A 56,603-nucleotide genomic window follows, 5' to 3' on the forward strand; every position below is an offset into this window, starting at 1 on the left:
CCCAGGCCGATTTCACGGCGCTTCCCCCCGACCGTCACCCGGAGCACCCACGAGCGCGCGCCACTTTCCGTGACCTGCAGATGCAGCCCCGCGACCTTACCGACCGCGTGCATGCCCGGTGACGTCAAGCGCGAAACGGCCAGCGCACCTAGTTCCTTAGCAACTTTCGGCATCTTCTACCCGCCAACGTACCCGCCAAAAATATCAAGATTTCATGGTACTTGGCTAGACGACGCTAGACAACCAATTTTTCTAATGCCCCTATCCGTAAGGGGTTTCGTTTATCTTCGGTTGTCTTCGTTAAGACTTACATGGCGGACACCGCCTCCGCCATACATGTCTGCAGGATGAGGCCCTCGGGAAAGCGGTTCGTCAGTTCCCGCGCTTGATCCCCTACCAAACGCGCGCACTGTCACGGTGTGCGCGTTTTGTTTTTTGGCGTGTGCCAGCCGTGTACGGCTTCGAGCATCCCGTTCGCACGGGAAAAATATCACGCGGCTCAGGTGGCTCAGGCAGCGAGTCGTTGCGAAACCGGCTTATTGGCTTGCAGGGGTTTGACGCCGTTGAATGCAAAAACCGGTTCCGCGTCACGAGGATCGGTTGTCAGCGCAACAGCAAAATCCAGACGATCGCTGTCGGCCTTGCTGTCGGCCTTGCTGTCGCCCTTCAGGTGGCCCAGATGGCCAGGCATCGCCTCTCCGACCGGCTTTGCATCGACCGCCTGCGCAATCTGCGCCAGCAAGTCCGCAATCAGCGTTTGCCGCCTGCGAAACGCTGAACGCCGGTTCGACGGAACCTCGCTGACGTCGCGGTGATGCAGGCTAAGCGGCAACACATACCGCCCAGCGGTTTCAACACCGCCGATCTCCTCCCAAAAGCCGTCATAATCCGCGCGCACCTGCACTTGCGTTCCGGCGGAAACGTGCGTCTTCTTCGTCACCCCGCTCAGCACGTCGACCTTTGCCATCCTCGACAGCAAACAGACGGCCTCCACCACCGCAGCCTTCGGCCGCAATCCGTGGCATGCGCGCGTCGCCTCGCGCACCCGCTCTCTGTCCGTCCCCGCCGGCCCCTGCAGGCCGCCGATCAGCGCCCCGCGTTTCCCCGATCCGGCATGCCACTCGAAACTGATCGTCGCCCACGCAAGATCGACGTGCTCGACCATGTCGCGCCAGGCGACGGTAAGCAACCCCTCGCGCCAGCAGCGTACCGGCTCGCTCACCACGATGGCATATCGGCCACTCGATGCCAAAGTCACGTGATCCGACTTCAGATAAAGACTGCGCACCCGATCGTCGCCGAAGAGTTCCCGCACGACGCGGAAATGTCCGCACAGTAGTTCGGCACGTGCGCGGGCAGGCATATCCGCCTGGATGAAGCGGCGAAAGGGACGTTCAAGGTAGCGCCGGTTACGCACGGCAATATCGGCGAGCAGCGCGTTGGTCGCCACGGCACGCAGCCAGATGCGGGCCGCAAATGGATTGAGCAGTGCGTACATCAGTACGCGAATCTTCCGAAACACGGCACCGGCGCTTCGCCCAGGGATAGCTCTCGCCAGCAAGTGGTAAATCACGGAAATCGACATCATCAACCGCCATCCGCTTTCATTTTCATACGTAGCCTAAACACGGAGGCAGCCGGCTGCAGACGTGACCGCATTGCGAATTGCAACTGCAGTGCACCTGAATGACGATTCGGGCACGGGCTGATCGATTTTGCTGCGCACATCTATCGCAGTTCTTATCGACACTTGCAGTCCCGATCACCAATGTTCGACGAGCCATCTCACGCACGGAATGCGACGGCCCGATCCTTCGGACAGCCAAGGCGAACACGCGTACGAAGATTCGCATTGGCCCCGGGAAATTACGGAGCAAGTCGTAATTTTACGAAATATTACCGGATCACCCGTCGGACGCCTAGCCAGCTCTCGTCGCCAGCGCCCGTGAAAGACTGCGTTATTTTGTCGCACCCGGAACAGTTATGCTGGGCGTGGAAATCGCTAGCGCTACGCGCCGTTTTCCCGGTCATATCGACCGCATCGTTTGCACTGAGGGCGCTCGCACCCACGACGCCAGTGTCTTTGCGTCCCGTCCCCGTGAAATGCCCCACGGCCGAATCACGCTCCCCCCGCCAAGGGCGAAACGCATGAAGCAGGCGAGAACGGCACCATTGACCCGATCGGAATCATAGGTATTAACCCTGACAACACGGTAAAATCCGGGCTCTTCCCGGGAATTGCCGTCATGCCATACCGCTATCAACGTCTTGAAAGATTCGCGTTTTCGCTCGTGGTCCTGTCTGCCGTCATGTGCAGTGGCTTCATCGCCTGGGAAAGCTCGCCCGATTTCCGCGAGAACGTTCAACAAGGCAAGGAACTGGTCCTGAAGAGCGGCCAGTATTCGTACGCTTGCGGGACCGTCACGACCGATCCGTGCGGGCAATTCCCCCTGCTCTAAACCAGTCCGTTTCCTCGCTTCATCCGACGCCGGGCGCTCACCGCACGGCGCGGGACACTGCGGATTGCATCCTGCAGCGTATCGACTAAGCTCGAATCTGGTCTCGCCTCCGAGCTTGCGCGCCATGCTCATCAGCGTCTGCCCGACCCGCCGCTTCGCCAGTTCGTCTGCCCTTGTGCTGCGGCGCACGGGGCTCGCATTGCTGCTGCTGATCGCCAGCGCCTGCACCATCACGCCGCCGCCGAGGCCGCTCCTCGCCATTCCGCCCGCGGCCCTCAACAGCTACACGCTCGACCAATATCGCGCAGCGGTCGCGCACCGCATCGTCGAACGCAATCCTTCCTATATCCTCGCCGGCACGCCGCAGGCAATGCTGCGCTCGCTCGTCGTCGTTTCGTTCGTGGTCGACCGCGATGGCCAGGTCGTGAAGTCGTCGGTGTACCGCACCAATGGCGACGACGATGCCGAAGCCACCGCGCTCTCGACGCTGCACCGCGCGACGCCGCTGCCTCCGCCGCCTGCGCGTCTGCTCAACTCGCTCGGCCAGCTCGAAATGTTCGAGGACTGGCTCTTCAACGACGACGGCAAATTCCAGTTGCGCACGCTAGCGTCGCCGCAAGCACAGAATTTCAACTGAGCCGCGCCGGATCGCCTCGCACCCGCCGCGCTCCGGTTTTTGCATTCGTGGCGCGGCCGATCGGCTCTTTCCTGTTCGGCCACTTCGGCGACCGCATCGGCCGCAAATCGACCCTCGTCGCATCCCTGCTCGTGATGGGCCTCTCGACGACGGCGATCGGCTTTGTGCCCGGTTACGACGTGATCGGCAGCCTCGCACCGGTCCTGCTGTGCATCCTGCGTTTCGGTCAGGGCATTGGCCTTGGCGGCGAATGGGGCGGCGCGGCGCTGCTCGCGACCGAATACGCGCCGCCAGGCAAGCGCGGCTGGTTCGGCATGTTTCCGCAGTTCAGGCCGTCGGTGGGCTTTCTCGCCTCGAACGGCCTCTTCTTCGGCCTCGCCTCGACGCTTTCCGATCAGCAGTTCCTGCGACTGGGGCTGGCGCGTGCCGTTCGTCATCTCGGCGGTGCTGCTTCACGATGGCGCCGCTGCTCGGCAGCGGCGTGCTGCCGCTCGTACTGCTGTTCCTCGTGATCCAGTTGTTCCTGATGGGCGCCGCCTTCGCCCCGATGGGCGCGCTGCTGCCCGAACTCTTCCCGACCAGCGTGCGCTACACGGGCGCGGGCGTCGCGTACAACCTGGGCGGCATTCTCGGCGCGTCCGTAGCGCCGTATATCGCGCAGGTGCTCGCCGCGCGCGGCGGGCTGTCGTAGGTTGGCGCCTACGTTTCGATTGCGGCCGCCGTGAGCCTGTTCGGCGTCCTGAGCATGCACGAAACGCGTCACAACACATTGATGTAACGCACCGCGCCTCAATCAAGGCAAAAGCGGAGCCGCTTCTCGCGGACTCCGCTTCTTTTGGCCGCTTGGTGCGTGCGCGGCGCCTGACTATACTCGGAACAACCGGTCAGAAATTCCGGTTAGCCAACCCCGCTCTTGCCGCGCCGGGAGCCGACGATGAACCTTTATCTGAGCAACGCCGACGTCGTCCTGATCATCGCGCTCGCACTGGGCTTTTCGCTTGTGCTGGCGGCGCGCTGGCGAACCGCGAGCTGGCGCGCCGTCGTGATCGAGGCGGTCGCAGCCAATATTGCGGCCATCGCGGCTGTCGTCGCGATGGAAATGTTGCTCGCCTGACCCGCATCGCGGTTGCAGCATTCGCGCCGCCCTTATCCTCCCGAACGGTTATCAGTAGTAGCCGCGATGGTAGCCGCCACCGTAGTAGCCGCCTGCCGGCACCACGATGCACCCGCCGAGCGCCACTGCGAGCAGTGCGCCTGCAATGATGGTTAGCGTCAATCGTTTCACGTCATTCTCCCGTCGAGTCGATGTTGGTTGTCCGGCCGCTCGGTGATCGGCCTTTAGACGGTTCTGATTGAACACGACGGCGCCTTCGCGAGGCGTTGCAATTTGTAAGTGGCCGTTCGAGGCGTGTTACAGCCGAGGCGGCGCAGCGCGCCACCGGGCCGCACGCGCAAGATTCGCCAATCTGCGGCGACACATTTAACAAACCGGTAAACGGAAGTTTGAGCGCGGCACGGCATCGCGTCTGAGCAATGCCCCGGGACGGCCGGGCAATCGTGCGGCTGGGTGAGCGGGTGCGTATTCAGGTGCGCATTCAGGCAGCCGGAGCGAACGCATCGCCTGCCGTCGTGTTGCCACGCGGCGGATAGACCTGATCGACGGCGTCGAGCGCGACCTTGACGGGCGGAACGTGGAGACCGTCTCCAACCGAAATCGAACGCCCCGGCGCACGCACGCCCGTGTGTTCCGCCGACGTCGTGACGAAGATCATGACAGTCGGCCGGCTGAACGCGTGGCTGAGGTGGACGAAGCCGGTATCGGTGCCGACGACGAGCGCCGCGTCCTCGATACGCTGCGCGACCTGTCTCACGGTGAGTTGCGGCAGCACCACGGCGCCCGGCACGAGCGCTGCAATTTCGACGGCCGTCGCGCGCTCGACCTCCGAGCCCCACGGCAATTCGATACGCAGGCCGCGCGCCTGCAAGGCGAGGCACAGTTCGCCCCAATGCGCGACCGGCCACTTCTTCTCATCCTTCGACGTCGCGTGAAAGATGATTGCAGTCGGGCTTTCCGGCGCGGGCAGCGCGTCGCCCAGGCGCGGCACGCGCATGTTGAACTCGGGCGGCGTGTCGACCGTATAGCCGAGCGCCTCGCCTGCGCTCACGCGCATGCCGGTCCACGCATCGCACGCCGGGCGCGGCCCGAAACGGCCGTTGTACGCAAATGCCGCTCCACGCTCGCCGAGGTCCTTCGCGAGATAGCCGAAGCACCGCTTCGAACGTGCGAGCCACGCGATGATCGCGCTCTTGTACACGCCGTGGATATCGATGATGACGTCGTAGCGCTCGGCGCGCAGCTCGACAATCGAAGCCAGAATCGCCTTGAAGTCGCTCCAGCGGCGCGTCTTCTTGAAGCGGCGCAGCGGCGCGTACAACACGCGATCGACCCCGGCGTTCCAGCGCACGATATCGACGAACGACTCGTCCGCGGGCCAGTCGACTTTCACGCCGGGAAAAGCACGGCGAATGTCGGCGACGACAGGCAGTGCCTCCACGATGTCGCCCATCGAGGTCACCTTAACAACCAGAATTCGTTTCATTGTCCCGCCGACCCACCATACGTCCAATTTTTTGAGATTCTAACGGATTCGACGACTGCAACAGGCATAGGTCAACAAAGCTGCGAAATGTATCGGCCCCCTCTTTTCAGGATGTAGACCGGTCCGCGCACGAGCGCTGTCGCGCCGTCGTCTGCCTGAAAGGTGGACGAAGGCGGCACATCGCTATAATTCGCGCTTTGCGCCACAGGCATAGTCATGCAGTTGATCCGCCCTGACCTCTCCTCCACCGCCATGCGGCGCGCCCGCCGCCTGTGGCGACAGTACGGAGTGCTGTGGCTCGGCGCCGTCGCCGTGGGTCTCGTCGCCGTGTTCTACGCGCGGCTGATCGACTGGGGCTACGACGCGTTTTTGCACATGGAGCGCGGGCACGCGTGGCTGCCGCTCATCGTCACGCCGGCCGTGGCGGCCCTCTCGGTCTGGCTCACGCGCACGTTCTTTCGCGGCGCCGAAGGCAGCGGCATTCCGCAGGTCATCGCCGCGCTGCACGCAAAGCGCGGCGAAACCGGCGCGCGCCTGCTCACGCTGCGCATTCTCGCGGGCAAGATCGGCATTTCGTTTCTCGGCATACTCGGCGGCTTCACCATCGGCCGCGAAGGCCCGACCGTGCAGATCGGCGCCGCGCTCATGTTCAACATGCGGCGGCTCTATCCGCGCTCGAACCGGCTCATCGAACACAAGCTCATCCTCGCCGGCGCGGCCGCTGGGCTGTCCGCCGCGTTCAATACGCCGCTCGCGGGCATCGTGTTCGCCATCGAGGAACTCACGCGCAGCTTCGAAGCCCGCGCAAGCGGCGTCGTCATCACGACGATCATCATCGCGGGCGCCATCGCGCTCGGCCTGAACGGCAACTACACGTACTTCGGCACGATCCAGATCGGCGCGCACTTTCCCGACCTGCTCGCGCTCGCCGTGGTACTGACCGCCGTCGTGACGGGCGTTGCGGGCGGCGTGTTCAGCTGGCTGCTGCTCAATACCGCACGCTGGATTCCGGCACCGCTGCGCAAGCTGCACGGCGAGCAGCCGATCGTGTTCGCGGCGCTCTGCGGGCTCGCGATTGCCGTGATCGGCATCGCCTCGGGCGGCACGACATTCGGCAGCGGCTACGCCGAAGCGCGCGGGCTCCTCGACGGGCGCGAGCAGCTTTCGACGGCCTACCCGTTCCTGAAGATGGCCGCGATGGTGGGTTCTTACCTGCCGGGCATTCCGGGCGGCATTTTCGCGCCATCGCTGTCGATCGGCGCGGGCTTCGGCAACCTGCTGCACACGGTATTCGGGAGCTTGCAGCTCCCGATGCTGATCGCGCTCGCGATGGTGGGCTATCTTGCGGCCGTCACGCAGTCGCCGATCACGTCGTTCGTGATCGTGATGGAGATGATCGACGGCCATGCGCTCGTGATCTCGCTGATGGCGACCGCGCTGATCGCGAGCCGGGTTGCGCGTATCTTCGCGCCGCCGCTCTACGAGACGCTATCGCTGCGCTATCTGACGCTGCCGCATCCTGCGCCCGAAGCGAAATCGCAGGCGGAACCGGCAAGCGCGAGCGCGGAGATACCCGATATGCCGGAACCGCTCCAGCGCAACGAACCCGACCCCGCAGAGGCGAACGAAACGCCTCAACGCTGATAGCGGAAAACGCAACTGAAGACGCGCGTGCAAAAACCGCTTGCACGCGCAAGGGAACGGTTACGGCAGCACGACTGCCGTGAACCGCGGAGAAGGGCAAACAAACGACAACGTCTGCGCCGCGCACGGCGCGAAGGCCGGGCGCGGCGTCATCAGGCTTGCGGAATCTCGATCTTGACCTCGAGCACCTCGAGGTCGTCCTGACGTTCGAGACTGACGCGAATATCTTCGTCCGAGATCTTCACGTACTTCGAAATCACCGCGACCAGTTCGCGCTGCAGCGCCGGCAGATAATCGGCCGGCGGATGGCCGCCTGCCCGCTCGTGCGCAATGATGAGCTGCAGGCGTTCCTTCGCTACCGAGGCGGACTTTCTCTTCTCGCCGAGAAAAAACGAAAGAAACGACATGAGTTGCGCCTCCTTTACTTGTTGCCGAAGAGGCGCTGAAAGAGGCCCGGCTTCTGGTAGTCGGTGAAACGAAGCGACTTGTCTTCGCCGAGAAAGCGCGAGACGACGTCCTTATACGACTCGGCGACATCGGTGCCGTCCAGGTGAACGGCCGGCAAACCCTGATTCGACGCATGCAGCACGGCTTCCGATTCCGGAATCACGCCGATCAGTTCGATGCGCAGAATCTCCTGAATATCGCCGAGCGAGAGCATTTCGCCTTCGCTCACGCGCTTCGGGTTGTAGCGCGTAATCAGCAGATGCTCCTTGATGGGATCGTGGCCCTCGATCGCGCGCTTCGTCTTCGACGAAAGCATGCCGAGAATACGGTCCGAATCGCGCACCGACGACACTTCCGGGTTCGTCACGATGAGCGCCTCATCGGCGAAGTGCATGGCGAGCAGCGCGCCCGATTCGATGCCCGCGGGCGAATCGCAAATGATGTACTGGAAGTCCATCGCGATGAGATCTTTGATGACCTTCTCGACGCCTTCCTTCGTGAGCGCATCCTTGTCGCGCGTCTGCGAGGCCGGCAGGATGAAGAGGTTCTCGCACTTCTTGTCCTTGATGAGCGCCTGGTTCAGGTTCGCTTCACCCTGGATCACGTTGATGAGGTCGTACACGACGCGGCGCTCGCAACCCATGATGAGGTCGAGATTGCGCAGGCCAACGTCAAAGTCGATGACTGCGGTCTTGTGGCCGCGCAACGCGAGGCCCGATGCGAAACTCGCGCTCGTGGTCGTCTTGCCCACGCCACCTTTGCCCGAAGTCACCACAATGATTTTTGCCATTCCCTTACCTTGCGTTCGTCAATTTCTTCAGTTTTGCCCCATCGCGTACCGCGCGCCGCTACTGCGTGCTGCATGAAGCGCGCGAGGCAGCGCCTCAGGTGAGCCTCAACGGTTCGATCAACAGCTTTTCCTGGTCCAGCCGGATCTGCACAGGCTTGCCAGCCACGTCGGCGCTCAGCGGCACTTCGGTGGTGCGGTAAATGCCCGCAATGGAAATCAGCTCCGCTTCGAGACACGTGCAGAAAATGCGCGCATCGTGATTGCCGTGCACGCCCGCGAGCGCGCGGCCGCGCAGCGGCGCATAAATGTGAATGTTGCCTTCGGCGATCACTTCCGCGCCGTTCGACACGAGGCCGAGCACGACAACGTCGCCCTTCGCGTAGATGCGCTGCCCCGAGCGCAGCGGCCGGTCGATCACGAGTGTCGGTTCGGCGCGCGTAACCGGTTGCGCGGTTTCGACAGCCGCCATTGCGGCGTCGGCAGCGGCTTCGCTCTCGACGCCGGCGCGCCCGGATTGCGCACCGGCAGCAGACACGTCTTGCGCCTCGGAGGTCGTTGCTGCCGCAACGGCAGGCGCTTCCTCCGCCGCGGGCTTCGCATTCGAGCCGCGACGGTCGCGCGCTTCGAGCAACGGCAGCCCGGCGTGTGCGGCCCAGCCATGCTGCGCAGGCTGCGCCACGACGCCGACCGGGCGCATGCTCACGCTTTCGAGCAGGCGCGCAATGTCGCCGAGCGCGACCGCCTCGCCGTCGCCGAGCCGCCGCACGTCAATGGCGACGGTATCGTTTGCGAAAAATTCGGGCGTGGCCTCGAAGCGCCGTGTGAGTTCGGCGCGCATGGCATCCACTTCGGTTGTCTTGACCACGAACAGAAGCGTATCGACTGAGCCGCTCTTCAGTTCGAAATAGGGCGATTTCCTGGGCGACATGGCGTTCGACGAAAAATTTTGCGTATTTTACAGGCGTCGACGCGCGCGGCCACCATTTTTAGCGGCCCAATCGCCCGGCGACAAAACGAATGCAACGCGCCGCGCACGCGATGCGCGCGCCGGACGCGCACCCGCCCTGCACGGCACGCAAATTGCCTGCGAGGCTGCCTGCAGGATTGCCCGAGATTGAATCGAATGGGGAACGATGAAGCGACGACGCGTTGCGGAACTTGATGCGCGATCAATTCGACGACGCGCTGCGCACGCTGCTTGCAACCTCGCGCACGAGCAGCATTTCCCACTGCTCAGGCGAGTGCTTGCTGCGCACGTGATCGCCGGTCGCGACGAAACCGAGGCGCTCGTAAAAGCGCATGGCCGTGGTGTTGTTGTCGGTGATCCACGCGAAGACCTGTGTCGCGCCTTCGGCGATGAGCCAGTCGATCGCGGCGTTCAGGAGCAATTCGCCGCCGCGCAGATGCCGGACGGCGGGCGCGACCCACAGCGCCGAAACGACCGCGCGGCGTGTCGGCTCGGTCTCGAAGGTCGCGCCGATGAGCCCGGCCGGATGGCCTTCGGTGTAGAGAATGAATGACGTGCAGGCGTGCGAGTCCGCGTAGCGGGCCGCAGCGGCGTCGAAAACGGCTGCATCGGTCAGGAGCGCGTCCTCAAGCGTTGCATCGCCGAACGCGTACGGCGCATCGCGCAATGACGCAGTTCGAAGCTCGCGCAACACGGCACCTTGATCGGCAGCGATGCGGCGAACGGTCAGTGACGGACTCATGCAGTCGTAAACCCCTATAAAGCATTAACGCGTAGCTTTAACCGAACGCGTCCGAGAGTCAAATTCTTCTTTCACAAAAATGACCGATCGTCGCGCACATGGCACTTTACGGTCGGTCTTGCGACGCTTATGGCGCTCACGGCGCCTCGCTCACGGCGCCTCGCTCATGGCGCCTCGTAATCGCCGGTGCCATCGGGCCACGGGGTCAACAGCTCGTAACCGTCGTCCGTGACGGCCACCATGTGCTCCCACTGCGCCGAAAGCGAGCGGTCCTTCGTCACCACGGTCCAGCCGTCGCGCAGGACGGCGGTGCCGGCGCGGCCCGCATTGACCATCGGCTCGATCGTGAAGACCATGCCCGGCTTCAGACGCAGGCCCTGCCCCGGCTGGCCGTAGTGCAGCACCTGCGGCTCTTCGTGGTAGACCTTGCCGATGCCGTGGCCGCAATATTCGCGCACGATCGAAAAGCCATCGGCCTGCGCGCGCCGCTGGATGGCATGCCCGATGTCGCCGAGCGTCGCACCCGGCTTCACCTGGTGAATACCGGCGAGCATCGCCTCGTACGTGGTATCGACGAGTTGACGGCCGACCGTGCTCGGCGTTCCGACAGTGTACATGCGGCTGGTATCGCCGAAATAGCCGTCCTTGATGATGGCGACGTCGATATTGATGATGTCGCCGTCCTTGAGGATCTCATTGCGGTTCGGGATGCCATGGCACACGACCTGGTTGACCGACGAGCAGATCGTCTTCGGAAACCCGAGGTAGCCGACGTTCGCCGGCACGGACTTTAGCGTATTGACGATGAAATCGTTGCAGATCGCGTCGAGCTCGTCGGTGGAGACGCCGGGCCTCACGTGTTCGCCAATCATGGCGAGCACCTCGGCGGCAAGGCGGCCAGCAATGCGCAAACGCTCGATGTCGGCGGCGGACTTGTAGGTTATAGCCATCTGTGGACCGAAATGGGCGCGGCGGCGCCAGCGGCACCCCACGCAAAATTCAAAGGAGCGATTGTACCGGGCGCGCATCCGCCATCGTAGGCAGGCGAGAATCATGCCCAATTCGGGCGCGATTCGGGCGCGATTCGTGCGATATCCGGTCGTCCATCGTCCAGAGCCAGCCTGCGTATCTTACAACGTCGGTAAAACGCCTGGCCATGCGCCGCTTCACGGCATCGCGGTTTCTGGCCACTGACCTGCAACAAGATGCTCTACATCAGATTTGCACGCGGTGCGTCGGCATTGCCGCCGCTTCGGTATAGGTAAAGCGGCTCCAATAGGGGTTTGGCGGCTTCGTTCAGATCTTCCAGATGTGCAATCTGCCGTGCGTGCGATTTGCCATGCCGACATCGGTGGAACACCGAATTAGCGAATTTTACTCAAAGCACACGCTCTACTTGCATCTACATTACCCAAACGCGATACGCGTCAGGAAACACCTCTGCTCTCACGTGATAAATCATTGCTTTTTAAGCGATAATTCAACAAACGCTTTCATTACGTGCGCAAGAAATAGCTGTTTACTATCAACCTGGACACGTCATCATTTGTTCATTAATGAAATCAAAATGAATGACCGATAGCCATATCGGGGATTGTTTCCGTTGGAATTCCCGGGGCTGCAATTTTTGCGGGTTCAGAAACGCCAGGCATGAAAATTCTTCTGCACAAAGCGATTGTGCGGCGGCTGGCAAGATCTGGGCAAATCAGTACAGATTTTATCGGTCCAGCGCGGTTTTGCACTGCTAGCCAGAAAATATGGCAACAGACACTTTTCTTGATGGCGGGTATTTTGGCGGGGAGAAAAGACAAAACCCCGCGAAATCTGGATTTCGCGGGGTTTTGCAAGATATTCTGGCGGAGAGGGTGGGATTCGAACCCACGGTACGCTTAAACGTACGCCTGATTTCGAGTCAGGTACAATCGACCACTCTGCCACCTCTCCGGGGTACTGCCGGGTACTGCTTTACAACTAAATACTGCCTCGCCAAGCCCGGTCGTTGACTGGCGAAGCGAAGATTATAGAACACCCTGCAGCGTTTTCCAAGTCCCCTTTCGAAAAATCCGGAGAACCGGAAAACGCGATCTCGCCTCGATCCCGATCAGGCGCCCACTTCAAGGCGCGCCACACCGCCCATGTAAGGCCGCAGCACTTCGGGCACCGTCACCGAACCATCCGCTTCCTGATAGTTTTCGAGCACCGCGACAAGCGTGCGGCCGACCGCGAGACCCGAGCCGTTCAACGTATGCACGTGTTCCGGCTTGCCCTGCGCGTTGCGGTAGCGCGCCTGCATGCGGCGCGCCTGGAATGCTTCGGTGTTCGAGCAGCTCGAAATCTCGCGGTACGTGTTCTGCGCGGGCAGCCACACTTCGAGGTCGTACGTCTTCGCCGCCGAAAAGCCCATGTCGCCCGTGCACAGCGTGATCACGCGATAAGGCAGGCCGAGCTTCTGCAAAATGGTTTCCGCGTGAACCACCATCTGCTCGAGCGCGTCATAAGACGTTTCGGGCGCAACGATCTGCACCATTTCGACCTTGTCGAACTGGTGCTGGCGAATCATGCCGCGCGTGTCGCGGCCATACGAGCCCGCTTCCGAGCGGAAGCACGGCGAATGTGCGGTCAGCTTGATCGGCAGCGCGCTGCCCTCGACGATGCTCTCGCGCACCGTGTTCGTCAGCGAGATTTCCGACGTCGAAATCAGGTACTGCGTAACCGTGTTCTCGCCGCCGCCCTTCTCCACGCGGAACATGTCGTCGGCGAACTTGGGCAGTTGGCCCGTGCCGTACAGGATCTCCGGGTTGACGATGTACGGCGTGTACGTCTCCGAATAGCCGTGCTGCTGCGTGTGCGTGTCGAGCATGAACTGCGCGAGCGCACGGTGAAGGCGCGCGATCTGGCCGCGCAGCATCGTGAAGCGCGCACCCGAGAGCTTCGCGCCCGTTTCGAAATCGAGCCCGAGCGGCGCGCCGATATCGACGTGATCCTTTACCTCGAAATCGAACGCGCGCGGCGCGCCCCAGCGGCGCACTTCGACGTTGTCTTTTTCGTCCTTGCCCGCCGGAACGCTCTCGTGCGGCAGGTTCGGCACGCCGAGCAGCAGATCCGAGAGGCGCGCCTGAATTTCGTCGAGCTTGGCCGCCGACGCCTTCATCTCGTCGCCGATACCGCCGACTTCAGCCATGACCGCCGATGTGTCCTCGCCACGGCCTTTCATCGCGCCGATCTGCTTCGACAGGCTGTTGCGGCGCGCCTGCAGTTCTTCAGTGCGGGTCTGGATGGCGCGGCGTTCCGCTTCGAGCGCCGAAAAGGCCGCGGCGTCGAGGGTGTAGCCGCGGTCGGCGAGGCGCTTCGCGACGCCGTCGAGGTCTTTGCGCAGCAGCTGGATGTCGAGCATGAGATTGTGAGACGCAGTTTCGTTGTGTGAAGGGGCGATTTTAGCGCACCGGCGCGCCGAGTCCGTGGGCAATACCGTCGCTGGCCGTGCGGCAAGCCCCGGCCAGGCCGAACCCAGGCCGGAATTCAGCCCTTGCGCTTCTTCTCGCGAATTTCGTCGTGATTCTCGTCGCGAATTTCGTCACGATGATCCTCGCGCCATTGCGCATCGAGTTCGGCCAGCCGCCCGAGCTTCTCGCCGATCTTGCCTTCGAGCCCGCGCGGCGTCGGCCGGTACCAGTGCGGTTCGCGCATGCCGTCGGGCAGATAGGTTTCGCCCGCGGCGTAGGCATCGGGTTCGTCGTGCGCGTAGCGGTACTCGTGGCCGTAGCCGAGTTCCTTCATCAGCTTCGTCGGCGCGTTGCGCAGGTGGATCGGCACCGCACGCGACTGGTCCTGGCCGACGAAGCGCCGCGCCTCGTTGTACGCCATGTAGCCCGCGTTCGACTTCGGCGCGACAGCCAGATAGATCACGGCCTGCGCGAGCGCCAGTTCGCCTTCGGGCGAGCCGAGCCGCTCGTAGGTTTCGGCGGCGTCGAGCGTGATGCGCGCCGCGCGCGGGTCGGCAAGCCCGATGTCCTCCCACGCCATGCGCACGATGCGCCGCGCCAGATAGCGCGGATCGGCGCCGCCGTCGAGCATGCGGCAGAACCAGTACAGCGCGCCGTCCGGGTTGCTGCCGCGCACCGACTTGTGCAGCGCGCTGATCTGGTCGTAGAACGCGTCGCCGCCCTTGTCGAAACGGCGCAGGTTTTCGGCGAGTGCGCTGCCCAGCAGCGCCTCGTCGATTGCGGTCGATTTTTGCCGGGAGGCCGCGCGCGCGACGATCTCGAGATTGTTCAACAGCTTGCGGCCGTCGCCGTCTGCGGAGCCGATCAGCGCCTTTTTCGCCTCGTCGGTGAAGGTCAGGCCGCCCAGTTCCTCGCTCGCGCGCCCGAGCAGTTCGCCCTGCTCGTCCTCGTCGAGGCTCTTCAGCACATAAACCGCCGCGCGAGACAGCAGCGCGCTGTTCACCTCGAACGACGGATTCTCCGTCGTCGCGCCGACGAACACGAACAGCCCCGATTCGACGTGCGGCAGGAAAGCGTCCTGCTGGCTCTTGTTGAAGCGGTGGACTTCGTCGACGAACACGAGCGTCTGCCGGCCGTGTGCGCGATGCACCTGTGCGGTCTCGACGGCCTCGCGAATGTCCTTCACGCCCGAAAGCACTGCCGAAAGCGCAATGAATTCGGCGTGGAACGCATCGGCCATGAGGCGCGCGAGCGTCGTCTTGCCGACGCCCGGCGGCCCCCAGAGGATCATCGAATGGGCTTCGCCCGACTCGAATGCGACGCGCAGCGGCTTGTTCGGGCCCAGCAGATGCTTCTGGCCGATGACTTCGTCGATGGAGCGCGGTCGCAGCCGCTCGGCGAGCGGTACGTTGGCACGGGTTTCTTCAAACATGACGTTTTCGGGATAATGTCGGCTTTCGGGCGCACCGCCGACAGTCGGGCACCAGCGCGCGAGGCGTGCCCGAGCGCGGCGGACCGGACAGTCGCGCCGGACGCAATCGAGCATTATGACAGCGCGAGCGGGCGGGCGAGCTTCCCGGGCTCACGAGTCACACCGCGCATGCGTGGTCACCCCCGGTCAGCCCGGTCGGCCTGCAATCCGCGGCCGATCCGGCCCCGGACGAACCGATAACGACAGACGACACCAGAGGACCGTTCTCCCGATGAACCAGCCGATGAACCACGATTCGCCCGCCGGCGACTCCGGCTCCACCTACGCGCCGCTCGTGCCCGTGCCGGACGCGCGCCGCCAGTTCCGCACCGCCGACGCCTTCGCGCTGTGGTTCTCGCTTGGCATCGGCCTGCTCGTCGCGCAGGCCGGCGCGCTGCTCGTGCCGGGCCTCTCGCTGCCGGCCGCGCTCAGCGCAATCGGCATCGGCAGCGTGATCGGCGTGGTGCTGCTCGCGCTCGCGGGCGTGATCGGCACGGATACGGGCCTCGCGGCGATGTCGTCGCTGCGCCCGACGCTCGGTGTGCGCGGCGCGTCGGTTCCGGCCATCATCAACATGGTGCAACTGGTCGGCTGGGGCGCATTCGAGATCATCGTGATGCGCGATTCCGCCGATGCGCTCGCGAAGCAAGCCTTCGGCTTCTCGACGCCGATCGTCTGGACGCTGGTCTTCGGCCTGCTCGCGACGCTGCTCGCCGTGAGCGGCCCGCTCTCCTTCGTGCGGCGCTTCCTGCGGACGTGGGGCATCTGGCTGCTGCTCGCGGGCGCCGCGTGGCTCACGTGGAACCTGCTCGCGCGCCATGACCTCGGCGCGCTGATGCGCCGCCCCGGCACCGGCGAGATGCCGTTCGGCAGCGCCATCGACCTCGTGGTCGCGATGCCGCTCTCGTGGCTGCCGCTCATCGCCGATTACACGCGCTTTGGCCGCCGCCCGGGCGAAACGTTTCGCGGCACGCTGTTCGGCTACGGCATTGCGAACATGTGGTTCTACGCGCTCGGCGCCATCTATGGCCTCGCGGCGGGCGGCGGCGACGCGCTGCTCACCTCGGCGCTCGCGCAGGCGGGCGGCGGCTTCGCGCTCCTGCTCGTGCTGATCGACGAGATCGACAATGCCTTCGCCGACATCCACTCGGCTGCCGTCTCGACCGGCACGTTCTGGACGCGCGCGAGCGTACCGTGGCTCTCGGCGGCGTTCGGCGCGCTGTGCACGCTGATCGGCATCGTCATGCCGATGGCGCGTTACGAGAATTTCCTGCTGTTCATCGGTTCGGTGTTCGCGCCGCTTTTCGGCGTCGTGCTCGCCGATCACTTCATCGTGCGCCGCCGCCGCATCGACGCAGAGGCAATCGCCGATCCGGGCGGCGTCTACGGCTATTCGGGCGGCTGGCACGTCGGCGCTTTCGCCGCGTGGGCCATCGGCTTCGGCGCCTATCAGGCGCTCAATCAGTGGCTGCCGAATCTCGGCGCTACGCTGCCTTCGCTCGTGATCGGCGCGCTCTGCTATCTCGTGCTCGCAGGACGCCGCCGCGCCGCTTACGCATAAGCGCACGGCCCGCGCACGCGCCTGTCACATGCGCCGTGGCTCGCGGCCATGTCGTGTGCGGGAGGAAAGCGCCGCTGCGCCCTTCCCGTCCACGAAAAGCCGACGAAATACCCAAGAAAAACGCCACGCTGCGAGCAGATCGCAACGTGGCGTTTTTCATCATGGGCGCGGTTCGAACGCTTTGCGCTTCGATCCCGCGCTTCTACCCCGCGCTTCTATCCCGCTTAAGAACCGCACTGCCCGCAGCAGCCTTGCTGCGCGTCCTCCTGCGTGGGCAACAGCTCGGCGGCTTCCGTGCGAATGCCGAGCCGCGCGAGCAGCTTGCGGTCCGCTTCGGCCTGGGGATTGCTGGTCGTGAGCAGATGATCGCCGTAGAAAATCGAATTCGCGCCCGCCATGAAGCACAGCGCCTGCAGCGCATCGTCCATCTGCTCGCGTCCCGCCGAGAGGCGCACCATCGCCTTCGGCATCGTGATGCGCGCAACCGCAATCGTGCGCACGAATTCGAACGGATCAAGCGCGTCGACGCCTTCGAGCGGCGTGCCGTGCACCTGCACGAGATTGTTGATCGGCACCGAATCCGGATACGGCTCCAGGTTCGCCAGCTGAGCGATCAGGCCCGCACGCTCGCGGCGCGACTCGCCCATGCCGACAATACCGCCGCAGCACACGTTGATGCCCGCATCGCGCACGCGCTCCAGCGTGTCGAGGCGATCCTGGTACGTGCGCGTCGAGATGATCTGCCCGTAGAACTCCGGCGACGTGTCGAGGTTGTGGTTGTAGTAGTCGAGGCCCGCATCGGCGAGTTCGTGCGCCTGCTGCGTGTCGAGCATGCCTAGCGTCATGCAGGTTTCGAGCCCCATCTCCTTCACGCCGCGAATCATGGCCTTGATCGGCTCAAGATGGCGCTCCTTCGGATTGCGCCACGCCGCGCCCATGCAAAAGCGCGTCGCGCCATTGGCCTTCGCCGCGCTGGCCGCCTTCAGCACCGCTTCGACTTCCATCAGCTTGCTGGCGTCGACGCCCGTGTCGTGATGCGACGACTGCGGGCAGTATGCGCAGTCCTCTTCGCAGCCGCCGGTCTTGATCGACAGCAGCGTCGAAAGCTGCATGGCGTTTGCGTCGAAATGCTCGCGATGCACCTGTTGTGCGCGAAACATCAGGTCGTTGAACGGCAGGTCGTAGAGCGCGACGATGTCGGCCACGCGCCAGCGCGTGGCGCCCGGCTGAACCGGCTCGGTGTCCGCGGCGTTCGCGAGGAGGGTTTGAGTCATGATGTCGTGGGTCCTTCGTGACAGTGTTTGAGCAGGATGCGTGAGCGCATCGATGTCGAGACAGGTAGCTGCAGCGTCGGCGCTCGCGCCGCTCAGATGCGGCACGACGCCAAGCAGGGGCGCGCCGAATTGCGCGGCGAGGCGCTCGCGTAGCGCGGCGATGTTTTCTTCGGGGAATGTCATGGCCGGATCGATCCGGTTCGCGACCCAGCCCGCGATGGTCAGGCCGCGCGCGGCAATCGCCTCGGCCGTGAGCAGCGCGTGGCTGATGCAGCCAAGCCGCATCCCCACGACGAGCACCACGGGCAGGCCGAGCGCGACGGCGAGATCGGCCGTGTCGCGCGTCGCGTCGAGCGGCACGCAAAAGCCGCCCACGCCTTCCACCACGACCACATCCGCGCGCTCGCGCACCTGCCGGTAGCACGCCACGATGCGGTCGAGGTCGAGCGTCACGCCTTCGAGCGCGGCGGCGATATGCGGCGCGGCAGCCTCCTTCAGCAGAAACGGCGTGCGCAGTTCGGGCGGCAGCAGCACGTTCGCGGCGGCGTCGAGCTGATCGGCGTCGTCGTTGTGCCACACGCCGTCGCGCTCGAACGCGCCCGCCGCCACGGGCTTCATGCCCGCAGCGCGCAGACCCGCGCGCGCGAAGCCGCGCAACAATGCGGCGCTCACGAAGGTCTTGCCGATTTCCGTATCGGTGCCCGCCACGAAAAACGACATCACCGCACTCATTGCGCGCGCTCCTGCGCTTCGCGGCTCGCGCGTTGCAGCGACGCGTGCAGACGTTCGATGTCGGCTTCGGAGTGCGCGGCCGAGAGCGAAATGCGCAGCCGCGACGTGCCCGCCGGCACGGTCGGCGGACGGATCGCGGGCACCCAGAGGCCGTCGCGTTCGAGTGCGGCCTGAAGCGCGAGCGTCGCGTCGTTGGCGCCGATCACGAGGGGCTGCACGGCCGTCTGCGAATCGACCGGCGTCCAGCATGTTTCCTTGAGGATGGCGCGCGTGCGCTCGATCAGCTTGCGCAGATGCGCGCGCCGCGCATCGCCCTCGTCGCTGGCGATGACGCGCAGGCTCGCCGACACCGCATGCGCCACGGACGGCGCCGAGGCCGTCGTGAAGATATACGGGCGCGCACGCTGCACGAGCCATTCGCAGACCGTCGCATGCGCCGCGACGAATGCGCCGGCCACGCCCGCGGCCTTGCCGAGCGTGCCGACCATCACGAGATTGGGCGAGCGCAACCCAGCCTCGGCGACTGCGCCGCGCCCTTGCGGGCCGAGCACGCCGAAGCCGTGCGCATCGTCGACGATGAGCCACGCCTCGTGCCGCTCGGCGAGTTCGACGAGGCGCGCGAGCGGCGCGATGTCGCCGTCCATGCTGAACACGGTGTCGCTGACGATCACTTTCGGGCCGTCGCCGGACGCTTCGAGCAGGGCGCTCAGCGCATCGACATCGGCGTGCGGATAGATCTGGATGTCCGCGCGCGAAAGGCGCGCGCCGTCGATCAGCGACGCGTGATTCAGCTCATCCGAGAAGAGCGTCGTGCCGCGCCCGGCCAGCGCCGTCACCACCGCGAGGTTCGCCATGTAGCCGGTGCTGAAGTACAGCGCGCGCGCGTCGTCCACGAAGCCGCCCGCGAATTGCGCGAGATCGTCTTCGAGCTGCGCATGTGCGCGCGAATGCCCGCCGAGCAGATGCGAACCGCCGCTGCCCGCGCCGTAGCGCTGCGAGCCTGCCGCGAGCGCGGCCACGAGTTGCGGATGCGCGGCAAGGCCGAGGTAGTCGTTGCTCGCGAAGCCGATCATATCGACGCCATCGACGCGCATGTGCGCATCGCAAGGCGTGTCGAGCGTGCGGCGGCGGCGGCGCAGGCCGCGCGCATCCAGTTCGCGCAAACCCTGTTCAAGTGTGTCCAGCAACTGCATCAGAGGTCCTCCGCCACTACGGCGTCAAATGTCTCGCGCGTGCGTTCGGCGAGTAATGTCTGGGTTTCTTCATCGAGGATGTACGGCGGCATGACGTACACCGTCGTGCCGATGGGCCGCAGCAGCAACTCGCGCTTGAGCGCCTGCTCGAAGAAGCGTCGCGAGAACGTGGCCGCGCGTGCTGCATCGTCGATCCGGGCGTCGAACGCGAGGATCGTGCCGCGCTGGCGCATATTGCGCACCAGCGGATGCGCCGCGAGCGGCGCGAACGCATCACGCAGGCGCGCCGACTTGCGCACGTTCGCGGCCAGCACATCGCCCTGCTCGATCAGGTCGAGCGTCGCGAGCGCCGCGCGGCACGCGAGCGGATTGCCCGTGTACGAGTGCGAATGGAGAAAGCCGCGCGTGGTGTCGTTGTCGTAGAAGGCGTCGAAAATCGCATCGCGGGAGAGCACGATCGAGAGCGGCAGATAGCCGCCGCTGATGCCCTTCGAAAGCGTCAGCAGATCGGGCCAGATGTCCGCCTGCTCGCAAGCGAAGAACGTGCCCGTACGGCCGCAGCCCACGGCGATTTCATCGGCGATCAGATGCACGCGATAGCGGTCGCACAGCGCGCGCAGGCCCTTGAGGTACGCAGGATCGTGCATGGCCATGCCTGCCGCGCACTGCACGAGCGGCTCGACGATCAGCGCGGCGATGTGCGCGCTGCGCGCCTCGAACAGCTTCTCCACGTCGGCCAGTGCGCGCCGCGCCACGTCGGCGGCCGATTCGCCCTCGCGTGCGGCGCGCGCATCGGGCGACGCGACGACATGCGCGTGATGGAGCAACGGATCGTATGCATCCCGGAAGATCTTGACATCGGTCACGGCCAGCGCGCCGATCGTCTCGCCGTGATAGCTGTTCGCAAGACAGACGAATTCCCGCTTGTCGCTTTCACCCTGATTACGCCACGCGTGAAAGCTCATCTTCAGCGCGATTTCCACGGCCGATGCGCCATCCGACGCGAAAAACGCATGGCCGAGCGCGTGACCGGTGAGTGCGGAGAGCCGCTCGGCGAGTTCGACGGCGGGTTCGTGCGTGCAGCCCGCGAGCATCACATGTTCGAGCGTATCGAGCTGCGCCTTGAGCGCCGCGTTGATCGACGCATTGGCGTGGCCGAACAGGTTGACCCACCACGAACTGACCGCGTCGAGATAGCGCCGTCCGTCGCGGTCGTAGAGCCACGGCCCTTCACCGCGCGCGACGGGAACGAGCGGCACGCGCTCGTGGTGTTTCATCTGGGTGCACGGATGCCAGACGGCGCGCAGGCTGCGCGCGACCCAGTTATCGCTGGCAAGGTTGGAATGCTGATTCAAGTACGACTCCCGAAACGACAGCGGGACCGAGAGTAGCGCGAACGCCTGCGCAATGCACTACCCCCAAAAATGGCCTTGCGCGGCACCGCGCGGCGACGTTCGGCGCCGTTCCCGGCTGCACGGAACGGATCTTCAATGAAGGCCGGAAATGGCCGCAGATGACGACGGCAAAGTGACCTGCGCTTACGCAAAAAAATCTGTGGGAACGACAGAAAATTGGCGTGCCGCAAAGAAAGGGCGTGCACGCGCCGCAGTACGCGCAAGCAGAATCGGGCAATCGGAAGGTGCGCGAGACAGCGCGCGCATCACGCCGCGCGCTGTGTAAGGAAGCGCTTAACGGCTCGCGAGCGCGTGGTCGTCGTGAACGGCCATGTCGGGGATATTGGGAGTATTGGCGGTATCGGCGACGGCGGGCGCCACACCCGCGCTGGCGTCGTTGCGCGCGGCAATCGCTGCGTCGTTAGACCAGACCACGGCGTTGTCGACCGCGTAAAGATGGCAGGCGTCGCTGCTGTGCTTCTGGCAGTTTGCGATGGCGACGGCCATGGGATTGTCGCCGCCTTCGGCCCACGACCACGCGCCCGAATCGGACACCGCGAACGCGCGGCTCGAATACTGCGAAAGGAAGTTGCGGTAGCCACTGCGGCCATTCGCGTCGAGGAACGGCACCGCGCTCACCGAATCGATGGCGGCATAGCCCGTGCCGCGCGGCGCGGCAGACTCCGCCACGCGATATTCGACCGCGGTCGGCATGCCCGCGCGGGCGAGGAACACCTCGACCTGCGGCCACCAGATCTTCACGCCGTCGCGGTCGCCCACCAGCCGGTGCGCGTCGTTCTTGTACGCGCCGAAATCGACGAGCTTCGCGCTCGCAGTGGGCAGCGCTTCTGCGGCCTGAGCATCGTGGTACGCCGCGTACATCCGCGTGACGAGATCGCGCGTCCATACCGAATCGTTGTCGCCGTAAAGCCAGAGCGACGCCACGCGCGCCTTGCCGCCGTAGCCGCCGAAGGCCTGGGTCAGGTTGTCCTGCCAGCCCTTGCAGGTGTCCTGGCGCAGGCCGCCCGAGAAGTTGATGAGCGCGCGCACGCCCTGCGCGGCTTCGGTGCCGTAGGCAATCGTCGCCAAACCGCCGTGCGACGTTCCCGCCACCACGATGTGGTTCGCGTCGACGTACGGCTGCCTCGACATATAGGCGACGGTCGCGGCGACATCGGCAGCCTGGTCGAGTCCATTGCTCGCCACATCGCAGCCGTCCTGTACGTAGTCGCCGCCCGAGCCTGCGAAGCCGCGGCGGTTCGGCGCGACGACCACATAGCCGCGCCGCACGAATTCGCGCGCGAACGAAACGGGATCGCTGCGCGCCTGATTACGCGGGTCGCCGAGAATCTTGCCGTGATTGAACACCACCATCGGGAACGGGCCGGGGCCTTCCGGGCGGTAAATCGTGGTTTCGAGCGTGATGTCGCCATCGGCGTCGACAGGAATACGGATTACCCGCGCATTCATGTCGGCGCGCACGGCAGGCAGCCAGCTGTCGTCGAGCGCGAGACGCGGGACATTGGCGCTGCCGAGCGACCCGGCCGAGACCGGTTCGACGCGTTGAACGTTGGCTGCGGCGGCAGCAACAGGTGCGACGCGGTGCGGTCCTTGCGGATCGGCAAGCGATGCTGCGTGCGCGACCGAAAAGACACACGCCGTGCCAGCCAACACCCAACCGGTCAGTAGCTTTTTGAACGCCATGCGCCACCCGCCCGCGAGAATCGTTGTTGAATCCGTCTTACTCCGGCCGGCCCGATTTCCGGCGCGACGACAGCCGCTGCGCATCTCGCAAGACACGTGCCTGGGCGACCCTTCGCGGGGAAAAGCCAATCGGAACACCACTATCGAAACGCGCAGCAATCGTGCAATCGCGCCCCGGCGACGCTCGCCGTGCAACGTTTCGGACCTGAACCGGGCGTCGCCATCGAAGCAAAATCGCGAGGCAAAACCGCCGGTTGACCGAATCGCGCACCGAACGCACAAGCCATGTTTAACCTCTGACTTATGCGAACTGCGAACACCGTGATTTCATAGTCGCACAACAATTTATTGCTGCGCAATACAGGGGTTTCCCGGCATAACACATGCCAGTGCGACGTGTGCCCGGCAGGGCTTGGCGCTCGTGCGAATCCGGTCATTTTGTGCGCGCACATTCGTCGCACACTTCTCGCATCAATTCCGGAAAAACCCGAGGATTTGGGCGCTTACGTATTCAGGCGAATGTATTCAAACATGGACGCGTTGCAGTGGCCGCGCGGGGGATTGGCGCTCACGCGTGCAGGCATTCAGGTATCCGTGACATCGCCGTCGACATAACGCCAACGGCCATCCTCCGCGCGCGTGAAACGGCTCACTTCATGCAGCCGCGAGGCGCGGCCTCCGGTCTTGTAGCGTGCGACGAATTCGACGACCGCATGCGTTGCATCCGTCTGCTCATGACGCTTGATTGCGAGTCCAAGCCAGCGCGGCGCAGCGGGCGCCAACGGATCCACGTCGAGGTCCGGCGGGCACGTTTCGCAGGCCCAGGTTGCACGCAGATACGCGCTCTCGCCGAGTACGTAGGCCGTGTAGCGCGAGCGCATCAGTTCGAGCGCCGTTTCGGGCTGTGCGCCCGCGTCGATGAAACGGCCGCAGCACGCCGCGTAGCGCGGCGGCTTCGCGGTGGCTTTCAGGTTCGGCGCGGCGCCGCCGCACGGACAATCGGCAGGCCGTGCGGCGCGCGAGGTTTCAGCATTCATCGAGAGAAAATCAGGGGAAATTCCGTTCGGGCGGCGCGCCGCGCGCACGCCCGTCAAGCAAAAAGACCGCGACAGCGTGCGCGGTCAGGATCGGTACGTCACCAGTCGAGTTCGGTGCCGTCGTACTGGAAGAAGCGTCCGTTGAACACGTCGCGCGCGGCCGCCGCTTCGGCTATCACCTCGCGCATGCCCGTGACGCTGCGCGCGGCGTCGATCGCCGCCTGCGGGCCGCCCATGTCGGTGCGCACCCAGCCCGGATGCAGCGCGATGCAGGTGGCGCGGCGCGTCTGGAGCGAGGTGATCTTGATCACATCGTTGAGCGCCGCCTTGCTCACGCGATAGAGCCAGCCCGTCGTGCCCGTGGTCTGCCCGATGCTGCCCATGCGGCTCGACAGCACGGCCAGCACGCCGTTGGCCGCATCGACGAGCGGCAGCAGCACCGGAATCAGTTGCATCGGACCGCGCACGTTGGTGGTCATCACGCGGTCGAAATCCTCGGCCGAGATCGTTTCGACGCCCTCGGTGCGCGGGCCGTAGACGCCCGACACGATGAGCACCACGTCGAGCCGCTCGCCTTCGAGCGCCGCGCCGAGCGCCGAGATCTCGTCGGGCCGCGTGACGTCGAGCTGAAACGGCCGCACGTTGTGCCTGCCCAGTTCGTCCAGCGCGGCGCTGGTGCGCGCCGTGGCGAGCACGCGCCAGCCCGCCTTCGCATACTGCTGCGCAAACTCGCGGCCAAGGCCGCGCGACGCACCTACGATCAACGCTGTTTTCATGTCGCCACTCCGGTTTTCTGTCGCGCGCGGCCTCGATGTCGCGAGGCCGCGCGCCGCTAAACAGCCTACCGCAGTTCGCTCGCGTTACAGCAATTCGATGCCCATCGCCGTCGCCTCGCCGCCGCCGATGCACAGGCTCGCGACGCCGCGCTTGCCGCCGCGTGCCCGCAGCGCGCCGATCAGCGTGACGAGAATGCGCGCGCCCGATGCGCCGATCGGGTGGCCGAGCGCGCACGCGCCGCCGTTGACGTTGACCTTGTCGTGCGGCAGATCGTGCTCCTTCATCGCGGCCATCGTGACCACGGCGAACGCCTCGTTGATCTCATAGAGATCGACGTCGTTCGCCCGCCAGCCGGTCTTCTCGTAGAGCTTCGCAATCGCGCCGACCGGCGCGGTCGTGAACTTCGACGGCTGCTGCGCGAAGGTCGAATGCCCCGCCACACGCGCGAGCGGGCTCACGCCAAGGCGCCTGGCCGTCGATTCGCGCATCAGCACGAGTGCCGCCGCGCCGTCCGAAATCGACGACGAATTCGCCGCCGTCACCGTGCCGGTCTTGCTGAACGCGGGCTTGAGCGTCGGGATCTTGTCGGGATTGGCCTTGAACGGCTGCTCGTCGCGCGAGATCGTCGTTTCCCCCGCGCGCGACGCGACCTTCACCGGCGCGATTTCCCACGCGAACGAACCGTCCTCGTTGGCGCGCTTCGCGCGCTTGAGCGACTCGATCGCGAACGCATCCTGGCTCTCGCGCGAGAAGTTGTACTCGCCCGCGCACTCCTCGGCGAAGGTGCCCATCAGACGGCCCTTGTCGTAGGCATCTTCGAGGCCGTCGAGAAACATGTGGTCGAGCACCTGGCCGTGGCCCATGCGCATGCCCGCGCGCGCTTTCGGCAGCAGGTACGGCGCATTCGACATGCTCTCCATCCCGCCCGCGACGATCACGTCCACCGAGCCGGCCAGCAGCATGTCATGCGCGAACATCACCGCGCGCATGCCCGAGCCGCACATCTTGTTGACGGTCGTCGCGCCCACTGCGAGCGGCAAGCCCGCGCCGAGCGCCGCCTGGCGCGCGGGCGCCTGGCCCTGCCCCGCGGGCAGCACGCAGCCCATCACGGCTTCGTCGATCTGCGCCGGTGCGAGGCCCGCGCGCTCGACGGCCGCAGCAATCGCCGCTGCGCCGAGCTGCGGCGCCGCCAGCGAGGCGAAATCGCCCTGAAAACCGGCCATCGGCGTGCGCGCCGCCGAGACGATGACGATCGGGTCCTTCAATGTCTCACTCATGTTTAAGCTCCTTGATGACTCCTGCGACGACGGCCGGCACATCGCCAAGACTGGCGGCGTCCGCGGCAACGACGTCGTTATCTGCCTCATGGGCGCGATGCGCGGACACGCCCGCGACACAACGCTCATACGTCTCCTGCAATTGCTGCGGCCCGCTGACGGTCATGCCCAGGTCGCGCACACGCCCGTCGTGCACGCCGTAGGCCCAGCCATGCACCGTGAGCGACTGGCCGCGCGCCCATGCATCGCCGACGATGGTCGTGCGGCACGTGTTCGCAACCTGCTCGATCGTGTTCAACTCGACGAGGCGGCGATGGCGCGCCTCGCCCATCGGCCACTCTTCGAGCAGCGCCGCGTGCTTGCCGCGCACGTCCTGAACGTGATGGAGCCAGTTGTCGGCGAGGCCGATGCGCTTGCCGTGCAGCGCCGCACCCACGCCCGAGCAGCCGTAGTGGCCGACCACCATGATGTGCTTCACCTTCAGCAGATCGACGGCGAACTGGATCACCGAAAGACAGTTGAGGTCGGTGTGCACGACGACGTTCGCGATGTTGCGATGGACGAACACCTCGCCCGGCGGCAGGCCGATGATCTGGTTCGCAGGCACGCGCGAATCGGAGCAGCCGATCCACAGGTATTCGGGCGCTTGCTGGTGCGCGAGGCGTGAAAAGTACTCGGGATCGGCGGCGAGACGCGCGGTGACCCACTTTTCGTTGTTCTCGAACAGTTGAGCAAGCGGATTGTCAGGGATGGATGTCATGTCGTTTAGCTGGTTGATCCGTGAGCGTCAGGCGACGCGCGCCGCCGGGGTGGCTTCTTTCAGTTCGCCCTTCAGTTCACCACCCGGTTCGCCCTTCAAATAACTTTCCGGGTAGCGCGCGCAAAAGCGCATCGACGGATCGTAGGGAAAAACGTCCGGCACTTCGCCCGCGATGAGTCGCGCCTTGCTCTCCTGCCAGAGCGCCGGGTCGAAGAAGTCCGGATGATACGCGAGGAAATAACGTTGCACACGCGGGTCACCGAGCAGGAACGTGCGATAGGTCTCGGGAAAGATATCGCGCGGGCCAATCGAATACCACGGCTCGCTGGACAATTCGTCTTCCTCATTGCGCGGTTCAGGCACTGTCCGGATGTTGCAGTCGGTCAGGTATTCGATTTCGTCGTAGTCGTAGAACACCACGCGGCCGTGGCGGGTCACGCCGAAATTCTTGTACAGCATGTCGCCGGGGAAAATGTTGGCGTGCATCAGATCCTTGACCGCGTTGCCGTATTCGCGGATGCCGTGCTCGATCTGCGCGTCGCTGCCGTTCTGCAGCCACAGGTTGAGCGGCACCATGCGGCGCTCGATATACAGATGGCGGATCACGAGGTTGTCGCCCTCGTACTCGATCATCGACGGCGCGGACTGCTGCAGTTCGCGCACGAGCGCTTCGTCGAGCCTCGCGACGGGCAGCGCGACGCTCGAATATTCGAGCGTATCGGCCAGACGCCCCAGACGGTCGTGGCGCTTGACGAGCTGATACTTCGCCTCGACTTCTTCACGCGTGGTTTCCTTCGGCGCAGGAAAGCTGTCCTTGATGACCTTGAACACGTACGGAAACGACGGCAGCGTAAACACGATCATCACCATGCCGCGGATGCCGGGCGCAGTGGCGAACCGGTCCGACGAATACGAAAGATGGTGCAGCAGATCGCGGTAGAAGAGATTCTTGCCCTGCTTCTGCAACCCGAGCGACGTGTAGATCTCGCCCTTGGGCTTGAGCGGCATGATCGTGCGCAAAAACTCGACGTAGGCCGACGGCACGCCCATGTCGACGAGAAAATACGAATGCGCGAAGCTGAACATGACGAGCAGTTGCTCGGGGCGCAGCAGCACGGCGTCGAGCGCGAGCCGGCCGCCCGCCACATGGCGGATCGGCAGGACGAAGGGCGCGAGCAGATCGCCGTTGATGATGCGTCCGATCACGTACGCCGACTGGTTGCGAAAGAACAGCGACGACAGCGCGTGAATCTGGAAATTGGGCTTCGGCTCGACTTCGCCGAAGGTGTCGCGCAGCGCGCGCAGCACGCACTGCACGTCGCGCGCGAGGTCCTCGAACGGCGTCTCCAGCTGGAAGTTCGTGACGATACGCTCGAACGTTGCCGCGAGCCCGTCCTTGCCGGGGTAGTACGCGCGGTAGGCCGGCTTCGCCGCGGGCTCGTCGTTTTCGATGTATTCCGTCGAAATCGCGGGCCGCACGAAGATGAAGTCGTTGTTGAAGTACGAGCGATGCAGGATCTTGCAGCACACCGAGTTGAAGAACGTTTCGGCGCACTCGGGCTGCCGGTGCGTCGTGAGCAAGCCGATGTAGTGCAGCTTGATCTGCTGCCACACGTCGTCGTCGATGGTTTCCGCGTCGTACTCGTCTTCCAGCGTCACCACGCAGTGCTTGACGCGCTCGTCGTACGACGCGATGCGCTCGCGCGCGAGCCGCTGCACGCCGTGCCAGTCCGCCGACTCGAAAAGCCCCTTCGCGCGCACCGCCGCGTCGCAGAAATTGCCGTAGTGGCGGTTGAAGCCCTCGAGTATCGTCTGCGCAACGTCGAAGCCAATCTGCGACGAGAGCAGTTTCGGAAAGTGTTTCATCGCGGCCTTGCCGCCTTTGTCTGTAACGTGCGTCGCGAAGCAACGCCTTCAATGAACCGGATGGCAGACACGGCTACTTCCGCGCGTCTGTCGTTTCGTTTGTCGCTTCGTCTGCCACTTCGTCTGCCGCTTCGTCTGCCCGCGTATCGGTGCGTGCGAGCAGTTCGCGCGCCTGCGTCTCGTACTGCGCGAGATCTTCGAGCGTGGCGTCGAGATCGGCGCGCTGGCGCTCGAGGATCTCGCGGTGGCGCACGACCGTATCGAGAAACGCCTGCAACTGGGGGAGCGTGTCGGTCGGCGAATCGTACAGGTCGAGCAGCGTGCGGATCTCCGACAGCGTAAAGCCGAGCCGCTTGCCGCGCAGCGTGAGGCGCAAGCGCGTGCGATCACGCCCCGAAAACACGCGCTTGAGGCCGCCCGCGCCTTCCCGGCTGGGTGCGAGCAGGCCCTGGTCCTCGTAGAAACGGATCGCGCGCGGCGTCACGTCGAATTCGCGGGCGAGTTCGCTAATCGTGTACTGGGTCATGGTGAGCAGTGAACGGCAGGCACGCTGCCGCCAGCAGGTCCGTGCATTGAACGATAGAATCGGCGTTTACGTTATCGTCAACCTGCTGGTTACGCAACCGCAGTGCAACCGGCGCGCACCCGGGACGTGCACTCCGGGCGCGCCCGGAGTGAGATATATCAGCTTGCGGGATTGATGCGACGCGGCAACCATGCCGGAAAGCCAGCCTTGCCCGCGGCGGCGACAAAGGAGAACACACCCGCAATGAACGCTCTCGAACACCAGCTCGACTATCCGTACGCCGACACCCTGCCGGAACCCGGCCGCGTCTTCGACGTCGCCCCCGGCGTCAAGTGGCTGCGCATGCCGCTGCCGTTCGCGCTCGATCACATCAACCTGTGGCTGCTGCGCGACGAAATCGACGGCCAGCCGGGCTGGACCGTGGTGGATTGCGGCATTGCCAGCGACACGATCAAGGCGCACTGGGAGCAGGTGTTCGACACGGCGCTCGAAGGCCTGCCGGTGCTGCGCGTGCTCGTCACGCACTGCCATCCCGACCACATCGGCCTCGCGCAGTGGATCTGCACGGGCGGCGACAAAGAGCGCTGGAACGTGCGCCTGTGGGCGACGCTCGGCGAGTATGCGAGCGCGCGCGTGATGGCGTCCGGCGAGGGTTCGAACGCAGGCGGCGAAAGCGCGGCGCGTCACTTCGGGCTGCACGGTCTTGTCGATGCGCAATCGCAAGACAAGCTGCGCAACCGCCGAGGCTACTACGCGAACCTCGTGCCCGCGCTGCCGACGCAATTCCGCCGCCTGCGCGAAGCCGACGTCGTGACGATCGGCGCTCACGCGTGGCGCGTCGTCACAGGCTACGGCCATTCGCCGGAGCATTGCGCGCTGTGGTGCGAGCAAACCGGCGTGCTGCTGTCCGGCGACATGGTGCTGCCGCGCATCTCGACCAATGTCTCCGTGTTCGAAATGGAGCCGGAAGCCAATCCACTCGGCCTGTACCTCGAATCGCTCGGACGTTACGAGACGATGGCCGAAGACACGCTCGTGCTGCCCTCGCACGGCAAGCCGTTTCGCGGCGTGCGCACGCGCGTCGCGCAACTGCGCGCGCACCACGATGCGCGCCTTGCCGAAGTCATGGAAGCGTGCGCGGCGAAGCCGCGCAGCGCCGCCGACATCGTGCCGCTCATGTTCAAGCGCGAACTCGACATCCACCAGATGACTTTCGCGATGGGCGAAGCGCTCGCGCACCTGCATCTGCTCTGGCTCGCGGGCAAGCTCAGACGCACGACCGGCACGGACGGCGTGATCCGTTTTTCCGCGTGAATCCGGCCTGATTTTCGGCCTGAGTTTCGACCCGATCCGCTGCCATTTCCCAAACACGCGAAGCAGAAAGCAAATGGGCGGCTCGCAATGAGCCGCCCGTTTCCGTTTCTATTGGCTTTCCGGTGCACTTCTGGCGCCGTGCCGGTCACACGCGAGCGTCAGTTATCGCCGCCGGTCACGAGATCGGAGCCTGCGGGCCGGACGAACTTGAATGCCGACGCGCTCAGCGACGGATTCTTCTGAATGTTGGAGAACGTGAGCAGCGTCACGTTGCCGAACACGTCGTGCAGTTCCATCGCCTGCAGATTGCCGTCGCGAAAGCCGATGCCGACGCTCTGAAACTGCGTGTCCTTCGCCTTCGGAATCAGCTCCAGCCAGTCGATGCCGCCCTTCACGCCCGCGTCGCGCAGCGTGAAGTTTTTCTCCAGATCGTTGCTGCCGAACAGGATCGCCGCCGGGCTCGCGCCGAGCGCGCCGCCAAGCTTGCGCTCGGTGACCTGGTTCAGGTCCTTGTCGTAGACGAAGAGGTTTTCGCCGTCCGACTGCAGCAGCTGCTGATACGGCTTCTGGTATTGCCAGATGAACTTGCCCGGCCGTGCGAAGACGAACGTGCCGCTCGAAGTCTTCGCGTTCGCCGTGGCCGTGGCTATCGCCTCACTCGCGTTCGCCGCGCCGGAGGGCACTTTCAGCTCGCGCTGCACGAATTCGCCGCGCGCCGAATGCACCTGCGCGACGAACTGTTTGAGCTGATCGGTGCCGCCCGCGAACGCGTGCGACGCCATCAGCACGGACACGCCGAGCGCGAGCGCGCACGTGCGCGCCGCACGGGCGCCCACTTGAACGAGACGGGTGGAAAGTCCTGCCTGGAACTGCATCAATTCGTTCTCCATGAGGAAAGGGATGCGCGCGGCCTCATTCGGTCTCGCGCGTGGGGACGAGAATCTCGCGGTTGCCGCTCGACGACATCGCGGAGACGAGCCCCGACTGCTCCATCTGTTCGAGCAGCCGTGCTGCCCGGTTATAGCCAATGCGCAGGTGCCGCTGCACGAGCGAAATCGACGCGCGCCGGTTCTTGATCACCACTTCGACGGCCTGGTCGTAAAGCGGATCGGACTCGTCGCCGGTGCCGCTGGCTCCCGCGCCCGCCGAGCCTTCGTCGCCCTCGCCCGCCGTGCCGCCTTCGAGCAGGCCCTCGATATACCGCGGCTCGCCCTGCTCCTTGAGCTTTTCGACGACGCGGTGCACTTCGTCGTCGGAGACGAACGCGCCGTGCACGCGCACCGGCAAGCCCGAACCGGGCGGCAGGTAGAGCATGTCGCCCATGCCGAGCAGCGATTCGGCGCCCATCTGGTCGAGAATCGTGCGCGAGTCGATCTTCGAGGAAACCTGGAACGCCATGCGGGTCGGCACGTTGGCCTTGATGAGGCCGGTAATCACGTCGACGGACGGACGCTGCGTGGCCAGGATCAGGTGAATGCCCGCCGCGCGCGCCTTTTGCGCGATGCGCGCGATCAGTTCTTCGACCTTCTTGCCGACCACCATCATGAGGTCGGCCAGTTCGTCGATCACGACGACGATATGCGGCAGCTTGTCGAGCGGTTCCGGATCGTCCGGCGTGAGGCTGAACGGATTCGGAAGCTTCTCCTCGCGCTTGCCCGCTTCCTCGATCTTGTTGTTGAAACCGGCCAGATTGCGCACGCCCAGCTTGCTCATGAGCTTGTAGCGGCGCTCCATTTCGGCGACGGTCCAGTTCAGCGCGTTGCCGGCCTGGCGCATGTCCGTGACGACCGGACACAAGAGATGCGGAATGCCCTCGTAGACGCTCATTTCGAGCATCTTCGGGTCGATCAGGATCATGCGGACCTGCTCGGCGCTCGCCTTGTAGAGGAGCGAGAGGATCATCGCGTTGATCCCGACCGACTTGCCCGAGCCGGTCGTGCCGGCCACGAGCAGGTGCGGCATCTTCGCGAGATCGGCGCAGACCGGCTTGCCGCCGATGTCCTTGCCGAGGCCCATCGTGAGCGCCGACGCCGCGTCGGCATACACGGCCGAGCCGAGAATCTCCGAGAGGCGCACCGTCTGGCGGCGCTGGTTCGGCAGTTCGAGCGCCATGAAATTCTTGCCCGGAATCGTCTCGACGACGCGGATCGACACGAGCGACAGCGAGCGCGCGAGATCCTTCGCGAGATTCACGATCTGGCTGCCCTTCACGCCCGTCGCGGGTTCGATTTCGTAGCGCGTGACGACCGGGCCCGGATAGGCGGCCACCACTGCGACTTCGATGCCGAAATCCTTGAGCTTCTTTTCGATGAGGCGCGAGGTGAATTCGAGCGTTTCGTCGGAGATCGTTTCCTGCACGGCGGGCGCCGGATCGAGCAAAGCGATCGGCGGCAGCGTGGAATCGCCCGGCAGGTCCGTGAAAAGCGGCACCTGGCGCTCCTTTTCGACCCGCTCCGAGCGCTCCGGCGTCACGACCGGCGGCACGATCACGACCGGCTCGTGATCCTCGATCTTCACGCGGCCGCGCTCGACCTTGCCTTCGCGCTTGACCGCCGCGGCCTCGCCGAGCCTGCGATCACGCCCTTCCTCGCGCCGCAGCCGTGCGAACGTGACTGCGTTGATCAGCGCCTCGCCGACCCGTTCGGCGACCGAGAGCCACGAGAAGCGGAAATAGAGCGACAACCCGATTGCGAGCACCACCAGCAGCGCGAGCGTGCCGCCCGTGAAGCCGAGCGCGTGCGAGACGCCGCGCGCCACGGCTTCGCCCACGACGCCGCCCGGCGCGCGCGGCAGCTGTACCCTGAGCGACCACATGCGCAACGCCTCGATGCCATTGCTGGCGAGCAGCACGAGCACGAACGCGAAACCTTCGGCAATCCAGCTATGGTCGCGCGGAGTGTTACCTGAATCGCCCGCGTCGCCCGCGTCGTCGAACCCTTCCTGGCGCGTGATGCGCCGGTAGTTCGCGGCGATGCGCCGCGCGAGCAGCGCAACCCACCAGTAGGCAGAGAGGCCGAACAGCAGCAGCAGGATGTCCGAGGTCCACGCGCCGACGCGGCCCGCCCAGTTCGCGATGTGATCGACGTGGGTGGCGTGGGTCCAGCTCGGGTCGCGGCGGTTGTAACTGATGAGCGCCATCAGCAGGAACACGCCGAGCGCCACCTGAAGGATCCAGCGGATCTCGGTGAACAGACGCGACATGCGGTGCGGCAACGCCTGCGCCTGCGCGGAATAGGGAGCTTTGGCCATTGAATCCTGGTGCTGATCCTTGATGCGTTCGCGGCCCGCGCCCGCTGCGAGTAGGGGCAGCGGACTTGTGCGGCCGCCGTCGTCCGAATCGGCCTATTGTAAACGCGTTGTTTCGGCCCCGGCTGTAAATGACGGTAACCGGCAACAGCGGCGGCGGCCAGCACCGCTCGCACGCCCGCACGCGGCGTGTTGTCGCGCAGTGGCTGTAGTGGATTGTCGCGCGCGGACTGCCCGTGCGCGGCCCGCGCCGCCTCATCGAGCGGTCCGCCTCGCGGCACGCCGGGCCGCGCGAGCCATGCGGCGCGCATCGGAGACTGGCTGGCGATCATTGGCGGATCAGTTGGCGATCGGCTATCGGCCCGATCGGAACGCTTCATGAGGCAGCCTGCGCCCCCGGCCTTTATAATTGCGCCCTAACGCCCACATAGAGGTGTGTCCCGCCACACTGCCGGGCGATCTTGCCGCTTTTCGGTGTCAATCGCCGTGCCTTTCTACGGATTTCGACCATGTCTGCAACCAAACACGCCAAAGTCCTGATTCTCGGTTCCGGCCCCGCCGGCTACACCGCCGCCGTCTATGCCGCGCGCGCCAATCTCTCGCCGCTCCTCATCACCGGTCTCGCACAAGGCGGCCAGCTCATGACCACGACCGACGTCGAGAACTGGCCTGCAGACGCGGACGGCGTGCAAGGCCCCGAGCTGATGCAGCGTTTTCTCGCCCACGCCGAGCGCTTCAACACGGAAATCGTGTTCGACCACATTCACACGGCCAAGCTCGATGAAAAGCCGATCCGCCTGATCGGCGACTCGGGCGAGTACATGTGCGACTCGCTGATCATCGCAACGGGCGCGTCGGCGCAATACCTCGGCCTGCCGAGCGAAGAACTGTTCATGGGCCGCGGCGTCTCGGCCTGCGCGACCTGCGACGGCTTCTTCTACCGCAACCAGCACGTCGCCGTGGTGGGCGGCGGCAACACGGCTGTCGAAGAGGCACTGTACCTCGCGGGCATCGCGAAGAAGGTGACGGTGATCCATCGCCGCGACAAGTTCCGCGCCGAGCCGATCCTGATCGACCGCCTGCTCGACAAGGAAAAGGAAGGCGTGGTCGACATCAAGTGGGATCACGTGATCGACGAAGTCAAGGGCAACGACGGCGGCGTGAACGGCCTGCGCATCAAGAACGTGAAGACGGATGCGACGACCGATCTCGACCTGCAAGGCGTGTTCGTCGCGATCGGCCACAAGCCGAACACCGATATCTTCGAAGGCCAGCTGAAGATGAACAACGGCTACATCATCACGGCCGGCGGCATGAACGGCAATGCCACCGGCACGAACGTGCCGGGCGTGTTCGCGGCGGGCGACGTGCAGGACCACGTCTATCGCCAGGCGATCACGAGCGCCGGCACGGGCTGCATGGCCGCGCTCGACGCACAGCGCTATCTCGAGAGCATCCATGAACTCGGCCAGCCGCACGTCATGAGCGCGGAAGCCGACCGTTGAGACCAGCACCCGGGCGCAGCGGCGGACCGCTAGAATAGCGATCTGAAGCCTGTCGGCGCACCGGAACGAGGGCCGCGGCCAGCCAGCCGGCGGCCCTTTTCTTTTGCGCCGCGCGTCGCCATCGCGCCGCTGTTGCACCACGCCGTTACGCCGCTGTCGCGCCACGTACGACACGCGCCGCAATGCGCCCCGCCGCGATCGAACCCGAACGAACCCGAAAGCGCCTCACGCCATGCCGAAGAACGTGCCCCATCCCGGCGAGCCCAAGCGCCCCGCCGCACCCCGTCCCGCTACTTCCGCCACCGCCGTTTCCGCTGCGGCAACGCCTGCTGCAACGTCCGCGGCCACGGCCGAAACCGGCAAGCCCGCCGCGGGCTTCGCGGGGCTCGGCAGCCTGCGCGACGCCTTGAAGACGCAGACCCGCGAACGCGAGCGCGAACGCGCGGCCGCACAGGCGGCCCGCACGGAAGCCGCCGCCGACAGCGAGATGTTCCGCCGCGAAATGGGCGCCATCGCGCCGTTGAATGCGCCCGAGCGCGCGTCGGCGCGCCGCGCGCAGCCCGTGCCGCTGCCGATCCAGACGCAGCGCGACGAACAGGCAGTGCTGCACGAAGCCATCTCCGACGAGTTCGACCCGGAAGCGCTGCTCGACACCGACGACTCGCTCTACTATCACCGCCCCGGCATCAGCGCCGAGGTCGTGAAGAAGCTGCGGCGCGGCACGTGGATCGTGCAGGCGCAACTCGACCTGCACGGCATGCGCCGCGAGGAAGCGCGCGAGGCGATGCAGACCTTCATCCGCGAAGCCGGCAAGCGCGGGCTGCGCTGCGTGCGCGTGATTCACGGCAAGGGGCTCGGCTCCGTCGGCAAGGAGCCGGTGCTCAAGGGCAAGGTCCGCACGTGGCTCGTGCAGAAGGAGGAAGTGATCGCGTTCTGCCAGGCGCGGCCGCACGACGGCGGCGCAGGCGCGGTGCTCGTGCTGCTGCAGCCGCATCCGGTCGGCCCGGCTGGCGCCCATATGCCGCGCTGACCGCCGCGCGCCGGTTTCCCCGGTAATCCGCGATGAATCCAAAAAAAAGCCTCACGCGCGATCTGAACTGCGCGTGAGGCTTTTTCATTGCATCGCGAACGACGCGATCAGGCGATATCAGGCGATACGCGCTTCCGTCTTCGGATCGAACAGCACCGCCTTCGAAACGTCGAACAACAGCTCCATCTGGTTGAGCGGCTGCGGGTTCGAACCCGGGTGCACGCGGCTCACGACGCGCTTTCCGTTGACCTGCGCGAACACGAGCGTATCGGGGCCGGTCGGCTCGATCACGTCGACCATCACGGTGTGACGCTGCAGTGCGTGGCCGTGACCGTCGTGCGAACTGCGCGCATCGGTGATGCGCTCCGGGCGCAGGCCGAGCACGACTTCCTGGCCGACATTAGCGCGCAGGCTGTTCGCCTGGAACGGCAGATTCAGCACGCCGCGCGCCACGCCCGTATCGAGTTCGAGACCGACGCCCGAGCCCTGTTCCACGAGCTTGCCTTCGATGAAGTTCATCGGCGGCGCGCCGATGAAGCCCGCCACGAACAGATTCGACGGCGAGTCGTAGATTTCCTGCGGCGCGCCGAACTGCTGGACGATGCCGTCCTTCATCACGGCGATGCGGTCGCCGAGCGTCATCGCCTCGATCTGGTCGTGCGTCACGTAGACGATCGTCGTGCCGAGGCGCTGATGCAGCAGCTTGATTTCCGAGCGCATTTCGATGCGCAGCTTCGCATCGAGGTTCGACAGCGGCTCGTCGAAGAGGAACATCACCGGATCGCGCGCGAGCGCACGGCCCATCGCGACGCGCTGGCGCTGGCCGCCCGAGAGCTGGCCCGGCTTGCGGTCGAGCAGGTGCTGGATCTGCAGCATGCTCGACACGCGATCGACGATCTGCGTCTGCTCGGTCTTCGGCACCTTGCGGATATTCAGGCCGAACGAGATGTTCTCGCGCACCGTCATCGACGGATAGAGCGCGTACGACTGGAACACCATCGCGATATCGCGGTCCTTCGGCGAAAGCTCGTTCACGACCTTGCCGTCGATGGAGATCTCGCCCTTGGTGACCGTTTCGAGGCCGGCGATCATGTTGAGCAGCGTCGACTTCCCGCAGCCCGAGCCGCCGACGAGGATCAGAAACTGACCGTCTTCGATGTCGATGTTGACGCCCTTCAGGACGGGCACCCCGTTCGGGTAGGTCTTGTAGACGTCGCGAATGGAAAGGCTTGCCATACTGTGAATCCTTTATTCAAACGTGGGCGTTTCGACCCTGGTCAACCCTTCACCGCGCCCGCCGTAAGGCCACGCACGAAGTAGCGGCCGGCGATCACGTAGACGAGCAGCGTAGGCAGCGCGGCGATGATCGCGCCGGCCATGTCGACGTTGTATTCCTTCACGCCCGTGGACGTGTTCACGAGATTGTTCAGCGCGACCGTGATCGGCATCGAATCGACGCCCGAAAACACGATACCGAACAGGAAGTCATTCCAGATCTGCGTGAATTGCCAGATCAGGCACACCATGAAGATCGGCAGCGAGATCGGCAGCATGATGCGCGTGAAGATCATGAAGAATCCGGCGCCGTCGATGCGCGCGGCCTTCACGAGTTCGGCGGGCACGCTCACGTAGAAGTTGCGGAAGAACATCGTGGTGAACGCGATGCCGTACACGACGTGCACGAGCACGAGGCCGCCGATCGTGTTCGACAGGCCGAGAAAGCCTTCGAGTCGCGCCATCGGCAGCAGGATCGCCTGAAACGGAATGAAGCAGCCGACCAGCAGCATCGTGAACAAACCGTCCGCGCCGCGAAAACGCCAGTGCGTGAGCACGTAGCCGTTGAACGCGCCGATGATCGACGAGATCAGCACGGCCGGGATCACCATCTTCACGGAGTTCATGAAGAACGGCTGCATGCCGTCACAGCGCACGCCGGTGCACGCCTCGCTCCACGCTTTCACCCACGGCGCGAAGCTCGGATGCGTGGGCAGCGTGAGCATGTTGCCCGTGTGCAGCTGATCGAGACTCTTCACCGAGGTCGACAGCATCACGTAGAGCGGGAACAGGAAGTACAACGCGAACAGGATCAGTGCCGCATACACGACCACGCGGCTTGCCTTCATCTTAGGCTGCATTGCGCGTGCTCCTCGATTCCAGGTACATCAGCGGCACGAGCACGGCCACGACGGTTGCGAGCATCATGATCGACGAGGCCGCGCCTACGCCGAGCTGCCCGCGGTTGAACGAAAACGTGTACATGAAGATGGCCGGCAGCGACGACGCCGTGCCCGGACCACCCGCAGTCAACGCAACGACGAGGTCGAAGGTCTTGATCGCGATGTGGCAGAGAATCAGCAGCACCGAGAAGAACACCGGACGCATGCTCGGAATCACGATCTTGCGGTAGATCGTGGGCAGCGTCGCGCCATCCACCTGGGCGGCCTTGAAGATCTCCGCATCGACACCGCGCAGCCCGGCGAGGAACAGCGCCATGCAAAAGCCCGTGGACTGCCACACCGCCGCGATCACGATACAAAAGATCGCCCGGTCCGGATTGTCGAGCCAGTCGAACGCGAAGCTCGTCCAGCCCCAGTCGTGCATCACGCGCTGGATGCCGAGATCGGGATTCATGATCCACTGCCAGGCCGTGCCGGTCACGATGTACGACAGCGCCATCGGATAGAGGAACACCGCGCGCAGCGCACCTTCCTGGCGAATCTGCTGGTCGAGCAGGATCGCGAGGAACAGGCCGAGCCCGACACAGATGCCGATGAACGGAATGCCGAACCAGCCGAGATTCTGTGCGGACGTCCACCAGACATCGTTCGCGAACAGTTCCCTGTAACGCGCGAGGCCGGCGAATTCGTAACGAGGCATCAGTTTCGAATTGGACAGCGACAGATAGCCGGTGACGATGATGAAGCCGTACACGAACACAAGGCTGATCAGGATGCTGGGCGAAAGCACCAGCTTCGGGATCCAGCGGTCTGCGAGCGCCGACATGGGCGACACGCGGCTGGCAGCCGGCGTTGCAGCCTTGCCGTTGCCGCTAAGAGAAGCAGTCACTGCGCAACTCCTGGTACGGTGCGAAAGAGGCTTCGCACGATGATAGGGTTCAGCTCGAACCGTCATGTCCAGGGTGCCGCGCGCGGCGCACAAGCGTGCCGCGCGCGGAATTCACCCTGCTTACTTCGTTTTTGCGGCCTTCGCGAGCGCTTCGACTGCGCTCTTCGAATCCTGACTGGAGTTCATGAACTTCGTCACGACGTCGGTGATCGCACCGGCGGTGGCATCGGGCTGAGCCATGCCGTGCGCGAGCGACGGCACATAGCCGCCGACCTTGATGGCGGTCTGCTCATCCGCGTACGAGCGCTTCGCGCAGGCGTCGAACTTGCTCATGTCCACACCCAGACGGACCGGGATAGAACCCTTGTACAGACTGAACTGCTCCTGGAACGACGGGCTCATGATGGTCTTCGCGAGCGCGACCTGGCCCGGCGTTGCGGCCTTCTGGCCCTTCTGCTGGAAGAACACGAACGAGTCGACATTGAAAGTGTAGGCCTTCTCCGTGCCCGGCACGGGCGCGCAGACGTAGTCCTTGTCGGGCTGCTTGTTCGCGGTCGCGAACTCGCCCTTCGCCCAGTCGCCCATGAACTGCATGCCGGCCTTGCCGTTGATGACCATCGCCGTCGCGAGGTTCCAGTCGCGGCCCGTGCGGCCGTTATCCATGTACGACTCGATCTTGCGGACCGTATCGAACACGCCGACCATCTGCTGCGACGTGAGCGTCTTCTGGTCCAGATCCACGAGCGCCTTCTTGTAGAAGTCCGCGCCCTGCGAGAGAACCACGTCTTCCCACAGCGTCAGGTCCTGCCACGGCTGGCCGCCCGCTGCGACCGGCTGATAGCCGGCAGCCTTCAGCTTGTCGGCGAGCGCGAAGAATTCCGGCCACGTGGTGGGCGGCTTGCCGCCCACCTTCTCGAGCGCGGCCTTGTTGATCCACACCCAGTTCACGCGGTGCACCGAGAACGGCGCGCCGACGTAGTGATTGTCTGCGCGCACGATCTTGTCGATCTGCGGCGGCAGGTGCGCCTTCCAGTCGGCGGCGGCCGAATCGACCGGCACGAGCACGCCCTGGTCAGCCCATTCCTGGATCAGAGGCCCCTTGATCTGGGCAGCGCTCGGCGCATTGCCCGAGATCACCTGGGTTTTCAGTGCGGTCATGGCCGCCGCGCCCGCACCGCCGGCAACAGCGAAGTCCTTCCACACATAGCCCTGCTTCTGCATGTCGTCCTTGAGCACGCCAACGGCTTTCGATTCGCCGCCCGACGTCCACCAGTGCAGCACTTCGAGGGATTCGGCTGCCTGCGCGGTGACCGCGACGTTGCCCAACAGACCTGCGGCGCACAGGGCGCCCATGATCGCTCGGAATTTCATTGCTTATCTCCTCCAGACACCTGAAAAAAAACGATTGGCCCCTGATGTCGCCAGGGTGCGGGTGTGGTTCAAACAGGCAAAACACTGGACGGTCGGGCGCCGGAGTGCCGCGCGAGCATGCGTTTTCGCTGGATGCGCGCGGGCCGCGTGCCGGAGTACGGCCGCTGTACGCTCATGGGATGAGTGGCTTGGGATGCAACTGACTGTCTCCTCTTTTGATTTTCACCGGCCGGCGGGCAACGCACGGATCGCCCGCACCTGCAGCTGGTCGAGGCGCCGCTCATCGCATCTCGCGTAAAGCGGCCCAACGTCCCTCGGGATCGCGCCCCGTCCACCACGGCGCGCGTGGACAATTTCATTGTCCATTACCATGAGGAATGTTCCGTCCGCCCGGGAATTCATGGGCCGGCGGCGCCTTTATACCGCGCTCCGGCATGCATTTTCCATCGATTGAACGTTACCTCTTGATTTGGATTGTAGTTAAACTACAATTCAGTGTCAAAAAAATTTTTGTCGAACTACGGCCGCCCGATTTCCCCCTGCAGCGGCCCCCAGGACTGTGACGGAGACTATGCAATCCCAGACCGATTCGGGCTTCACGTTCGTTCTCTTTGGCGGCACCGGCGACCTGTCGATGCGCAAGATCCTCCCCGCCCTCTATGAAGCGCATCGCTCAGGCATGCTCGCGGCGTCGGGCAAGATCGTATGCGTCGCACGGCAAGAGGACGACCGCGGGCAGTACCTTCAGTGGGTCGACGCGCATGTGCGGCCGCACGTCTCGAAAAACGGCCTCGACGAAGCCGCGTGGGCCAGCTTTCTCGCCCGCATCGACTATGTGAAGCTCGACCTGTCGCGCGCAGAAGATTTCACGACGCTGCGCGACGCCATTGCGCCGTTGCCGGGCATCCGCGTGTTCTATCTCGCGACGGGCCCGTCGCTGTTCGTGCCGATCTGCCGCGCGCTCGCCTCGGTCGGGTTGAACAGCAACGCGCGCATCGTGCTGGAAAAGCCGCTTGGCTACGACCTCAAGTCGTCGAATGCGATCAACGACGCTGTCGGCGAAATCTTCGCCGAAGGCCAGATCTACCGGATCGATCACTACCTCGGCAAGGAGCCGGTGCAGAACCTGCTCGCGCTGCGCTTCGGCAACGCGCTCTTCGAGCCGCTGTGGCGCCGCGAATGGGTGGAGAGCATCCAGATCACCATCGCGGAGGAACTCGGCGTCGAGGCGCGCGGCGACTTCTACGACAATACCGGCGCGCTGCGCGACATGGTGCAAAATCACCTGTTGCAGTTGCTGTCGATCGTCGCCATGGAACCGCCTCACTCGATGGATTCCGACTCGGTGCGCGACGAGAAGCTGCGCGTGCTGCGCGCGCTCAAGCCCATCGATACCCGCGACATCAGCAAGGTTGCGGTGCGCGGCCAGTATCATGCGGGGGTGATCCGCGGCCAGGCCGTGCCGGCCTACGCGACCGAACCGGGCGTGAAGGAAGACAGCCGCACCGAGACCTTCGTCGCGCTCAAGGTGGAGATCGAGAACTGGCGCTGGGCCGGCGTGCCGTTTTTCCTGCGCACCGGCAAGCGGCTCGCGGACCGCGTCGCGGAAATCGTGGTGAACTTCCGCCCCGTGCCGCACTCGGCGCTCGGCGCGCCTGCGCTGCGCCCCGGCGCGAACCGCCTCGTGATCCGCCTGCAGCCGAACGAGACCATTCGTCTTTACTGCCTCGCGAAACAGCCTGGAGAAGGGATGAATCTCGCCAGCGTGCACCTCGATCTCGCGTTCGACCGGTTCTTCCGCGAAGGCCAGATGGAGGCGTATCAGCGCCTGCTGCTCGACGTGATCCACGGGCGGCTCGCGCTCTTCGTGCGCCGCGACGAGCAGGAAGCGGCCTGGAAATGGGTCGAGCCGATCCTGAACGAATGGGCGGCCTCGCTGCGTCCGCCGAAGCCTTACGCAGCCGGCACGTGGGGACCTGCCGCGTCGGGCGCGATGCTCGCGCAGCACGGCACCTGCTGGCTCGAAGAGGAAAACTGACGCTGGATGCAGGACGGCGGCCACGCGCTGCGCGGCCGCCCGGACACGACTGATGGGCTGATGGAATCTGCACGAGATCCGCAATGATCTCCGCACTAGCTGCATGGAGGAGAAGTGATCGAGCTTCATGTATTCGATGACCCGCGCGTCCAATCCGACGCGCTGGCACGCGCCGTGGGCGATGCGCTACATGCGTCGCTCGCCGCTCAGCAGGCCGCCCCCGGCACCGGCACGCGCCGGGCGACGCTCGCCGTCTCCGGCGGCACGAGCCCGCGCCCGTTCCTCGAGGCGCTGTCGACGCATCGCTTCGACTGGGCCCGCACCGACGTCACGCTCGTCGACGACCGCTGGGTGCCGGAGACCGACCCCGCCAGCAACGCGCGCCTCGTGCGCGAAACCCTGCTGAAAAACGAGGCTGCGCTCGCACGCTTCCTGCCGCTCGTGGACGTGTCCGCCACGCTCGACTCGCACGTCGCCGCGCTCAACGCCGATCCGCAGCGCCTGTTGCCCAACGTCGCCGTGCTCGGCATGGGCGAGGACGGCCACACGGCTTCGATCTTCGCGGACGCGCCCGAGTGGCACGAAGCGATCACGACGGCTCGTCCGTTCGTCGCCGTGCATCCGCGGGCGGCGCCGCATGCGCGCGTGTCGTGGTCGATGCAGGCGCTGCGCCAGATCGATCGCCTCTTCCTGCTGATCGCGGGACAACGTAAGCTTGACGTTTTGCAACAGGCCGCCGCGGCCGAACAGAACAACGCCATATCTAAACTGGCGAACGACAAGGGAGTGAGACTCGATGTCTACTGGTGTGCCTAACAAAGCTGGCCCGTCCGCGGGCCAGCACGCCGACGGACCGAGGCTCCTCGCCGATATCGGCGGAACCAACGCGCGCTTCGCACTCGAAACCGGCCCGGGCGAAATCGGCCAGGTGCGCGTGTATCCGTGCGCCGAGTACCCGGGCGTCGCGCAAGTAATCGAGCAATACCTGGCCGACGTGAAGATCGGCCGCGTGAATCATGCGGCGATAGCGATTGCGAACCCGGTCGACGGCGACCAGGTGCGCATGACCAACCACGACTGGACCTTCTCGATCGAAGCCACGCGCCGCACGCTCGGCTTCGACACGCTGCTCGTCGTGAACGACTTCACCGCGCTCGCCATGGCGCTGCCGGGCCTCACCGACACCCAGCGCATGCAGGTGGGCGGCGGCACACGGCGCCAGAACAGCGTGATCGGCCTGCTCGGGCCGGGCACGGGCCTCGGCGTCTCGGGCCTGATTCCCGCCGACGACCGCTGGATCGCGCTCGGCAGCGAAGGCGGCCACGCGAGCTTCTCGCCGCAGGACGAGCGCGAAGACCTCGTGCTGCAGTTCGCCCGCAAGAAGTGGCCGCACGTCTCGTTCGAGCGCGTGTGCGCGGGCCCGGGGCTTGAGCTGATCTATCGTGCGCTCGCCGCGCGCGACAAGAAACGCGTCGTCGCCAGCCTCGATCCGGCCGAGGTCGCCAGGCGCGCCCACGAAGGCGAAGCGCTCGCGCAGGAAGCCGTCGAATGCTTCTGCGGCATTCTCGGCAGCTTCGCGGGCAACATCGCGATGACGCTCGGCGCGCTCGGCGGCATCTATATCGGCGGCGGCGTCGTGCCGCGTCTCGGCGAGCTGTTCGCGCGCTCGTCGTTTCGCCAGCGCTTCGAGGCCAAAGGGCGCTTCGACGCGTATCTCGCGAATGTCCCCACCTACGTCATCACCGCCGAATATCCGGCGTTCCTCGGCGTCTCCGCGATCCTCGCCGAGCAGTTGTCGAACCGCGCGGGCGGCGGCTCGTCGGCCGTCTTCGAACGCATCCGCCAGATGCGCGACGCGCTCACGCCCGCCGAGCGCCGCGTGGCCGACCTCGCGCTCAACCATCCGCGCTCGATCATCAACGATCCGATCATCGACATCGCGCGCAAGGCCGACGTGAGCCAGCCGACGGTGATCCGCTTTTGCCGCTCGCTCGGCTGCCAGGGGCTCTCCGACTTCAAGCTCAAGCTCGCGACCGGCCTCACGGGCACGATTCCCGTGAGCCACAGCCAGGTGCATCTGGGCGACGCGGCGACCGACTTCGGCGCGAAGGTGCTCGACAACACCGTTTCGGCGATTCTGCAGCTGCGCGAGCACCTGAACTTCGAGCACGTCGAAGAGGCCATCTCGCTGCTCAACGGCGCGCGCCGCATCGAGTTCTACGGGCTCGGCAATTCGCACATCGTCGCGCAGGACGCGCATTACAAGTTCTTCCGCTTCGGCATTCCGACCATCGCCTACGGCGACCTGTACATGCAGGCGGCCTCGGCGGCGCTGCTCGGCAAGGGCGACGTGATCGTGGCCGTGTCGAAATCGGGCCGCGCGCCCGAGCTGCTGCGCGTGCTCGACGTCGCGATGCAGGCCGGCGCGAAGGTGATCGCCATCACGTCGAGCAACACGCCGCTCGCGCGCCGCGCGAACGTTGCGCTCGAAACCGATCACATCGAAATGCGCGAGTCGCAGCTTTCGATGATCTCGCGCATCCTGCATCTGCTGATGATCGACATTCTCGCGGTGGGCGTCGCGATCCGCCGCGCGTCTCCGGAAGGCGACATGCACGACGCGATGGAACGCGTGCGCGCGCAGGCCGACGACGATGCATCGGCCGTGCTCGACTGGCTGAGCCACGGAGCGTCGTCGACCGCGCGCGACTGATTGCGGCCTGTACGCGCACCTTTGCGCGCGCAACGGCATGGGCAAAAAAATGGGACGTCCTGGCGTCCCATTTTTCATGGCGGCTGCCGCTGGCCGCTTCGCTTATGTCGAAGCAGGCTGCCGCGCCTGACCCGGCGCGGGATGCCCGTGCCAGCGCACGACGAGCAAGCGCCCGACGTAGGCGAGCATGCCGCACACGCCGATCGTGACGCCCATGCCGAACGGCGAGACGCCGGGAAACGCGCCGACCACGGCGCTCGCGAGCGCGCCGAGGCCAAGCTGCGCCGCGCCGAACACGGCCGCCGCCGCGCCTGCGTTCATCGGATAGCGGTGCATCAGATCGGTCGCGCAATTCGCGCCGAGAACGCCCACCACGCTCACCACGAAGAACAGCCCGAACACGATCGACCACAGCCCGCCCCACCCGGTCAGGCACATCAGCGCGACGAACAGCGACGCGATGCAACTGACCGTCGACGCCATCGAGACCATGCGCAGCACGCCGAGCCGGCCGACCAGCCGCGTGTTGAGCACGTTGCCGAGCATGATGCCGAACACGTTCACGCCGAAGAAAAGCCCGTAATGCTGCGGCGAAACGTGGAAATACTCGATGTAGACGAACGGCGTGGCGGAGATATAGGTGAACATCGACGCGAACGCCATGCCGCCGCACAGCATGTGCCCCCACACGAGCGGATCGCGCAGCAGGCGCCCGTAGGCGGCGAACGATCGGAACACCGCCGCGCTTTCGCGCTTTTCGGGCGGCCAGGTCTCGGGCACGCGCAGCCAGGCCGCGACGGCGCACGCGAGCCCGAACAGCGTGAGCGCGACGAACACGACGCGCCAGCCGCCGATCAGCAGCAACTGCCCGCCGATCAGCGGCGCGAGCAGCGGCCCGATCGACATGACGATGGCGACCATCGAAAGCACCTTGGCGGCATCGGATGGATCGTGTGCGTCGCGGGCGATGGCGCGCGCGAGCACCGACGCCGCGCCCGCGCCGAGCGCCTGCAAAAAGCGCACGATCACCAGTTCGCCGATGGAAAACGACAGCCAGCACGCAATGCTCGCCACGGTGAAGAGCGCGATGCCGCCCAGCAGCACCGGGCGGCGGCCATAGGCATCGGACACCGGGCCGTAGAGCAGCATGCCGACCGAAAAACCGGCCATGAAGCTCGTGAGGGTCGCGGACGCCGCCGCTGCCGATACGCCGAACGTCTGCGCGATGCCCGGCAGGCTCGGCAGGTACATGTCGGTTGCGAGCGGGCCGCAGGCCGCGAGCGCGCCGAGCAGCAGAATCAGCCGGATATCAGGCCGGCGGCGTGGCGAATGAGGCATGGAAATGGGCAGGAACGGGCAGAAACGTGCAGAAGCGGGCCGCGTGCGTTCGAGCGGCGTCAAGCCGCGGCCGTATCGGTCATGAGCCGCTTCGCGCGTGGCGCGCGCGGCATCGGAGCGAGCCATTGTACCCGAGGCAGGCACGGGTCTTTAGCGCTGCAAAAACGGCTCCAAAAACGGAAAAATCGTCCATCGTGGCGGCTTTCGTGGCCGGTTTCGCGACCGGTTTCGTCGCGACGTCGCACCCCGCCCACCCGCCTTCGGACCGGGCTGGCCGCTCTTGCGCCAGCGCGGCGCGCGCGGCTGCCGCGGCAACCTGCACCCCGGACCTATCCCCGCGAGTCCGGTACAATTTCGCCAGATTCCCCCTACGCGGCGCGAGATTGCACGCCGCGCGCCACATCACTCACGCAGGTTCAGCACTCATGTCCAACACCCAGTCCAGGAACCAGGCCCTCTTCGAACGCGCGCAGCAAACCATTCCCGGCGGCGTCAACTCGCCCGTACGCGCCTTCCGCTCGGTCGGCGGCACGCCGCGCTTCGTCGAGCGCGCCGAAGGGCCGTACTTCTGGGATGCCGACGGCCAGCGCTATATCGACTACATCGGCTCGTGGGGCCCGATGATCCTCGGCCACGTCCATCCCGAAGTGCTCGACGCCGTGCAGCGCGTGCTCTCGAAGGGCTTCTCGTTCGGCGCGCCGACCGAGGCCGAGATCGAGATCGCCGAGGAAATCTGCAGGATCGTGCCGTCGATGGAACAGGTGCGCATGGTGTCGAGCGGCACCGAAGCGACCATGAGCGCGCTGCGTCTCGCGCGCGGCTTCACGAAGCGCGACCGCATCGTGAAGTTCGAGGGCTGCTACCACGGCCACGCGGACAGCCTGCTCGTGAAGGCCGGCTCGGGCCTGCTCACGTTCGGCAACCCGACTTCGGCGGGCGTGCCCGTTGACATCGCGAAGCACACCACCGGGCTCGAGTACAACAACGTCGCGGCGCTCGAAGAGGCGTTCAAGGCGTTCGGCGACGAAATCGCCGCCGTGATCATCGAACCCGTCGCGGGCAACATGAATCTCGTGAAGGCCTCGCCGGCATTCATCGGCGCATTGCGCAGCCTGTGCACGAAGCACGGCGTCGTGCTGATTTTCGACGAAGTGATGTGCGGCTTCCGCGTGGGCCTCAAAGGCGCGCAGGCGCTCTACGGCGTCGAGGCCGACATGGTGTGCCTCGGCAAGGTGATCGGCGGCGGCATGCCCGCAGCGGCGTTCGGCGGCCGGCGCGAGATCATGGATCACCTCGCGCCGAACGGCACCGTGTATCAGGCAGGCACGCTCTCGGGCAATCCGGTTGCGGTCGCGGCCGGTCTCAAGACGCTGCAGCTGATCCAGGCGCCCGGTTTCTACGATCGCCTCACGGCGCAGACCGCGCGTCTCGCGCAAGGCCTCACCGAGGCGGCACGCGAAGCGAAAGTGCCGTTCGTCGCCGATTCGGTGGGCGGCATGTTCGGCCTCTACTTCGCCGAGAAGGTCCCGACGAGCTTCGCCGAAGTCACGAAGAGCGATGTCGCGCGCTTTAACCGCTTCTTCCACCAGATGCTGGACGCGGGCGTGTACTTCGCGCCGTCGGCTTATGAAGCGGGCTTCGTGTCGATCAAGCACGACGACGCGATCATCGACGAGACCATCGCCGCCGCACGCCGCGCGTTCGCCGAAGCATAAACTCGCGCGACGCACGCCACGAGAGAGCGCCGGGCACCTCGCCCGGCTCACCCGAACCGCTGCCCGGAAGTGCACGACGATGTTCTCGCAAACCGATTTCGTCCATATGGAACGCGCGCTCGCCCTCGCGGCGCGCGGCCTTTACACGACCGATCCGAATCCGCGCGTCGGCTGTGTGCTGGTGAAGGACGGCGTGGTGATCGGCGAAGGCTTCACGCAGCCGGCCGGCCAGGACCACGCCGAAATCCAGGCGATGAAGGACGCGCGCGGGCGCGGCCATGAACTGCGCGGCGCAACGGCTTATGTGACGCTCGAACCGTGCAGCCACTTCGGCCGCACGCCGCCCTGCGCGGGCGCGCTCATCGAAGCGAAGGTCGCGCGCGTGATCGCGGCGATGGAAGACCCGAATCCGCTCGTATCGGGGCGCGGCCTCACGATGCTGCGCGATGCCGGTATCGACGTGCGCTGCGGGCTGCTCGCGAACGAAGCGCGCGAGATGAACATCGGTTTCGTCTCGCGCATGACGAGAAAGCGCCCGTGGGTGCGCATGAAGATCGCGGCGTCGCTCGACGGCCGCACGGGCCTGCCCTCCGGCGTGAGCCAGTGGATCACGGGCGCCGAAGCGCGCGCGGACGGCCACGCGTGGCGCGCGCGTGCCTCGGCGATTCTCACGGGCATCGGCACCGTCAGGGAAGACGATCCGCGCCTGACCGTGCGCGCGGTCGACACGCCGCGCCAGCCGAAGCGCATCCTGGTCGACAGCAGGCTCGAAGTGCCGCCCGAAGCGCAGATTCTCGCTGGCGCGCCGACACTCGTGTTTTGCGCTTCGCTTGACGATCGCAATGCCGAGCGGGCCGAAGCGCTGCGTGCGCGCGGCGCCGAACTGGTGGCGCTCGGCAACGGACACGGCAAGGTCGATCTGCCCGCGATGCTCACCGAACTGGCGGCGCGCGGCGTGAACGAGCTTCACGTCGAGGCCGGCAACAAGCTCAACGGCTCGCTGCTGCGCGAGGGCTGCGTGGACGAGCTGCTGCTCTACGTCGCGCCGTCGCTGCTCGGCACCGACGCGCTCGGCATGATCGACATCGCCGCGCCCGCGAGCCTCGACGAGCGCACGCGCCTGACCTTCCATGCGGTCGAGCGCATCGGCGACGATCTGCGCATCCTCGCGCGGGTGGTGCGCGTGGTGCGCGGCGAGAACCCGCAGGCGGATGCGCCGTAAAGGGCCGCCGCGCCTCTCACTCACGAAACGAACACAAGGAACAGCACGATGTTTACCGGAATCGTCGCGGCAGTGGGCCGCATCGAATCGATCAAGCCGCTTGGCGCCGGTGCTGATGCGGGCGTGCGCCTCACCGTCGATGCGGGCAGCCTCGATCTCGATGACGTGCAGATCGGCGACAGCATCGCGATCCAGGGCGCGTGCATGACCGTGATCGAAAAGTCGGCAACGCGCTTCGACGTCGAAGTCTCGCGCGAAAGCCTGAACCACACCGTGGGCCTCGCCGCGACCGGCGACGTGAACCTCGAAAAGGCGTTGCGCGCGCATGACCGCCTCGGTGGCCACATCGTGTCGGGCCACGTGGATGGCCTCGGCACGGTTACGCGCTTTGCGCCGGTCGGTGAGTCGCATGAACTGCGCGTTCTCGCACCCGCCGACGTCGGCCGCTACCTCGCTTACAAGGGTTCGGTGACGATCAATGGCGTGAGCCTCACCGTGAACTCGGTCGACGACCGCGCGGACAGCTGTGAATTCTCGATCAACCTGATTCCGCACACTGTCGAGGTGACGACGCTCAGGCATCTGCAGGCCGGGTCGCAGGTGAATCTGGAGATCGACCTGATTGCGCGGTATGTGGAGCGGATGCTGTCGACGGCGTCGACTATCCAACGTAGCTGACCGCTGCGAGGAGCCTGGCGGGCAACAGTGCAACTCTCGGGGCGCGTTGCCCCGGCGCGTCGGTTATCAACCCTCCTGTCACTCAAACCGGACTACGCCGCGGCCGATCGCAATCAGGCGGCTGTTCCTCCACCGCTCGTCAGTTCTTTCAACGCTCGCTCCGGGGACACGGGTCCCTTGTAAAGCGGGCTACACGGCGTACGCGCCAGTTCTAGCGACAGCTCGATGAGTTCGGTCGGTTTGTCTTGGGTGCGGTAGGCTTCGGCGAGATGTGCGAACTCCGTCATGATGCCGACAACGCTGCGATTTTGCGTCTTCGCGTATTTGACGACCTGCATTTCGCGTACTTCCGAGTCGATAAACGAACGCGGCACGCCGTGGGCGGCCAGTATATCCACCAGAGCCCCCGGGAGCCTGACCGCCAGGTTGGCGGCCGGAGCCAACGGCATCAGCACCGGCAATAGCGTCCGCTCATTCACAAGCATCGCAACCTGCGGCCGCCATGGCAAAACAGTTGCGTACCAGTTGCCAAGCTTCGTGGTGCTGCTTCCGACCTCGAGCACATCAGGATTCAGGCGTTTGAGCAGCTTGTGAGTGCAGTAAAGATGCAACATGGAAAAGGGAGCAACCTCGTACCAGGAGAAGATGTACGCCGAGCTAACAAGCGTGGTCCGGCCCGCTCGCCGACACGGGCCCTTGTAATTATACGCAGGTAGCGTATAGTTTTGTCATGCAAGCGACCTTCATTGAACTGCCGCCATTTTCCCGTGAACGCGAGAACTACCTGGCGGATGACGAGTACGCCGTCCTGCAGAAAGAGCTGCTGGCTAATCCCGAGGCTGGTGACTTGATCAAAGGAGCCGGCGGTCTGCGGAAGTTGAGGTTCGCCGACAAACGCCGCCAGAAAGGCAAACGCGGTGGCCTACGAGTGATCTATTACTACTGGGTCAGCGGTTTCCAATTCTGGTTGTTCACACTGTACGACAAGGATGAAATGGCAGATCTATCCAGTGACGAGCGCAAAGCCTTCGCGAAGCTGCTGGCAAGAGAGGTCACGATACGGAGCAAGCAATGAAGAAGCGAAATCTGTTTGCTGAATTGACTGAGGGTCTCGACGCCCTTGCTACGGAGCGCGAAGGGAAAATCACGCTGCGGAAGATCAAGGCCGACGTGCCCGATGCGCTCGAAGTCTCGCCGGCCGAAATCAAGGCCGTGCGCGAAGCCTCTCACGCATCGCAAGCCGTCATGGCCCGAAGCCTGCGCATCAACGTGCGCACGTATCAGAATTGGGAGCAAGGCAAGGCCAGGCCCAACGCACAGGCCGCCACACTGATCCGACTGGTCGCCAAGCACCCGGAAACGCTTCAGATGCTGGAAACGCTCTGACCGACTGCGGGCATCGTCCAGCATCGCCTTTCGTCGTCTCGCTACAAGCGCCGTGACGCGACGGTATTTCTGACGGTATACGAGCAGCTTTCTGCGGCTCGTATACCGTCACGTCTTTAAAGATTCCCTTTTTCGGCACACGCGCCATATCACTGCGCCGGCGCAGACTTCCCGACGTACGGATGATGCTTTTTCACCCCGGGATGCTCTCTCGTCACTCTCGCCGGCGCCATCCGTGCCGGCTGCGCTTCGCCTTGGTGCGCCTGCACTTCCTGTGCGTGCTGCTCGAATTCCGCAATCTTCTGCGGGTCGGTGCTCATGGTGATGCCGTTCTCCGTCTGCGCATAGGCGGCACCCGCCAGGGTTGAAAGGGAAATCAGAACTGCAAGGGACACTTTATTCATCTCGTCCTCCGTGCGGAATCGACATGTCACTACAAAGAGCAATATACCTACCCGATGCTGGAAACGCTCTGAATCCGCGCGTCTCACGGATATAAGCTCTCGAGTACATCACAGACCTTATCCGTTCATCGCTGCAGTCAATGCGGTTGCAAATTCTGCGGCCGTTTACTCCGATTGTTCGGATGATCCTGCCACTCAATTCGTTTCCCGCCGCTTTATCGCGGCGCCGCGGACCTCTACATTCACGCTCAGCACCGGCGGATTTCTTCATGCAAGTCAAAACGCCGGTTTCGATTAATGGTGCGATTTACGCTGAGGAATACATCATGGGCAAGCTTGCAGGGAAGGTAGCCATTGTCACGGGCGCGTCGAAAGGCATCGGCGCCGGTATTGCGAAGGCACTCGCGGCCGAAGGCGCTGCGGTGGTCGTCAACTACGCGAGCAGCAAGGCGGGTGCGGATACCGTTGTATCCGCCATTACTTCGGCCGGAGGGAAGGCAGTTGCCGTAGGCGGCGACGTGTCGAAGGCCACCGACGCGCAAGGCATCGTCAGCACGGCCATCGAAACGTACGGTCGCCTCGACATACTCGTCAATAACTCCGGCATCTACGAGATGGCGCCGATCGAAGAAGTCACGGAAGCCCATTACCGCAAGCAGTTCGACACGAACGTGCTCGGCGTGCTGCTCACCACGCAGGCTGCCGTCAAGCATCTTGGCGAAGGTGCGAGCATCATCAACGTCAGCTCGGTCGTCACGACCATTACGCCACCGGGGAGCGCTGTCTATAGCGGAACGAAGGGCGCGGTGGATGCGATCACCGGCGTGCTCGCACGCGAACTCGGGCCGAAGAAGATCCGCGTGAACGCAATCAATCCTGGCATGGTCGTGACCGAAGGTACGCACACCGCGGGGTTCATCGGATCGGACTTCGAGCAGTTTGCGATCAGCCAGACGCCGCTCGGCCGCATTGGGCAGCCGGACGATATCGCGTCAGCCGTGGTTTTTCTTGCATCGGACGACGCTAAATGGCTGACGGGCGAGCATATCGTTGCCAGCGGGGGACTGCGGTAACTCGCACTGGCGGTGAACCTGCTCTGAGAAAAGCGGCACGTCGGCGACTTTTGCCGACGTGCCCGTTTGTGTTGAATCGGGCTAGCGCGATTGAGATCCCGTGTACTGACGACCGGCGGCGCGTGCCCTGACCGATGACACGCGGACACGCCGCCGCGAAGTCAAGGCCGTAAAGTCGAGGCCGCACAGCCGGGCTGCGCGGTTGGACCGCGCAGTTGGACCGATTCAGGATGTCAGTTTTTCAACCTGAACGCATTGACCACCTGAGTCAATTCGCCGGCCTTCTTGTCCAATGCATCCGCCGAGGTGACAGCCTGTTCGACCAACGCGGCGTTCTGCTGCGTCGTCTGATCCATTTGAGCGACGGCCTGGTTGACCTGTTCGATGCCGTTCGTTTGCTCGTGCCCGGCTGCGGCGATCCCGCTGATGATGTCCGACACACGCTGGATGCTCTCCACGACTTCTTTCATCTTCGCGCCGGCTTGCTCGACGAGTGAAGTCCCGGCATCCACGTTGCAGACGGAATCGTCGATCAGGGCCTTGATCTCTTTGGCGGCCACGGCGGAGCGTTGCGCCAGCGTGCGCACTTCGCCTGCAACGACCGCAAACCCCCGGCCATGCTCGCCAGCGCGTGCGGCTTCCACCGCCGCATTGAGCGCGAGGATGTTGGTTTGGAAGGCAATGCCGTCGATAACGCCGATGATGTCGACGATCTTCCTCGACGACACGTTAATGGCCGCCATGGTGCTCACCACTTCGGCGACGGCGTCCCCGCCCTGGCCCGCTACACGCGAAGCTGCAACGGCCATCTGGCTGGCCTGATGCGCGTTGTCTGCATTCTCCTTCACGGTCGCCGTCAGTTCCTCCATCGACGCGGCAGTCTGTTCCAATGCCGCCGCCTGTTGTTCGGTCCGTGACGACAGGTCGACATTGCCCGCGTTCATTTCGCCCGCGGCGCCCGAGATGGCGTCGGCGCCCGAGCGCACCTTGGTTACGATACTCAGCAGGCTGTCCTGCATGGTTTTCATCGTGTGCAGCAGGCTGGAGTCGTCACCGGGTTTGACCTTGACCGTTTCGGACAGATCACCGGCGGCGATTCGTCGCGCAACGTCTGCGGCGGCTTCAAGTTCTCCGCCGACCGCCTTGTTCAAGCTTCGAATGACCAGCAGGCTTGCGCCGTTCAGGAAAATACCGACCAGGCTCAGCGCCAGAAAAGCCAGCCAGAAGTCCTTGATCGTCGCGTCGGTCAGGTCATCCAGATAGACGCCTGTTCCGAACGTCCAGTCCCATGGCTTGTACGTCAAGACATAGGTGCCCTTGGGAAACACCCTGGATTGGTCGGGATTGCCTGGCTTGGGCCAGACATACTCCACCCACCCCTCGCCTTTGGTTCTCGCGATGTCCGCCATATCCCTGAACAGGTGGTGCCCCTTGGGATCTTTATAATCCGCGACGTTTTGCCCCTCCATCTCGGGCTTGATCGGATGCAGCAGGATCTTGGGCTCGGACGAGATCACAAAAAGGTAACCGTCCTTCCCAAAGCGCAGCGCTCTGATACGGGCCAGCGCTTGTTGCTGCGCTTCAGCCAGGGGAAGTTTTCCGGCGGCCACCATCGCCGCGTAATCCTTTGCGATCGAGACGCCGATTTCAGTGGCCGATTTCATCGCAAGCTGCCGCTCTTCCAGCAGACGCGCCTTGTTGTGGTAGAGGCCCGCTCCCGTCACCGCCCATAAACTGATCCAGCAAACGAACAGAGGGGCAAAGAGCTTTGCGCGAAAAGTCAGTTTCATGGTTTCCCCGAATGTCTTCGCCCATGACAGTTGTTAATGCAGCTATATGTGCCTGCACGATCAGCACATGTCATGGGAGATTATTTTCGATTTATTTTGTGTAGCTACGTTGGTCTGGTTCGAGGTGAACCGCTCCCGTTGATCGATACTAAAACGTATAAGAGCGATTTTCCATGCCTGAATATGCATTGCCTTGACCGGTACGAAACGTTTGGCGTCGACAGATGTACACCGTCATCGTTCGTAATGGCTGTGAAAGCAGGACGTGCCGGACAGCCCGGCCTTATTGCGCGATTGGGTGCGATTTGGCGCGCCCAGCTTTGCCTGACAATCGCAAGCTGCTGACCATGCTCAATGCCATGGTCAGAACCAACACGCCTTGGGACAATTCACTTCATCGGGCTTGACTCGAGAGACGGTTACTCAGACGTGCTCGGCCCGGACAAACGGCTTGATGCGCGCGAGCACGTCCTGAAGCTGTTCGCGCGCACGTTCGGTGTCGTAATGGGCCTGTAGCTCCATCCAGCTGCGTGCGTCGGTGCCGAAAAAGACGGCGAAGCGCACCGCCGTGTCGGCTGTGATCGCACGCTTGCCGAGCACGATCTCGTTGACGCGGCGCGGCGGCACGTCAATCGCCTTGGCGAGTGCGTACTGGCTGATGCCGAGAGGCTTGAGCCAATCTTCCGAAAGAATCTCGCCCGGTGTCGCAAGCGGAACTTCGCGTGCCATGGTGATGCTCCTCAGTGGTAGTCGACGATACGGACCTCCGATGCGTCGCCGTCTGCGAAATGAAAGCAGATCCGCCATTGCACATTGATGCGCAGGCTGTAGTAGCCAGCCAGGTCGCCGGATAGCCGCTCAAGGCGATTGCCCGGCGGCACCCGCAGAAACGAAAGCGTGGCGGCGGCATGGATCTGCTGCATTTTGCGCACCGCTACCCGCTCGATGAGCGCGAAGCGTGCGACCCGGCGCCCGAAAAAGAGCGCCTCGGTATCCCGGCAAGCAAACGAAGTAATCATCGCAAATAGTAACGTAGTGCGTTAATAACATCAACCGTTACTATTGTGCCGAGGGTGTTTTCCGCCGCCCAGCCAGCCGTTCGGCCAACCCCGGGCCAACGCGTCGGCGAGGCACCGGGCAGCGAGCCGGAACGTGGCGACGGCGCGGCAACTGCGCGGCGCAACGCGCGTAGCGTGCCCGCTGCGGAACGGGGCGGGTCTCTTCTTGTTTCTTGCCCCCGCCGACGGCGACGCGCACGCCCGCGTGGCGTAAAATACCGGCTTTCCAGACCAGATCCTCATAATGACCCTCGCCACCACCCCAGAGATCATCGCCGAGCTCAAAGCCGGCCGGATGGTGATCCTCGTCGACGAAGAAGACCGGGAAAACGAGGGAGACCTCGTCATCGCAGCA

At 64.7% G+C, this 56,603-nt stretch carries 50 protein-coding genes, 1 tRNA gene and 2 pseudogenes (2 of these 53 only partly in view); 19 read left to right on the forward strand and 34 right to left on the reverse strand.

Annotated features, from left to right (window positions below; translation table 11 throughout):
• On the reverse strand, positions 1-173 hold the 5' portion of the coding sequence (locus EPN59_RS18110) for a site-specific integrase (RefSeq protein ID WP_293033075.1). Its footprint begins 1,069 nt before the window's first position; the window shows 173 of its 1,242 coding nt (coding positions 1-173); the start codon lies at positions 171-173; the stop codon falls past the left edge of the window.
• A 335-nt stretch (positions 174-508) separates the two neighbouring features.
• On the reverse strand, positions 509-1,588 hold the full coding sequence (locus EPN59_RS18115) for a DUF535 family protein (protein WP_293033073.1): 1,080 nt from the start codon (positions 1,586-1,588) through the stop codon (positions 509-511).
• Between the two features lie 658 nt (positions 1,589-2,246).
• On the opposite strand from EPN59_RS18115, the gene EPN59_RS18120 reads away from it, so the two are divergent.
• The 4 genes and pseudogenes from EPN59_RS18120 to EPN59_RS18135 all read left to right on the forward strand — a co-directional run bounded on the left by EPN59_RS18120 (position 2,247) and on the right by EPN59_RS18135 (position 4,210).
• A complete protein-coding gene (locus EPN59_RS18120; RefSeq protein ID WP_293033071.1) occupies positions 2,247-2,459 on the forward strand; it encodes a hypothetical protein in 213 nt (70 codons plus the stop codon).
• Between the two features lie 124 nt (positions 2,460-2,583).
• Positions 2,584-3,096 (forward strand): TonB family protein, encoded by a 513-nt coding sequence (locus EPN59_RS18125; protein ID WP_293033069.1) that lies wholly within the window; start codon positions 2,584-2,586, stop codon positions 3,094-3,096.
• Positions 3,097-3,137: 41 nt separating this feature from the next.
• Positions 3,138-3,874, forward strand: a pseudogene (locus tag EPN59_RS18130) (MFS transporter); the annotation flags it as partial.
• A gap of 156 nt (positions 3,875-4,030) precedes the next feature.
• Positions 4,031-4,210 carry a hypothetical protein gene (locus tag EPN59_RS18135; protein ID WP_293033067.1) on the forward strand — a complete coding sequence of 60 codons (180 nt, stop codon included), beginning with the start codon at positions 4,031-4,033 and terminating at the stop codon, positions 4,208-4,210.
• Between the two features lie 481 nt (positions 4,211-4,691).
• Here EPN59_RS18135 and waaC read toward each other — a convergent pair whose 3' ends face one another.
• On the reverse strand, positions 4,692-5,696 hold the full coding sequence (gene waaC, locus EPN59_RS18140) for a lipopolysaccharide heptosyltransferase I (RefSeq protein ID WP_293033065.1): 1,005 nt from the start codon (positions 5,694-5,696) through the stop codon (positions 4,692-4,694).
• A 216-nt stretch (positions 5,697-5,912) separates the two neighbouring features.
• Between waaC and EPN59_RS18145 the strand changes: the two genes are divergently transcribed.
• Positions 5,913-7,340, forward strand: a complete 1,428-nt coding sequence (locus EPN59_RS18145; protein ID WP_293033063.1) for a chloride channel protein — start codon at positions 5,913-5,915, stop codon at positions 7,338-7,340.
• A 152-nt stretch (positions 7,341-7,492) separates the two neighbouring features.
• Here the strand turns inward: EPN59_RS18145 and minE are convergent, their stop codons facing one another.
• The 8 genes from minE to EPN59_RS18185 all read right to left on the reverse strand — a co-directional run bounded on the left by minE (position 7,493) and on the right by EPN59_RS18185 (position 15,161).
• Positions 7,493-7,747, reverse strand: coding sequence for a cell division topological specificity factor MinE (gene minE, locus EPN59_RS18150; RefSeq protein ID WP_293033061.1), 255 nt, complete (start codon positions 7,745-7,747; stop codon positions 7,493-7,495).
• A gap of 14 nt (positions 7,748-7,761) precedes the next feature.
• On the reverse strand, positions 7,762-8,577 hold the full coding sequence (gene minD / locus EPN59_RS18155; protein ID WP_293033059.1) for a septum site-determining protein MinD: 816 nt from the start codon (positions 8,575-8,577) through the stop codon (positions 7,762-7,764).
• A gap of 94 nt (positions 8,578-8,671) precedes the next feature.
• A complete protein-coding gene (minC, locus tag EPN59_RS18160; RefSeq protein WP_293046549.1) occupies positions 8,672-9,505 on the reverse strand; it encodes a septum site-determining protein MinC in 834 nt (277 codons plus the stop codon).
• 241 nt (positions 9,506-9,746) lie between these two features.
• Complete coding sequence (locus EPN59_RS18165) at positions 9,747-10,286, reverse strand: GNAT family N-acetyltransferase (protein ID WP_293038481.1); 540 nt, start codon at positions 10,284-10,286, stop codon at positions 9,747-9,749.
• A gap of 164 nt (positions 10,287-10,450) precedes the next feature.
• A complete protein-coding gene (gene map, locus EPN59_RS18170; protein WP_293038478.1) occupies positions 10,451-11,236 on the reverse strand; it encodes a type I methionyl aminopeptidase in 786 nt (261 codons plus the stop codon).
• A gap of 904 nt (positions 11,237-12,140) precedes the next feature.
• Positions 12,141-12,230: transfer RNA gene (locus tag EPN59_RS18175), tRNA-Ser, on the reverse strand.
• Positions 12,231-12,387: 157 nt separating this feature from the next.
• Complete coding sequence (gene serS, locus EPN59_RS18180) at positions 12,388-13,680, reverse strand: serine--tRNA ligase (protein ID WP_293038475.1); 1,293 nt, start codon at positions 13,678-13,680, stop codon at positions 12,388-12,390.
• A 125-nt stretch (positions 13,681-13,805) separates the two neighbouring features.
• Positions 13,806-15,161, reverse strand: coding sequence for a replication-associated recombination protein A (locus EPN59_RS18185; protein WP_293038472.1), 1,356 nt, complete (start codon positions 15,159-15,161; stop codon positions 13,806-13,808).
• 271 nt (positions 15,162-15,432) lie between these two features.
• Between EPN59_RS18185 and cytX the strand changes: the two genes are divergently transcribed.
• Positions 15,433-16,761 (forward strand): putative hydroxymethylpyrimidine transporter CytX, encoded by a 1,329-nt coding sequence (gene cytX, locus EPN59_RS18190; RefSeq protein WP_293038469.1) that lies wholly within the window; start codon positions 15,433-15,435, stop codon positions 16,759-16,761.
• Positions 16,762-16,985: 224 nt separating this feature from the next.
• Here cytX and bioB read toward each other — a convergent pair whose 3' ends face one another.
• From bioB to EPN59_RS18245, 11 genes and pseudogenes are all read right to left on the reverse strand, one after another.
• Positions 16,986-18,035 carry a biotin synthase BioB gene (bioB, locus tag EPN59_RS18195; RefSeq protein ID WP_293038484.1) on the reverse strand — a complete coding sequence of 350 codons (1,050 nt, stop codon included), beginning with the start codon at positions 18,033-18,035 and terminating at the stop codon, positions 16,986-16,988.
• A 99-nt stretch (positions 18,036-18,134) separates the two neighbouring features.
• Positions 18,135-18,767 (reverse strand): annotated as a pseudogene (gene bioD, locus EPN59_RS18200) (dethiobiotin synthase); the annotation flags it as partial.
• On the reverse strand, positions 18,764-19,960 hold the full coding sequence (bioF, locus tag EPN59_RS18205) for an 8-amino-7-oxononanoate synthase (RefSeq protein WP_293038466.1): 1,197 nt from the start codon (positions 19,958-19,960) through the stop codon (positions 18,764-18,766). The gene bioF and the pseudogene bioD, both read right to left, overlap by 4 nt.
• Positions 19,960-21,315: an adenosylmethionine--8-amino-7-oxononanoate transaminase gene (gene bioA, locus EPN59_RS18210; RefSeq protein WP_293038463.1), complete on the reverse strand. Its 1,356-nt coding sequence runs from the start codon at positions 21,313-21,315 to the stop codon at positions 19,960-19,962. The genes bioF and bioA overlap by 1 nt, the downstream gene beginning before the upstream one ends.
• A gap of 333 nt (positions 21,316-21,648) precedes the next feature.
• Positions 21,649-23,058: a CocE/NonD family hydrolase gene (locus EPN59_RS18215; RefSeq protein WP_293038461.1), complete on the reverse strand. Its 1,410-nt coding sequence runs from the start codon at positions 23,056-23,058 to the stop codon at positions 21,649-21,651.
• Positions 23,059-23,642: 584 nt separating this feature from the next.
• The gene (locus EPN59_RS18220; protein WP_293038458.1) at positions 23,643-24,095 is read right to left on the reverse strand and encodes a YchJ family protein; all 453 of its coding nucleotides are present in this window, start codon (positions 24,093-24,095) and stop codon (positions 23,643-23,645) included.
• Positions 24,096-24,193: 98 nt separating this feature from the next.
• A complete protein-coding gene (locus tag EPN59_RS18225; protein ID WP_293046552.1) occupies positions 24,194-24,871 on the reverse strand; it encodes an SDR family oxidoreductase in 678 nt (225 codons plus the stop codon).
• 84 nt (positions 24,872-24,955) lie between these two features.
• Positions 24,956-26,149, reverse strand: coding sequence for an acetyl-CoA C-acetyltransferase (locus EPN59_RS18230; protein ID WP_293036381.1), 1,194 nt, complete (start codon positions 26,147-26,149; stop codon positions 24,956-24,958).
• On the reverse strand, positions 26,142-26,909 hold the full coding sequence (can, locus tag EPN59_RS18235) for a carbonate dehydratase (protein WP_293036382.1): 768 nt from the start codon (positions 26,907-26,909) through the stop codon (positions 26,142-26,144). Before can ends, EPN59_RS18230 begins: the two co-directional genes overlap by 8 nt.
• 27 nt (positions 26,910-26,936) lie before the next feature.
• Complete coding sequence (gene aceK / locus EPN59_RS18240; RefSeq protein WP_293036384.1) at positions 26,937-28,775, reverse strand: bifunctional isocitrate dehydrogenase kinase/phosphatase; 1,839 nt, start codon at positions 28,773-28,775, stop codon at positions 26,937-26,939.
• A gap of 73 nt (positions 28,776-28,848) precedes the next feature.
• The gene (locus tag EPN59_RS18245; protein ID WP_293036386.1) at positions 28,849-29,301 is read right to left on the reverse strand and encodes a MerR family DNA-binding transcriptional regulator; all 453 of its coding nucleotides are present in this window, start codon (positions 29,299-29,301) and stop codon (positions 28,849-28,851) included.
• Between the two features lie 243 nt (positions 29,302-29,544).
• Here EPN59_RS18245 and EPN59_RS18250 point away from each other — a divergent pair, with 243 nt between their 5' ends.
• A complete protein-coding gene (locus tag EPN59_RS18250; RefSeq protein ID WP_293039463.1) occupies positions 29,545-30,615 on the forward strand; it encodes an MBL fold metallo-hydrolase in 1,071 nt (356 codons plus the stop codon).
• Positions 30,616-30,773: 158 nt separating this feature from the next.
• Here the strand turns inward: EPN59_RS18250 and lolA are convergent, their stop codons facing one another.
• Both lolA and EPN59_RS18260 read right to left on the reverse strand, forming a co-directional pair.
• Positions 30,774-31,490: an outer membrane lipoprotein chaperone LolA gene (lolA, locus tag EPN59_RS18255; RefSeq protein ID WP_293039461.1), complete on the reverse strand. Its 717-nt coding sequence runs from the start codon at positions 31,488-31,490 to the stop codon at positions 30,774-30,776.
• A gap of 37 nt (positions 31,491-31,527) precedes the next feature.
• Positions 31,528-33,864, reverse strand: coding sequence for a DNA translocase FtsK (locus EPN59_RS18260; protein ID WP_293039459.1), 2,337 nt, complete (start codon positions 33,862-33,864; stop codon positions 31,528-31,530).
• Between the two features lie 506 nt (positions 33,865-34,370).
• On the opposite strand from EPN59_RS18260, the gene trxB reads away from it, so the two are divergent.
• Both trxB and EPN59_RS18270 read left to right on the forward strand, forming a co-directional pair.
• On the forward strand, positions 34,371-35,366 hold the full coding sequence (gene trxB, locus EPN59_RS18265; RefSeq protein WP_293039457.1) for a thioredoxin-disulfide reductase: 996 nt from the start codon (positions 34,371-34,373) through the stop codon (positions 35,364-35,366).
• A gap of 232 nt (positions 35,367-35,598) precedes the next feature.
• Positions 35,599-36,396 (forward strand): Smr/MutS family protein, encoded by a 798-nt coding sequence (locus EPN59_RS18270; RefSeq protein WP_293046555.1) that lies wholly within the window; start codon positions 35,599-35,601, stop codon positions 36,394-36,396.
• Between the two features lie 117 nt (positions 36,397-36,513).
• Here EPN59_RS18270 and ugpC read toward each other — a convergent pair whose 3' ends face one another.
• The 4 genes from ugpC to EPN59_RS18290 all read right to left on the reverse strand — a co-directional run bounded on the left by ugpC (position 36,514) and on the right by EPN59_RS18290 (position 40,833).
• Positions 36,514-37,632 (reverse strand): sn-glycerol-3-phosphate ABC transporter ATP-binding protein UgpC, encoded by a 1,119-nt coding sequence (ugpC, locus tag EPN59_RS18275; RefSeq protein ID WP_293041233.1) that lies wholly within the window; start codon positions 37,630-37,632, stop codon positions 36,514-36,516.
• Between the two features lie 41 nt (positions 37,633-37,673).
• Positions 37,674-38,531, reverse strand: a complete 858-nt coding sequence (locus EPN59_RS18280) for a carbohydrate ABC transporter permease (protein WP_293041234.1) — start codon at positions 38,529-38,531, stop codon at positions 37,674-37,676.
• Positions 38,521-39,462 carry a sugar ABC transporter permease gene (locus EPN59_RS18285; RefSeq protein ID WP_293041235.1) on the reverse strand — a complete coding sequence of 314 codons (942 nt, stop codon included), beginning with the start codon at positions 39,460-39,462 and terminating at the stop codon, positions 38,521-38,523. Before EPN59_RS18285 ends, EPN59_RS18280 begins: the two co-directional genes overlap by 11 nt.
• 120 nt (positions 39,463-39,582) lie before the next feature.
• The gene (locus EPN59_RS18290) at positions 39,583-40,833 is read right to left on the reverse strand and encodes an ABC transporter substrate-binding protein (RefSeq protein ID WP_293041236.1); all 1,251 of its coding nucleotides are present in this window, start codon (positions 40,831-40,833) and stop codon (positions 39,583-39,585) included.
• 571 nt (positions 40,834-41,404) lie between these two features.
• Between EPN59_RS18290 and zwf the strand changes: the two genes are divergently transcribed.
• The 3 genes from zwf to EPN59_RS18305 all read left to right on the forward strand — a co-directional run bounded on the left by zwf (position 41,405) and on the right by EPN59_RS18305 (position 45,584).
• The gene (gene zwf / locus EPN59_RS18295; RefSeq protein ID WP_293041237.1) at positions 41,405-42,871 is read left to right on the forward strand and encodes a glucose-6-phosphate dehydrogenase; all 1,467 of its coding nucleotides are present in this window, start codon (positions 41,405-41,407) and stop codon (positions 42,869-42,871) included.
• Between the two features lie 114 nt (positions 42,872-42,985).
• A complete protein-coding gene (pgl, locus tag EPN59_RS18300) occupies positions 42,986-43,687 on the forward strand; it encodes a 6-phosphogluconolactonase (RefSeq protein WP_293041238.1) in 702 nt (233 codons plus the stop codon).
• Positions 43,668-45,584, forward strand: a complete 1,917-nt coding sequence (locus tag EPN59_RS18305) for a bifunctional transcriptional regulator/glucokinase (RefSeq protein ID WP_293041239.1) — start codon at positions 43,668-43,670, stop codon at positions 45,582-45,584. Before pgl ends, EPN59_RS18305 begins: the two co-directional genes overlap by 20 nt.
• Before the next feature lie 102 nt (positions 45,585-45,686).
• On the opposite strand, the gene EPN59_RS18310 is transcribed toward EPN59_RS18305, so the two are convergent.
• Positions 45,687-46,922 (reverse strand): Bcr/CflA family multidrug efflux MFS transporter, encoded by a 1,236-nt coding sequence (locus EPN59_RS18310; protein ID WP_293041241.1) that lies wholly within the window; start codon positions 46,920-46,922, stop codon positions 45,687-45,689.
• Positions 46,923-47,347: 425 nt separating this feature from the next.
• Between EPN59_RS18310 and hemL the strand changes: the two genes are divergently transcribed.
• The 3 genes from hemL (at position 47,348) to EPN59_RS18325 (ending at position 50,537) form a co-directional block, all read left to right on the forward strand.
• On the forward strand, positions 47,348-48,637 hold the full coding sequence (gene hemL, locus EPN59_RS18315; protein ID WP_293039141.1) for a glutamate-1-semialdehyde 2,1-aminomutase: 1,290 nt from the start codon (positions 47,348-47,350) through the stop codon (positions 48,635-48,637).
• A gap of 79 nt (positions 48,638-48,716) precedes the next feature.
• Positions 48,717-49,859, forward strand: a complete 1,143-nt coding sequence (gene ribD / locus EPN59_RS18320) for a bifunctional diaminohydroxyphosphoribosylaminopyrimidine deaminase/5-amino-6-(5-phosphoribosylamino)uracil reductase RibD (protein WP_293039135.1) — start codon at positions 48,717-48,719, stop codon at positions 49,857-49,859.
• A gap of 48 nt (positions 49,860-49,907) precedes the next feature.
• Entirely contained in the window at positions 49,908-50,537 is a 630-nt protein-coding gene (locus tag EPN59_RS18325; RefSeq protein ID WP_293039133.1) for a riboflavin synthase, read from the forward strand.
• Between the two features lie 113 nt (positions 50,538-50,650).
• On the opposite strand, the gene EPN59_RS18330 is transcribed toward EPN59_RS18325, so the two are convergent.
• Positions 50,651-51,151 carry a hypothetical protein gene (locus EPN59_RS18330; protein ID WP_293039130.1) on the reverse strand — a complete coding sequence of 167 codons (501 nt, stop codon included), beginning with the start codon at positions 51,149-51,151 and terminating at the stop codon, positions 50,651-50,653.
• A gap of 116 nt (positions 51,152-51,267) precedes the next feature.
• Here EPN59_RS18330 and EPN59_RS18335 point away from each other — a divergent pair, with 116 nt between their 5' ends.
• A complete protein-coding gene (locus EPN59_RS18335) occupies positions 51,268-51,612 on the forward strand; it encodes a type II toxin-antitoxin system RelE/ParE family toxin (RefSeq protein ID WP_293039127.1) in 345 nt (114 codons plus the stop codon).
• Positions 51,609-51,923, forward strand: coding sequence for a helix-turn-helix domain-containing protein (locus tag EPN59_RS18340; protein WP_293039124.1), 315 nt, complete (start codon positions 51,609-51,611; stop codon positions 51,921-51,923). The genes EPN59_RS18335 and EPN59_RS18340 overlap by 4 nt, the downstream gene beginning before the upstream one ends.
• Positions 51,924-52,072: 149 nt before the next feature.
• Here EPN59_RS18340 and EPN59_RS18345 read toward each other — a convergent pair whose 3' ends face one another.
• The gene (locus tag EPN59_RS18345) at positions 52,073-52,327 is read right to left on the reverse strand and encodes a hypothetical protein (RefSeq protein WP_293039123.1); all 255 of its coding nucleotides are present in this window, start codon (positions 52,325-52,327) and stop codon (positions 52,073-52,075) included.
• Between the two features lie 326 nt (positions 52,328-52,653).
• Between EPN59_RS18345 and EPN59_RS18350 the strand changes: the two genes are divergently transcribed.
• Positions 52,654-53,400, forward strand: coding sequence for a glucose 1-dehydrogenase (locus tag EPN59_RS18350; protein WP_293039138.1), 747 nt, complete (start codon positions 52,654-52,656; stop codon positions 53,398-53,400).
• Positions 53,401-53,633: 233 nt separating this feature from the next.
• Here the strand turns inward: EPN59_RS18350 and EPN59_RS18355 are convergent, their stop codons facing one another.
• The 3 genes from EPN59_RS18355 to EPN59_RS18365 all read right to left on the reverse strand — a co-directional run bounded on the left by EPN59_RS18355 (position 53,634) and on the right by EPN59_RS18365 (position 56,209).
• Positions 53,634-55,190, reverse strand: coding sequence for a methyl-accepting chemotaxis protein (locus EPN59_RS18355; protein WP_293046559.1), 1,557 nt, complete (start codon positions 55,188-55,190; stop codon positions 53,634-53,636).
• A gap of 423 nt (positions 55,191-55,613) precedes the next feature.
• Positions 55,614-55,919: a HigA family addiction module antitoxin gene (locus tag EPN59_RS18360; RefSeq protein WP_293039117.1), complete on the reverse strand. Its 306-nt coding sequence runs from the start codon at positions 55,917-55,919 to the stop codon at positions 55,614-55,616.
• 11 nt (positions 55,920-55,930) lie between these two features.
• Complete coding sequence (locus EPN59_RS18365) at positions 55,931-56,209, reverse strand: type II toxin-antitoxin system RelE/ParE family toxin (protein ID WP_293039114.1); 279 nt, start codon at positions 56,207-56,209, stop codon at positions 55,931-55,933.
• 283 nt (positions 56,210-56,492) lie between these two features.
• On the opposite strand from EPN59_RS18365, the gene ribBA reads away from it, so the two are divergent.
• A protein-coding gene (gene ribBA / locus EPN59_RS18370) for a bifunctional 3,4-dihydroxy-2-butanone-4-phosphate synthase/GTP cyclohydrolase II (protein WP_293046562.1) crosses the window boundary here: on the forward strand, positions 56,493-56,603 show its beginning. Its footprint extends 1,056 nt past the window's final position; 111 of the gene's 1,167 nt are visible here — the first part of the coding sequence; the start codon lies at positions 56,493-56,495; its stop codon lies beyond the right edge, outside the window.

Origin of the sequence: Paraburkholderia sp., assembly GCF_004298475.1 — a bacterium.
Lineage (GTDB): Bacteria > Pseudomonadota > Gammaproteobacteria > Burkholderiales > Burkholderiaceae > Paraburkholderia > Paraburkholderia denitrificans.

What these genes read in the sequence shown, in the direction of transcription:
- EPN59_RS18310 (WP_293041241.1), bottom strand. Translation starts at nt 46,922, where the DNA reads ATGCCTCATTCGCCACGCCGCCGGCCTGATATCCGGCTGATTCTGCTG.
- EPN59_RS18355 (WP_293046559.1), bottom strand. Translation starts at nt 55,190, where the DNA reads ATGAAACTGACTTTTCGCGCAAAGCTCTTTGCCCCTCTGTTCGTTTGC.
- EPN59_RS18305 (WP_293041239.1), top strand. Translation starts at nt 43,668, where the DNA reads ATGTCTACTGGTGTGCCTAACAAAGCTGGCCCGTCCGCGGGCCAGCAC.
- bioB (WP_293038484.1), bottom strand. Translation starts at nt 18,035, where the DNA reads ATGACTCAAACCCTCCTCGCGAACGCCGCGGACACCGAGCCGGTTCAG.
- EPN59_RS18335 (WP_293039127.1), top strand. Translation starts at nt 51,268, where the DNA reads ATGCAAGCGACCTTCATTGAACTGCCGCCATTTTCCCGTGAACGCGAG.
- EPN59_RS18220 (WP_293038458.1), bottom strand. Translation starts at nt 24,095, where the DNA reads ATGAATGCTGAAACCTCGCGCGCCGCACGGCCTGCCGATTGTCCGTGC.
- waaC (WP_293033065.1), bottom strand. Translation starts at nt 5,696, where the DNA reads ATGAAACGAATTCTGGTTGTTAAGGTGACCTCGATGGGCGACATCGTG.
- EPN59_RS18360 (WP_293039117.1), bottom strand. Translation starts at nt 55,919, where the DNA reads ATGGCACGCGAAGTTCCGCTTGCGACACCGGGCGAGATTCTTTCGGAA.
- EPN59_RS18135 (WP_293033067.1), top strand. Translation starts at nt 4,031, where the DNA reads ATGAACCTTTATCTGAGCAACGCCGACGTCGTCCTGATCATCGCGCTC.
- bioF (WP_293038466.1), bottom strand. Translation starts at nt 19,960, where the DNA reads ATGCAGTTGCTGGACACACTTGAACAGGGTTTGCGCGAACTGGATGCG.
- EPN59_RS18245 (WP_293036386.1), bottom strand. Translation starts at nt 29,301, where the DNA reads ATGACCCAGTACACGATTAGCGAACTCGCCCGCGAATTCGACGTGACG.
- EPN59_RS18365 (WP_293039114.1), bottom strand. Translation starts at nt 56,209, where the DNA reads ATGATTACTTCGTTTGCTTGCCGGGATACCGAGGCGCTCTTTTTCGGG.
- ugpC (WP_293041233.1), bottom strand. Translation starts at nt 37,632, where the DNA reads ATGGCAAGCCTTTCCATTCGCGACGTCTACAAGACCTACCCGAACGGG.
- lolA (WP_293039461.1), bottom strand. Translation starts at nt 31,490, where the DNA reads ATGCAGTTCCAGGCAGGACTTTCCACCCGTCTCGTTCAAGTGGGCGCC.
- EPN59_RS18185 (WP_293038472.1), bottom strand. Translation starts at nt 15,161, where the DNA reads ATGTTTGAAGAAACCCGTGCCAACGTACCGCTCGCCGAGCGGCTGCGA.
- EPN59_RS18340 (WP_293039124.1), top strand. Translation starts at nt 51,609, where the DNA reads ATGAAGAAGCGAAATCTGTTTGCTGAATTGACTGAGGGTCTCGACGCC.
- EPN59_RS18345 (WP_293039123.1), bottom strand. Translation starts at nt 52,327, where the DNA reads ATGAATAAAGTGTCCCTTGCAGTTCTGATTTCCCTTTCAACCCTGGCG.
- EPN59_RS18230 (WP_293036381.1), bottom strand. Translation starts at nt 26,149, where the DNA reads ATGAGTGAGACATTGAAGGACCCGATCGTCATCGTCTCGGCGGCGCGC.
- EPN59_RS18325 (WP_293039133.1), top strand. Translation starts at nt 49,908, where the DNA reads ATGTTTACCGGAATCGTCGCGGCAGTGGGCCGCATCGAATCGATCAAG.
- minC (WP_293046549.1), bottom strand. Translation starts at nt 9,505, where the DNA reads ATGTCGCCCAGGAAATCGCCCTATTTCGAACTGAAGAGCGGCTCAGTC.
- map (WP_293038478.1), bottom strand. Translation starts at nt 11,236, where the DNA reads ATGGCTATAACCTACAAGTCCGCCGCCGACATCGAGCGTTTGCGCATT.
- serS (WP_293038475.1), bottom strand. Translation starts at nt 13,680, where the DNA reads ATGCTCGACATCCAGCTGCTGCGCAAAGACCTCGACGGCGTCGCGAAG.
- EPN59_RS18330 (WP_293039130.1), bottom strand. Translation starts at nt 51,151, where the DNA reads ATGTTGCATCTTTACTGCACTCACAAGCTGCTCAAACGCCTGAATCCT.
- aceK (WP_293036384.1), bottom strand. Translation starts at nt 28,775, where the DNA reads ATGAAACACTTTCCGAAACTGCTCTCGTCGCAGATTGGCTTCGACGTT.
- EPN59_RS18270 (WP_293046555.1), top strand. Translation starts at nt 35,599, where the DNA reads ATGCCGAAGAACGTGCCCCATCCCGGCGAGCCCAAGCGCCCCGCCGCA.
- minE (WP_293033061.1), bottom strand. Translation starts at nt 7,747, where the DNA reads ATGTCGTTTCTTTCGTTTTTTCTCGGCGAGAAGAGAAAGTCCGCCTCG.
- EPN59_RS18225 (WP_293046552.1), bottom strand. Translation starts at nt 24,871, where the DNA reads ATGAAAACAGCGTTGATCGTAGGTGCGTCGCGCGGCCTTGGCCGCGAG.
- zwf (WP_293041237.1), top strand. Translation starts at nt 41,405, where the DNA reads ATGCAATCCCAGACCGATTCGGGCTTCACGTTCGTTCTCTTTGGCGGC.
- EPN59_RS18215 (WP_293038461.1), bottom strand. Translation starts at nt 23,058, where the DNA reads ATGGCGTTCAAAAAGCTACTGACCGGTTGGGTGTTGGCTGGCACGGCG.
- minD (WP_293033059.1), bottom strand. Translation starts at nt 8,577, where the DNA reads ATGGCAAAAATCATTGTGGTGACTTCGGGCAAAGGTGGCGTGGGCAAG.
- EPN59_RS18250 (WP_293039463.1), top strand. Translation starts at nt 29,545, where the DNA reads ATGAACGCTCTCGAACACCAGCTCGACTATCCGTACGCCGACACCCTG.
- EPN59_RS18120 (WP_293033071.1), top strand. Translation starts at nt 2,247, where the DNA reads ATGCCATACCGCTATCAACGTCTTGAAAGATTCGCGTTTTCGCTCGTG.
- EPN59_RS18290 (WP_293041236.1), bottom strand. Translation starts at nt 40,833, where the DNA reads ATGAAATTCCGAGCGATCATGGGCGCCCTGTGCGCCGCAGGTCTGTTG.
- hemL (WP_293039141.1), top strand. Translation starts at nt 47,348, where the DNA reads ATGTCCAACACCCAGTCCAGGAACCAGGCCCTCTTCGAACGCGCGCAG.
- cytX (WP_293038469.1), top strand. Translation starts at nt 15,433, where the DNA reads ATGAACCAGCCGATGAACCACGATTCGCCCGCCGGCGACTCCGGCTCC.
- EPN59_RS18260 (WP_293039459.1), bottom strand. Translation starts at nt 33,864, where the DNA reads ATGGCCAAAGCTCCCTATTCCGCGCAGGCGCAGGCGTTGCCGCACCGC.
- EPN59_RS18115 (WP_293033073.1), bottom strand. Translation starts at nt 1,588, where the DNA reads ATGATGTCGATTTCCGTGATTTACCACTTGCTGGCGAGAGCTATCCCT.
- trxB (WP_293039457.1), top strand. Translation starts at nt 34,371, where the DNA reads ATGTCTGCAACCAAACACGCCAAAGTCCTGATTCTCGGTTCCGGCCCC.
- can (WP_293036382.1), bottom strand. Translation starts at nt 26,909, where the DNA reads ATGACATCCATCCCTGACAATCCGCTTGCTCAACTGTTCGAGAACAAC.
- ribD (WP_293039135.1), top strand. Translation starts at nt 48,717, where the DNA reads ATGTTCTCGCAAACCGATTTCGTCCATATGGAACGCGCGCTCGCCCTC.
- EPN59_RS18165 (WP_293038481.1), bottom strand. Translation starts at nt 10,286, where the DNA reads ATGAGTCCGTCACTGACCGTTCGCCGCATCGCTGCCGATCAAGGTGCC.
- EPN59_RS18145 (WP_293033063.1), top strand. Translation starts at nt 5,913, where the DNA reads ATGCAGTTGATCCGCCCTGACCTCTCCTCCACCGCCATGCGGCGCGCC.
- EPN59_RS18280 (WP_293041234.1), bottom strand. Translation starts at nt 38,531, where the DNA reads ATGCAGCCTAAGATGAAGGCAAGCCGCGTGGTCGTGTATGCGGCACTG.
- EPN59_RS18350 (WP_293039138.1), top strand. Translation starts at nt 52,654, where the DNA reads ATGGGCAAGCTTGCAGGGAAGGTAGCCATTGTCACGGGCGCGTCGAAA.
- EPN59_RS18125 (WP_293033069.1), top strand. Translation starts at nt 2,584, where the DNA reads ATGCTCATCAGCGTCTGCCCGACCCGCCGCTTCGCCAGTTCGTCTGCC.